This window comes from Lactiplantibacillus sp. B652, from assembly GCF_023806745.1.
GTDB classification, from domain to species: domain Bacteria; phylum Bacillota; class Bacilli; order Lactobacillales; family Lactobacillaceae; genus Lactiplantibacillus; species Lactiplantibacillus pentosus.
Genome location: NZ_JAMSKY010000008.1, coordinates 57,672 through 115,342, shown reverse-complemented (window position 1 = coordinate 115,342; position 57,671 = coordinate 57,672). Strand labels below are relative to the sequence as shown.

The 57,671-nt window shown below is 43.4% G+C and carries 45 protein-coding genes and 1 pseudogene (2 of these 46 cut by a window edge); 29 read left to right on the top strand and 17 right to left on the bottom strand.

Annotated elements, in window-relative coordinates; translation table 11 throughout:
- Positions 1 to 730, top strand: the final stretch of a protein-coding gene (gene tkt / locus MZO40_RS10845) for a transketolase (protein WP_105961029.1). It extends 1,268 nt beyond the left edge of the window; only the last 730 of its 1,998 coding nucleotides appear in the window; its start codon lies off the left edge, out of view; the stop codon is at positions 728 to 730.
- Positions 731 to 800: 70 nt separating this feature from the next.
- A complete protein-coding gene (gene yidA / locus MZO40_RS10840; RefSeq protein WP_252133277.1) occupies positions 801 to 1,622 on the top strand; it encodes a sugar-phosphatase in 822 nt (273 codons plus the stop codon).
- Positions 1,623 to 1,689: 67 nt separating this feature from the next.
- On the opposite strand, the gene MZO40_RS10835 is transcribed toward yidA, so the two are convergent.
- Both MZO40_RS10835 and MZO40_RS10830 read right to left on the bottom strand, forming a co-directional pair.
- Positions 1,690 to 3,993, bottom strand: coding sequence for a glycoside hydrolase family 31 protein (locus MZO40_RS10835; RefSeq protein WP_252133276.1), 2,304 nt, complete (start codon positions 3,991 to 3,993; stop codon positions 1,690 to 1,692).
- Between the two features lie 29 nt (positions 3,994 to 4,022).
- Positions 4,023 to 5,444 carry an SLC45 family MFS transporter gene (locus MZO40_RS10830; RefSeq protein WP_050338174.1) on the bottom strand — a complete coding sequence of 474 codons (1,422 nt, stop codon included), beginning with the start codon at positions 5,442 to 5,444 and terminating at the stop codon, positions 4,023 to 4,025.
- Positions 5,445 to 5,611: 167 nt separating this feature from the next.
- On the opposite strand from MZO40_RS10830, the gene MZO40_RS10825 reads away from it, so the two are divergent.
- A complete protein-coding gene (locus MZO40_RS10825) occupies positions 5,612 to 6,595 on the top strand; it encodes a LacI family DNA-binding transcriptional regulator (protein WP_105961025.1) in 984 nt (327 codons plus the stop codon).
- 242 nt (positions 6,596 to 6,837) lie between these two features.
- Here the strand turns inward: MZO40_RS10825 and MZO40_RS10820 are convergent, their stop codons facing one another.
- From MZO40_RS10820 to MZO40_RS10810, 3 genes are read right to left on the bottom strand one after another with little or no spacing between them, the layout of a single operon-like run.
- On the bottom strand, positions 6,838 to 7,749 hold the full coding sequence (locus tag MZO40_RS10820; protein WP_105961024.1) for an ROK family protein: 912 nt from the start codon (positions 7,747 to 7,749) through the stop codon (positions 6,838 to 6,840).
- A gap of 31 nt (positions 7,750 to 7,780) precedes the next feature.
- Positions 7,781 to 9,352: an alpha-rhamnosidase gene (locus MZO40_RS10815; RefSeq protein ID WP_209042622.1), complete on the bottom strand. Its 1,572-nt coding sequence runs from the start codon at positions 9,350 to 9,352 to the stop codon at positions 7,781 to 7,783.
- Between the two features lie 14 nt (positions 9,353 to 9,366).
- Positions 9,367 to 10,599, bottom strand: coding sequence for an MFS transporter (locus tag MZO40_RS10810; protein ID WP_105961022.1), 1,233 nt, complete (start codon positions 10,597 to 10,599; stop codon positions 9,367 to 9,369).
- Between the two features lie 141 nt (positions 10,600 to 10,740).
- Between MZO40_RS10810 and MZO40_RS10805 the strand changes: the two genes are divergently transcribed.
- The 12 genes and pseudogenes from MZO40_RS10805 (at position 10,741) to MZO40_RS10750 (ending at position 26,296) form a co-directional block, all read left to right on the top strand.
- Entirely contained in the window at positions 10,741 to 11,874 is a 1,134-nt protein-coding gene (locus tag MZO40_RS10805) for a helix-turn-helix transcriptional regulator (protein ID WP_105961021.1), read from the top strand.
- 239 nt (positions 11,875 to 12,113) lie between these two features.
- Positions 12,114 to 14,315 carry a glycoside hydrolase family 65 protein gene (locus tag MZO40_RS10800; protein ID WP_105961020.1) on the top strand — a complete coding sequence of 734 codons (2,202 nt, stop codon included), beginning with the start codon at positions 12,114 to 12,116 and terminating at the stop codon, positions 14,313 to 14,315.
- Positions 14,316 to 14,521: 206 nt separating this feature from the next.
- Positions 14,522 to 15,370: pseudogene (locus MZO40_RS10795) on the top strand (PRD domain-containing protein).
- A gap of 155 nt (positions 15,371 to 15,525) precedes the next feature.
- Positions 15,526 to 17,523: a beta-glucoside-specific PTS transporter subunit IIABC gene (locus tag MZO40_RS10790; RefSeq protein ID WP_252133275.1), complete on the top strand. Its 1,998-nt coding sequence runs from the start codon at positions 15,526 to 15,528 to the stop codon at positions 17,521 to 17,523.
- 25 nt (positions 17,524 to 17,548) lie between these two features.
- Positions 17,549 to 19,012, top strand: coding sequence for a glycoside hydrolase family 1 protein (locus tag MZO40_RS10785; RefSeq protein WP_105960685.1), 1,464 nt, complete (start codon positions 17,549 to 17,551; stop codon positions 19,010 to 19,012).
- Positions 19,013 to 19,099: 87 nt separating this feature from the next.
- Entirely contained in the window at positions 19,100 to 20,548 is a 1,449-nt protein-coding gene (locus MZO40_RS10780) for a glycoside hydrolase family 1 protein (RefSeq protein WP_105960684.1), read from the top strand.
- A gap of 536 nt (positions 20,549 to 21,084) precedes the next feature.
- The gene (locus tag MZO40_RS10775) at positions 21,085 to 21,576 is read left to right on the top strand and encodes a PTS sugar transporter subunit IIB (RefSeq protein ID WP_105960683.1); all 492 of its coding nucleotides are present in this window, start codon (positions 21,085 to 21,087) and stop codon (positions 21,574 to 21,576) included.
- Between the two features lie 2 nt (positions 21,577 to 21,578).
- Positions 21,579 to 22,370, top strand: a complete 792-nt coding sequence (locus MZO40_RS10770; protein WP_088770447.1) for a PTS sugar transporter subunit IIC — start codon at positions 21,579 to 21,581, stop codon at positions 22,368 to 22,370.
- A complete protein-coding gene (locus MZO40_RS10765) occupies positions 22,363 to 23,187 on the top strand; it encodes a PTS system mannose/fructose/sorbose family transporter subunit IID (protein WP_396415499.1) in 825 nt (274 codons plus the stop codon). Before MZO40_RS10770 ends, MZO40_RS10765 begins: the two co-directional genes overlap by 8 nt.
- 20 nt (positions 23,188 to 23,207) lie before the next feature.
- On the top strand, positions 23,208 to 23,627 hold the full coding sequence (locus MZO40_RS10760) for a PTS sugar transporter subunit IIA (RefSeq protein ID WP_105960682.1): 420 nt from the start codon (positions 23,208 to 23,210) through the stop codon (positions 23,625 to 23,627).
- Positions 23,614 to 25,305 carry an alpha-glucosidase gene (locus MZO40_RS10755; protein WP_105960681.1) on the top strand — a complete coding sequence of 564 codons (1,692 nt, stop codon included), beginning with the start codon at positions 23,614 to 23,616 and terminating at the stop codon, positions 25,303 to 25,305. The genes MZO40_RS10760 and MZO40_RS10755 overlap by 14 nt, the downstream gene beginning before the upstream one ends.
- The gene (locus MZO40_RS10750; protein WP_105960680.1) at positions 25,289 to 26,296 is read left to right on the top strand and encodes a LacI family DNA-binding transcriptional regulator; all 1,008 of its coding nucleotides are present in this window, start codon (positions 25,289 to 25,291) and stop codon (positions 26,294 to 26,296) included. Before MZO40_RS10755 ends, MZO40_RS10750 begins: the two co-directional genes overlap by 17 nt.
- 69 nt (positions 26,297 to 26,365) lie before the next feature.
- Here the strand turns inward: MZO40_RS10750 and MZO40_RS10745 are convergent, their stop codons facing one another.
- From MZO40_RS10745 to MZO40_RS10730, 4 genes are all read right to left on the bottom strand, one after another.
- Positions 26,366 to 27,454 carry a DUF871 domain-containing protein gene (locus tag MZO40_RS10745; RefSeq protein ID WP_105960679.1) on the bottom strand — a complete coding sequence of 363 codons (1,089 nt, stop codon included), beginning with the start codon at positions 27,452 to 27,454 and terminating at the stop codon, positions 26,366 to 26,368.
- Positions 27,454 to 28,359, bottom strand: a complete 906-nt coding sequence (locus MZO40_RS10740; protein WP_122217918.1) for an ROK family protein — start codon at positions 28,357 to 28,359, stop codon at positions 27,454 to 27,456. Before MZO40_RS10740 ends, MZO40_RS10745 begins: the two co-directional genes overlap by 1 nt.
- A 14-nt stretch (positions 28,360 to 28,373) precedes the next feature.
- Positions 28,374 to 29,267, bottom strand: a complete 894-nt coding sequence (gene murQ / locus MZO40_RS10735) for an N-acetylmuramic acid 6-phosphate etherase (RefSeq protein ID WP_105960677.1) — start codon at positions 29,265 to 29,267, stop codon at positions 28,374 to 28,376.
- A gap of 200 nt (positions 29,268 to 29,467) precedes the next feature.
- Positions 29,468 to 30,811: a PTS sugar transporter subunit IIC gene (locus MZO40_RS10730; protein WP_105921844.1), complete on the bottom strand. Its 1,344-nt coding sequence runs from the start codon at positions 30,809 to 30,811 to the stop codon at positions 29,468 to 29,470.
- Between the two features lie 223 nt (positions 30,812 to 31,034).
- Here MZO40_RS10730 and MZO40_RS10725 point away from each other — a divergent pair, with 223 nt between their 5' ends.
- From MZO40_RS10725 to MZO40_RS10715, 3 genes are read left to right on the top strand one after another with little or no spacing between them, the layout of a single operon-like run.
- Complete coding sequence (locus MZO40_RS10725) at positions 31,035 to 31,766, top strand: GntR family transcriptional regulator (protein ID WP_088770456.1); 732 nt, start codon at positions 31,035 to 31,037, stop codon at positions 31,764 to 31,766.
- A gap of 24 nt (positions 31,767 to 31,790) precedes the next feature.
- Positions 31,791 to 32,582 carry an alpha/beta hydrolase family protein gene (locus tag MZO40_RS10720; protein WP_088770457.1) on the top strand — a complete coding sequence of 264 codons (792 nt, stop codon included), beginning with the start codon at positions 31,791 to 31,793 and terminating at the stop codon, positions 32,580 to 32,582.
- The gene (locus MZO40_RS10715; protein ID WP_088770458.1) at positions 32,575 to 32,946 is read left to right on the top strand and encodes a hypothetical protein; all 372 of its coding nucleotides are present in this window, start codon (positions 32,575 to 32,577) and stop codon (positions 32,944 to 32,946) included. Before MZO40_RS10720 ends, MZO40_RS10715 begins: the two co-directional genes overlap by 8 nt.
- A gap of 243 nt (positions 32,947 to 33,189) precedes the next feature.
- On the opposite strand, the gene MZO40_RS10710 is transcribed toward MZO40_RS10715, so the two are convergent.
- On the bottom strand, positions 33,190 to 34,392 hold the full coding sequence (locus MZO40_RS10710; protein ID WP_105960687.1) for an MFS transporter: 1,203 nt from the start codon (positions 34,390 to 34,392) through the stop codon (positions 33,190 to 33,192).
- 297 nt (positions 34,393 to 34,689) lie between these two features.
- Entirely contained in the window at positions 34,690 to 35,595 is a 906-nt protein-coding gene (locus MZO40_RS10705) for a LysR family transcriptional regulator (protein ID WP_252133273.1), read from the bottom strand.
- Positions 35,596 to 35,821: 226 nt separating this feature from the next.
- On the opposite strand from MZO40_RS10705, the gene MZO40_RS10700 reads away from it, so the two are divergent.
- The 5 genes from MZO40_RS10700 (at position 35,822) to MZO40_RS10680 (ending at position 40,662) form a co-directional block, all read left to right on the top strand.
- Positions 35,822 to 36,673, top strand: a complete 852-nt coding sequence (locus MZO40_RS10700) for a sugar phosphate isomerase/epimerase (RefSeq protein WP_003640065.1) — start codon at positions 35,822 to 35,824, stop codon at positions 36,671 to 36,673.
- Positions 36,674 to 36,699: 26 nt separating this feature from the next.
- Positions 36,700 to 37,539: an SDR family NAD(P)-dependent oxidoreductase gene (locus MZO40_RS10695; protein ID WP_252133272.1), complete on the top strand. Its 840-nt coding sequence runs from the start codon at positions 36,700 to 36,702 to the stop codon at positions 37,537 to 37,539.
- Positions 37,540 to 37,630: 91 nt separating this feature from the next.
- On the top strand, positions 37,631 to 38,515 hold the full coding sequence (locus MZO40_RS10690; RefSeq protein WP_252133271.1) for a shikimate dehydrogenase: 885 nt from the start codon (positions 37,631 to 37,633) through the stop codon (positions 38,513 to 38,515).
- 13 nt (positions 38,516 to 38,528) lie between these two features.
- Positions 38,529 to 39,413: a shikimate dehydrogenase gene (gene aroE, locus MZO40_RS10685; protein WP_088770461.1), complete on the top strand. Its 885-nt coding sequence runs from the start codon at positions 38,529 to 38,531 to the stop codon at positions 39,411 to 39,413.
- A 1-nt stretch (position 39,414) separates the two neighbouring features.
- Positions 39,415 to 40,662 (top strand): MFS transporter, encoded by a 1,248-nt coding sequence (locus MZO40_RS10680; protein WP_105960674.1) that lies wholly within the window; start codon positions 39,415 to 39,417, stop codon positions 40,660 to 40,662.
- Positions 40,663 to 40,698: 36 nt separating this feature from the next.
- On the opposite strand, the gene MZO40_RS10675 is transcribed toward MZO40_RS10680, so the two are convergent.
- Positions 40,699 to 41,628: a LysR family transcriptional regulator gene (locus MZO40_RS10675; RefSeq protein WP_105921849.1), complete on the bottom strand. Its 930-nt coding sequence runs from the start codon at positions 41,626 to 41,628 to the stop codon at positions 40,699 to 40,701.
- A 136-nt stretch (positions 41,629 to 41,764) separates the two neighbouring features.
- Between MZO40_RS10675 and MZO40_RS10670 the strand changes: the two genes are divergently transcribed.
- The 4 genes from MZO40_RS10670 to MZO40_RS10655 are packed head-to-tail and all read left to right on the top strand — an operon-like array spanning position 41,765 to position 46,719.
- Positions 41,765 to 42,649 carry a shikimate dehydrogenase gene (locus MZO40_RS10670; RefSeq protein ID WP_105960673.1) on the top strand — a complete coding sequence of 295 codons (885 nt, stop codon included), beginning with the start codon at positions 41,765 to 41,767 and terminating at the stop codon, positions 42,647 to 42,649.
- 29 nt (positions 42,650 to 42,678) lie between these two features.
- Positions 42,679 to 43,437, top strand: a complete 759-nt coding sequence (gene aroD / locus MZO40_RS10665; protein ID WP_252133270.1) for a type I 3-dehydroquinate dehydratase — start codon at positions 42,679 to 42,681, stop codon at positions 43,435 to 43,437.
- Between the two features lie 41 nt (positions 43,438 to 43,478).
- On the top strand, positions 43,479 to 44,435 hold the full coding sequence (locus MZO40_RS10660) for an FAD:protein FMN transferase (RefSeq protein ID WP_216681040.1): 957 nt from the start codon (positions 43,479 to 43,481) through the stop codon (positions 44,433 to 44,435).
- Entirely contained in the window at positions 44,428 to 46,719 is a 2,292-nt protein-coding gene (locus MZO40_RS10655; protein WP_101874226.1) for an FAD-dependent oxidoreductase, read from the top strand. The genes MZO40_RS10660 and MZO40_RS10655 overlap by 8 nt, the downstream gene beginning before the upstream one ends.
- Positions 46,720 to 46,807: 88 nt before the next feature.
- Here the strand turns inward: MZO40_RS10655 and MZO40_RS10650 are convergent, their stop codons facing one another.
- The 4 genes from MZO40_RS10650 to MZO40_RS10635 all read right to left on the bottom strand — a co-directional run bounded on the left by MZO40_RS10650 (position 46,808) and on the right by MZO40_RS10635 (position 54,140).
- Positions 46,808 to 47,866: a prolyl oligopeptidase family serine peptidase gene (locus MZO40_RS10650; protein ID WP_105960671.1), complete on the bottom strand. Its 1,059-nt coding sequence runs from the start codon at positions 47,864 to 47,866 to the stop codon at positions 46,808 to 46,810.
- A 168-nt stretch (positions 47,867 to 48,034) separates the two neighbouring features.
- Positions 48,035 to 49,588, bottom strand: coding sequence for a glycoside hydrolase family 43 protein (locus MZO40_RS10645; protein ID WP_105960670.1), 1,554 nt, complete (start codon positions 49,586 to 49,588; stop codon positions 48,035 to 48,037).
- Positions 49,589 to 49,592: 4 nt separating this feature from the next.
- Complete coding sequence (locus tag MZO40_RS10640) at positions 49,593 to 52,415, bottom strand: alpha-L-rhamnosidase (protein ID WP_122217940.1); 2,823 nt, start codon at positions 52,413 to 52,415, stop codon at positions 49,593 to 49,595.
- A gap of 21 nt (positions 52,416 to 52,436) precedes the next feature.
- Positions 52,437 to 54,140 carry a glycoside hydrolase family 3 protein gene (locus tag MZO40_RS10635; protein ID WP_050338223.1) on the bottom strand — a complete coding sequence of 568 codons (1,704 nt, stop codon included), beginning with the start codon at positions 54,138 to 54,140 and terminating at the stop codon, positions 52,437 to 52,439.
- Positions 54,141 to 54,363: 223 nt separating this feature from the next.
- Between MZO40_RS10635 and MZO40_RS10630 the strand changes: the two genes are divergently transcribed.
- Positions 54,364 to 55,365: a helix-turn-helix domain-containing protein gene (locus MZO40_RS10630; RefSeq protein WP_050338224.1), complete on the top strand. Its 1,002-nt coding sequence runs from the start codon at positions 54,364 to 54,366 to the stop codon at positions 55,363 to 55,365.
- A gap of 53 nt (positions 55,366 to 55,418) precedes the next feature.
- On the opposite strand, the gene MZO40_RS10625 is transcribed toward MZO40_RS10630, so the two are convergent.
- Positions 55,419 to 56,375, bottom strand: coding sequence for an AraC family transcriptional regulator (locus MZO40_RS10625; RefSeq protein ID WP_050338225.1), 957 nt, complete (start codon positions 56,373 to 56,375; stop codon positions 55,419 to 55,421).
- Between the two features lie 126 nt (positions 56,376 to 56,501).
- Here MZO40_RS10625 and MZO40_RS10620 point away from each other — a divergent pair, with 126 nt between their 5' ends.
- Positions 56,502 to 57,671, top strand: partial view of a glycoside hydrolase family 2 TIM barrel-domain containing protein gene (locus MZO40_RS10620; protein WP_105961385.1) — the start only. It continues 1,236 nt past the right edge of the window; 1,170 of the gene's 2,406 nt are visible here — the first part of the coding sequence; it begins with the start codon at positions 56,502 to 56,504; the stop codon falls past the right edge of the window.

The window sequence follows — 57,671 nt, the reverse complement described above, 5'->3', positions numbered from 1 at the left end:
TCATGGTGGGACACGAGTCTTTGGTGGCACCTTCTTTGTCTTCACTGATTACCTACGAGCGGCGGTGCGGCTATCAGCGTTACAACATGCACCGGTCATCTACGTCTTAACACATGACTCGATTGCGGTTGGTGAAGATGGGCCAACGCATGAGCCAATTGAACAACTAGCTAGTTTACGTTGCATGCCTAACGTCCAGGTGATCCGACCAGCCGATGGTAATGAGACCTCGGCTGCTTGGGAACAGGCGTTGCGGACAACGGATAAGCCAACTGTCTTGGTATTGAGTCGGCAGGCTCTAAAAACATTGCCAGTATCAGCGGACACTGCTTTTGCAGGTGTTGAAAAGGGTGGCTATGTCGTCAGTGGATCGCAAAAGCCGACACCAGATGGTCTTTTGATTGCGACGGGCTCAGAAGTCAACTTGGCCTTAGATGCACAACAACAGTTAATCAATCAGAATCAGGACGTTGCAGTCGTCTCGATCCCTAGCTTTGATCGGTTCGCACAACAATCACCAGAATACCGTGCTAGCGTACTTCCAAGTTCCGTTACGAGAAGAGTAACAATTGAAGCTGGCTCAACGTTTGGTTGGGATCAATTTGCAGGTGATCGTGGTGTCAAAATCGGTGTCGATCGTTTTGGGGCATCTGCACCAGGTGACTTGGTACTGGACAAGTATGGCTTCAATACTGATAACATTGTAAAAGCTTATTTGAGCTTGAAATAATAGTAACGAAATAGAAACGAGGCACTGTCTGGTTTCTATTTTGCGTTACTTAGAGATAAGGGTGAATGAAATGAAAGCAATAAAAATAATTGCTATTGATATCGACGGGACTTTAGTTAATTCAGACAAGCAGGTGACGTCACGAGTCAAGCAAGCGATTAAAGCTGCTAAAGCACAGCAAATCAAAGTGGTTATTTGCACTGGTCGGCCGTTGACGGGAGTTAAAGCATTACTTCAGGAATTAGAGTTGGATGCGCAGGATGATCAATATGTGATTTGTTTCGGCGGTGCGGCAACTTATTCAACTAGTGGTGAGCTAATTGATGAGCGCCCGATTAGTTACGATGATTATATCGATTTGGAAGCCCTAGCTCGCAAATTGCGGGTGCACTTCCATGCGGTTTCTGAGAACCGACTCTACACGGCAGATCGAGATATTGGCGATTATACGCGCTATGAAGCTGATCTCGTATCGATGGGCATATCTTATCGAACCCCTGAGGAGATGCGCGACATTAAGTTGATTAAATCTATGTATGTTGATGATCCTAAGGCTCTGGATGCTGCCATTGCACGTCAGGACCTATTCGAACCGTTGAAGCAGCGAATGACTTTGACTAAGAGTGCGCCGTTTTATTATGAGGCAAATGCCAAGGGTGTTAGTAAGAGTCATGCGCTACAAGTGCTATGTGAAAAGCTGGGACTGACTGCTGACAATGTGATGGCAATTGGTGACGAAGCGAATGATTTAAGCATGATTGAATTTGCAGGATGTGGCGTTGCGATGGATAACGCAATTCCGGCAATAAAAGCAGCCGCTGACGAGGTGACCACTGATAATGATCACGATGGTGTAGCTGTGACGATTGAAAAGTTATTGGCGCAAAGCTAGTCAGTTGTTTTACAGTATAAAAAGGCAGACACAATTTTGTGTCTGCCTTTCATATTGCCATAGTGAGTTACTTTTCGACATAACTTTCGTGATCAGCGTCGTAGTTAAATGTAACGGCGTGGTCAGCTAATTCAACTGTAACTTGTTGATAGACTGGTTGATAGCCATGATGAGTTAACTTGACGCTAGCTTTCCCATGTTCCACGCTAATCGTGTAATTGTTCCACTCACCGTCTTGATACTTAAAGTCTCGACCATTATCTTGATAGTGTTGGTACGTACCTTGATTGCCGTATACTCTGAACGTCATCGCGTGTAAAGCGGCATCGCTAATGTGGCTAACGGCGGGGCCCCATGGCAAAGTGGTGTTCTGTCTAATGAATAGTGGTAGCTTATCGATTGGAGCATCCACAACAATATCTTGTTTACCAGCATATTCAGCACCATTCCAGAAATCAACCCAATTTCCAGCTGGTAAGTAGACTAGGCGCTTAATCTGTGACTTTTGGACTACGGGTGCGACCAAGATATTGTCACCAACCATATACTCGTCATTTAGATCACGAACACGCGGATCTTGGTCATCGTTTAAGACAACTGGCCGCATGATCGGCAGACCACTTTGGGATTCCTTAGCAAACAAGTCGTACAGATAAGGAATGAAGCGATAACGGAGTTTCAAGTATTTACGATAGATACTCAAAGTTGGTTCGCCGAATGCCCACGGTTCTTGTTGACGCGTACCAAGGGCAGCATGGTTCCGTAATAGTGGACTGAAAATCGCAGCTTCAATCCAACGTGTGAGCAATTCTGGGGTGGTATCTGAAGCAAAGCCGCCAATGTCTGTTCCTGTGAAGCTAAAGCCACTCAGGCCTAAGTTACATAATTGAGGGATCATCATTTGAATGTGTGGCCACATGCTCCGATTATCGCCCGTCCATACAGTTGAGTACTTCTGTGTGCCCGCGTAGGCAGCCCGTGTAATGACAAATGGTCGATTGCCGGTTTGTTCCTTGAGTCCAGTATAAGTGGCTTTTGCCATGTTGTGCCCATAAACGTTATGCATTTTTTTATGAGTTGAAGGCGTATTTTGATCGCTAAAGACAGTGTCATCTGGAATTGGCCCCTCAAAGGTAGCAGGTTCATTCATATCAATCCAAATACCTGCAACTCCCAAGTCTGTCAAGAATTTACCGTTATTAGCCCACCATTTGCGAACTTCTGGACGACCGAAGTCTGGAAATGCTGATTTACCAGGCCAAACCTTATTGATGTAAACATCGCCGTTAGCAGCCTTAACAAAGTAGCCTTTCTTAAGCCCTTCAGCATAAATATGATAATCAGGGTCCTGCTTAACTCCGGGATCAATGATTGGGATCACCTTCAGGCCCCGTTTTTGCAATTTAGTGATGAATTTCTTAGGATTGCCGTTATATTTGTCTTTGTCCCAAGTGAAGACGCGGTACCCATTCATGTAATCAACGTCGAAGTGGATTGCGTCACAGGGTAGGTCATATTTTTCAAGATTGTCGGCGATCGCTTTTACTTCTTCTTCACTAGCACTGTAGCTCCAACGGGATTGCTGATAGCCCAGTGTCCATTTTTGTGGTAATGGTGTGCGGCCTGTAAGATAAGTATAGTTGGTCACAACGTCCTTTAAAGTCGTACCACCAATGATGTAGTAATCAAGATTTCCTTGAACGGCTGAATAAAAGTAGTAATGATCGCTTTCCTTTCCCATATCTAAGTGGCTTTGGTAAGTGTTATCAAAGAAAATACCGTATGGGTGGCCATTCTTTAGCCCGAGCATGACTGGGATAGATTTATAAATATTTGGCAGAATTTCCAACTGAGGTGCAGGATTGTCAACGTTCCAGTTGTCGTAGGCGAAACCACGCTTGTTAAGATAGCCGGTCTTGTCACCTAATCCATAAATATATTCATCAGGGGACAATGATTTAATAATTTCATAGTAACCCTTATCGGACTTGGTAGGTGCTTGGGTCACTGAATGGCCTTCTGCTTCAACTAGACGTTTGTGTACTTTATCCACGCCTTTGAGATGTTCACGGGGCCCACGATAATCAGTGATTAAAGCGTTGCCATTTTTGTCGAAAACGTCAATGTGCTGATCTGCATCTAAGTTGACGCTTAGTGCAGCAGTTTGAATCGTGTAATGATCGCCAGCGTCTTTAACTTGGAAATCAGTTGTGACAGTCTTATCGCCTTCAATTGCGTAGGATTGACCTGATTCGCCACGGTCAATGAAGACCCGAATGATTGCTGGTGAGATTACAGTGAGTTGTATTGGTGTGGGAAAGGCAAATGTAATTGTCTGTTTGTTTTGCTGATAACTTGGTAAAACACTCATAATTTCGAGATACTCCTTTTTAAATTAACTTATTTTGTTGCTTTTTCAGATAAATCTTCTTGTGGTTTGTCCTGTTTAATAATGCTAATCGCTAATACGGCAATAAACATGGCGATTCCGGCAATTAGCATCATGCCAGGCATCGAATTACCAACTAGTTTGAATACGAGGAAACTGGCAACTGAGGCTAAGATTTGTGGTAGACAAATGGTGCCGTTAAAAATACCGATATATGAACCTTCATTAGCACCGTCTAGTGATGAGGTGAAGATATTGAATGGTTCAACGTGTACGGTGAAGAAGCCAATCCCAATCAAGCAAAATGGCACGATTAATAGGTACTGATTGTGAATAAAGGATACCCAGATTAATCCAACGGCAAAGCTGGCTAAACCAAAGCGATACCAGAATTTCCGCTTATAAGGATTAGTACGTGATAGAACTAAGAAGCCATACAGAACAGCAGCCATTGATTGGATGAAAGTCAAAATGCCATACCAGTTACCAGCAGCCTGGTAACCAGCTGAGGCAGCGTTGGTCGTATGCCAAACATTTTCGGCGATGGCACCAGTCGTGTAAGTCCACATGTACTGAATCCCGATCCAAGCAAAGAGTTGAACGAGTGCAACTTCCCAAAAGGCTTTGGGCGCATCTTTAATTAGTTGCCAAATTGGCTTAGCGTGTTTGTGTTGTTCTGGGTCGATATGGTGATAAAGCGCGTATGTGTCGGGATCGTATTCTTTGACTGTATGAATTGTATAGGCTGAAATCCCCAGCAAGATGATAGCGCCAATATAGAATGCTAATCTTACAGAGAGCGGTACGACACCTTTTTGAGCCGTATTAGCGACGCCAAAGTAAGTTAAGACAAATGGCAGAATTGTGGCGAGGACACCGCCCAAGTTGCTAAAGGCTTGTTGCCAAGACCAAGCTTTGTCTTTTTGATTCTCGTTGACCATATCGCCAATGATCATTCTAAATGGTTGCATACAAACGTTACTTGATAGATCCATGAAAAGAATGGCAATTGCCCCAAAGAGTAACGCAGCGGTAGAAGCATAACCAAAGCCGAAGGAGCCGGCGTTGGGCAATAGCACCATGACAAGTGCTGCTAATGGCGCGCTAAATAATAGGTAAGGCATTCGACGACCAAAGCGCGTCCAGGTACGATCCGAGTATTTACCAACTAAGGGCTGTACGAAGAGTCCTGCTAATGGTGGTAGGATAAAATACAATCCTAATTTAGTTGGATCGGCACCAATGGTTTGGAAAATCCGACTCATTTGTGATGATTGCAATGAGAAAGCCATGTTAACGCCACAGAAGCCAAAAGTAATAGCAAAGATTGTCTTTAACGGTAAATTGGGTAGCGAATTAGTAATGCTAGAAGTCCGATGCTTGTGCGTTGCATTAACAACTGGCTTATTCGTATGTACTGCAGGTTGGTTCATAGACGCCATCTCCTAAAATATTAGTATCATTCAACACGGATATACTAGCACTTAACGTAAACGTTTACAATGCCTTTATAAAAGAAAAGTAAACGTTTACGTCTTTAGCAATGATTTTATGGATTGTTAGCGCTATAATTGACTTACATTAGAAGGGGGCTGGAGTGATGAAGCCGACAATTAAAGATATTGCAGCTGAAACCGGCTTTTCGATTGCGACAGTATCGCGCGTATTGGCAGAAAAGCGGGGCTCATATAGCGATAAGACTCGTGATCGTGTGTTAAAGGTAGCCAAGGAGCTTGGTTATCGTAAAAACACTTTGGCCATGGAACTTGTTAAGAAAAAGACGGATGTGATTGCTGTCATTGTTAATGTGACACCCACTAATTTTTCAAATGGTATTATTGATGGGATCCAGGAGCGTGCCACTGCTTTAGGACAGCAGGTCATTATTCTGTATGCTGGTAATCGTAATCATGCGCTTCAACATCAAGCTATTATTACAGCTCTAGAGCGGTCAGTATCAGGAATTTTATTGATGGCCATTGAGCCTGACAAAGACGATTTACGTTTGCTAACTGAAGCCAGGACGCCATTTTGTTTTGTCTCAGTTAACTTAGCGGATGAACGGATTAAGTCTGTCAGTTCTGATAACTATCAAGCTGCTTATCAGGCGACGGAATATTTAATCGCACATGGGCACCGCCGGATTGGATTGGTCGGAATTGATCAATACCATACGGGAAGTCAACGCCGTAGCGGCTATCAGGCCGCTTTGAAGGATAATCATATTCAGGGTAAAGCATCCTGGATTCAGATGGGCGATTACAGCTATCAAGCTGGCCAAGCTGCTTTTAAACCCTATCAACAGATGGCAGTGACCGGTGTGGTTGCAGCAAGTGATATGACGGCTGCAGGATTACAAAAGGCCGCGCAAATTAATGGCTTAGAACTACCAATGGCGCTTTCAGTAGTAAGTATTGACGGAACGTTGATTTGTGATATTGCAACGCCTGCTTTAACCAGTATCACTCAGGACTTTACTCGTATTGGTATTGAAAGCGTTAATTGTTTGGTAGGCGAGAATGCCACGCAATTAGTACCAGTGACTTTGACTGAGCGTGATAGCGTGATGAAATATGTGGAATGAAGGATTAGACAACGGAATCCTTTAACTTGGATGATTCACAGAATTTATTTCAAGCTCCAGAAACGGAAAACGAGATCTGAATGAGTCCTTTTACTCACGCAAATCTCGTTTTTTGAGGCTGAACCAATCAATACTAGAAACAGCGACTTATATTGAACGCTATTTCGTTGATTTGGGTTCTGTGAATGAACCAGATTACAATTGAGCGAGTGCCCATTAAGTTAAATCCGGCTAAATTATTCTCATGCCGCAACATCCAATTCGATCAGTAAATTGTACAAAGCCCCATATAAATTCGCATCGCTTTTGAAATGTGCTGTAAGAATTTCAGGTATTTGTAATTGCTTTCCCGAAAGAGGCAAGTTCGTCAGGATTTTATGAAAAGCATTAGTGATACCGGAAACAACCAGTGGTTGGGCACTGATACCGCCCCCAATAACGAATCGTTGAATATCAATTACAGATTGAATATTCAACATCATTGTTGCGATAGTGGCGCAGTATTTTTCGAAGATTGGCAGTACCCGTGAATCCCCAGCCTCAATTGCTTCAAACACACTGTAACCATCATTGATATCAGCCAATCCTAGTTGGTGTGCGCAAGCTTCTATCATTCTTACTGCGGACCCTGAAAAGCCCAACAGATTCTCAGAAGTACTGGTATGATCCGCTAAATTCATAAAGCTGAGCTCACCTGCCTGGCTATGCGTGCCTCGAAGCAATTGATGGTTAATGATGATGCCGCCACCAACCCCTGTTCCTAAAACGATCATAGCACCATTTTCAACGTTTTTAAGCTGTCCCAGCCATTGTTCTGCGAGTGCAGCTGACTTACCATCATTTTCGACACTTACTGGCAAGTGGTATTGGCTTTCAAAGATCTGTTTGAGTGAAAGATGATCTAAGAATGGGAGTGAACCGCCATAATAGACAGTACCAGATTGACGTGCCACCTTACCTGGGACGCTAAAGGCAATACCTTTAATGTGGTGCCTGATATTCATTTCTATGATTTGTTTAACGGTGGACAGAAATTCATCCAATGTATGCGGTGTTTTAACAGTGTTTCTGCTAATTAAGTTACCAGAATGATCCAACAGCGCATATTTAAGATTTGTACCACCGATATCGATACTAAGGTAAGTCGTTAACATTGTTCTATTCCTCTCTAACCAGATGTTTTAACTAAATTACATATTTACGAAGCAAGTAAGCTGGTGTACAACTCCAAGCATGACAATAACTATTAATGGCCAAACTGCCATATGGAGAGAAGGACGGATCTTCGGGCTTGAATGCTTCCCAAAAAGTATCGGCATCCTCTTGCACCATCTTACCCCAATAGCGTTTGATCAAGTTAATCCCAGCTGTCTTGAAGTTAGTCATAAATAAGGCTTCTACAATATGGTGATAAAAGTAGGGTGTTGCAATTCCAGTAACTGGAAACATTGTATTTTGAACGTTTTTCATTAGTTCAACATTTTCATTTTCATCTAGCACCTGAGCGAGAACCATCCAAATTTGACTAGCTAAATTAACTTCTTTGTTGGGACCGCTCACAAAAAGATTTTTTTGTTTGTCAAATAGATGAGACCGCGTACTCTCAATCAATTTATTTAAAGTATTATTGTATGACGTGGTCTGCTTATTCGCACTAGATGTCAGACTGATGAAATGTCGCAATGTATAAATCAAGATAGCTTGAGCACAGGCACTCCGATCGAAGTCCATTGACCAGTCAACAAAGACTGGCCGACTAGGGTCAAGTGAAACCAGATTGTTGGAATCGACTAATTTTAATGCTTCATCCATCTGCAACTTGGCAATTGGGTATAAGTCAGTAAGCGTTGTGTAATCCTTTGTGTGTTCAACGTAATCAGCCAAAGCATCGATAAAGAATAAGCTGTAATCAAAGAAGAAGGTGTCATCTGGTACGGGCTCATTTTGCGTAAATACATTGGTGGTAATCCATCCATCCTTTGCATTTAGACCGCCAAAAAGGTACAGACAGCGTTTAACCAATTCTGTGTTATCAAACGTTTCGTAATTGGCTAAGGCTTGTAAACGAAGGTCACCAATCCATAGTCGACGATCTCGTTTTGGCCCGTCCTCAAAGACATCCTGCATGCAATCGTGAAGTGTCTTAAGACTCACTTCATCAATTCTATCTAGTAACTGATCACCGGTCTTCAATGGCGTGACCGTATTCAAATCGACTGCACTTTCAGCGATAAATTGAGGATGACTGAATTGGGCCTTCCATTTTGGTGAAGAATCAATCACTTCTATCTTGATGTAGCGGCACGCATAGCGTCTGGGAAGCTCAAGGGTTGTTGGCAGTTTGTCAATATGGATGAACTCCTCGGCCAACCACGATTGGCTTAGAACCCCATTATAAGGTTCGCCGTTAACACCGATCTCTACGGGTAACTCACCAAAAATGAAGTGTAGGTATAACGGCGCATCCATAGGGGAACCACATGCGTTGATATGGATGCTAAAGTGACCGACTTCATGGTTACCCAAGTCGAAAGTAATACTATCACCCTTTCCAAGCTGATAAGTGGGAAGTTTGGCGAGTGATTGCTTAGCTTCTTTAGCAGTATATCCGAGAGCTGAGGAAGAATCAGCAACAATATCCACTAGGCGAGCTGGTTTCACTGTCTGATAGATTAAGTGAGGCCGATTGCTATTCGCCTTTTCTAGCAAGTCGGTGTGTCGGTTAAATTCTACAGTTGTATTAGTTTGAAATTCCATGAATGGAATCCTCCTTATAAGTCTGGTGTTGTAACGTGGCTGGAATGTTTAGCTTTTGTCGCAAAAATAACCAAGACTGAAAGAATAGCTAGTCCTAATAAAAGGCCACCTGCACTTGTAATAGCAGCTTTTCCAGTACTTCCCATAATTTCTCCGGCATATGGAGAAATAAATGATCCGAGGTTGGAACCAACTAGTGCGATTGAAGTAAAGAGTGGTGCCATCTGTGGTGTAGCGACTTCACTGATACGGTTGAAAATGAATGGGATAATCATTGCCCCAACGATGCCCATAAAAATACATAAGCCATAAATGACGGTTACACTAGTAGCGTGACTGAGCGCAATAACACCTAAACCTAATAAGAATAAGCCGAGCGGAAGAATAAATTTATGCGTTAACTTATAGGTAATCCCAAATAGAAATCCGCCAATAACACTAGCAAAATTATAGATACTCCAAGCAGTACTTGCTTGTGTGGCCGTACCAATTTTATTTTCAACAAAGAATGTTGGTAATTTGACTGCTAATATCATGATGGCAATGAGCACTAAGAATGTTAGCGCTGTCAAAATTACGATTAACCAAATAGGATTTTTTTTGATAGTAACGCCATTTGCCGTTGCATCGGCTTCTAAAGCTGCTTGGTGTTCAGCCTGCCGCTTAAGCGCACCACTTTTTTGAGGATCTGGAACAAAAAATACAAATAACAACAGCGTTGGAATGAAGAGTAAGTAAACCCAATAAGCAGCGTGCCAATTAATATTTAACAATTGTCCAGCAACGTAAGTCATAATGGCAGTCCCAACGCCGGCAATAGCTGATCGCCAGCCCATTAATGTTGCACGTTGATCGCCATAGAAGAATACACCGATTAGACTAATTGCTAGCGGATTAGCAAGTCCAATCCCGATCCCAAGTACTGCCCGAGAGACCATGATTAGTGTAAAACTGTTAGAAAATGCTGGGATGATGGAACTGATGGCAGCAATCGCCAGTCCCAATACAGCAGTTTGTTTTTGTCCGATTTTTTTGACAATAACACCACTGATTAAGACGAACACGGTGACGAAGATTGAAACAACAGTGGTGATTAGCTCAATATTCACCAGTGAGACGTTGGTAAAAGTCTTAGCCATGCCAGGAATTGTAGCCGTAATAACGCTGGCTGCTTGTTCAACAATGTTTAATGATAGCAGCGCAATAATAATCAAAATGTTCTTAAATGAATGATTTTCTGCGGACATTTCGTTTACCTCCAAAAATTATTTTGTCATTAAGTAGTCATGCATGATTGCTTTGTTGAAATAATCATAGTGGATTTGTGATCATGGACTTGTGTATTATTACGAAAAAAGGTAAAATATTACGAAAAAGAAAGCGATTACATGAATAATAAACAATTATTTGCACTTTTACGAGAATTTTATACGGCTTCACGAACAACTGTTGCTGTTTATGACGAAATGTTTAACAATGAGTTAGTGCTCAAAAGGCCGTTAGCACCAGACCTATCTGAGAAAGAGCGGAGATTAATCGAACAGATTATTCCTAGTCATCAGATCGAAGTGTTAAGGATCGGATCTGGGCGGTACTTATGTGTTTTCCATCTGTTAGCCACTAAGCAGACCGTTGTTTTGTGGTCGAATGTTGAGACTTTAGAGTCGGCAGGACAGTACTCTTCCTTCACCAATGGTGCTGATCTCGATCAACTGATAGCGCAAGCGAAGATGCTCTATTATAGCTTGTTCCAAACTTTTCCAAGGATTAGCAGTGCATATTCCGACTCGATGCCAGAATGGTCAAATGTTGAAGGACAGATTACTAGAAGCGAAAATCGTGATTTGAATATTGTTCATAATGATTATTATAAAGAAAAGTTCATGTTAAAAGCTGTTTCCGATGGTAATTTGGCGGAGTACAGACATCGCATGAGAGTATTTGTTCAAAGTGGTATTTTCGGTAACATGGCGACGAGTGAGTTGCGTAATGCTAAGAATTTATTAATCGCGGCGGTAACTATTTTTTGCCGAGCTGCAATTGAAGGCGGCTTATACTATGAGACTGCCTTTGAAATTAGTGACCAGTGCTGCCAGAATATTGAGAAAATGCAGAGTGTCGAAAGTTCGACACAAGCGATCCAAGATATCGGAGAATTATTTGTAAAACGGGTTCGTTCTGCGCGACAATACTCGCATAATAGAGCAATCTATGAGATTCAAGATTATGTTTATAAAAATCTCAATTTACATATTGAGTTAAGCGTTTTAGCGAAGAATGTGGGTTATTCGAAAAACTATGTTTGCCAGATTTTCAAGGATGATACAGGTCAGACCATCAATGAGTATATTAATAAAGAGAAAATTAGAGAAGCGCAATATCAATTACTCTTTTCCAATTCGTCGGTTACCGATATTAGTCAGTTATTGGGGTTTAGTGATCCAAGCTACTTTACTAAAGTATTCATCAAATATGCTAGAGTTTCTCCCTTGGCCTATCGCAAAATGAATAACGTCTCATAAGAGATAAAACTTATTGGGGGACTCTTGCATTGTTCAAGAATTCAATGAAATTCATAAAAGCAAATTATCATCTTGATTTATGGATCCAATCCTTTAACTCCCCCAAAAATAACGTTAGTATATTGTCGGTACTAAGCCCAGAATTAGGCTAAAAAAAGGCAAAGCGGTTCTCAAATTAGTGAAACCGTGTTCTGCCGGATGATATACTACAACAAATGAAGCTGAAAGTGGGGGAGATTATGCAAGTTAAAAAATTAACGCTCAAGGACGTGGCAACAACGACGCGTCAGTATTTAGAGACAATTTTTGCTTTAGGTGATGGGCATGTCGGTGTTCGGGATTCACTACCATTTACGGGAAACCAGCAGGGTACTTTGCCGGTCATGTTGGTGAATGGTTTTTATGCCAGCAATCCGATTACCTATGGTGAAAGTGCTTATGGTTATGCGAAGAATCATCAAACAATCGTTTCACTGACCAGTCCACGTTATCTGGATTTTGCAACGGCACAGACAGACTCTGCAGTTCCAGATGACTGGCACGTTACGGTTGATAACACGGTGTTGGATTTTAGCTCGGGTAAGTTGACCGAAAAATTTCAGATTACAACTAGTGATCAACATCATTTCGAATTAGCCGTGGAAACAATGATACTTCTGGACGACTCACACCAACTGATGCTTAATTATCAGTTAACGTCGCTAGATTATGCGGGTGAGTTGCGATTCAAACGGCCGATTGTTCGCGAGGCCAACGCTGCCAGTGAAGCTGACGATGATCCACGGGTTGCCCAGCGTCAAGCTGGTTTGAAGATTGAATTTAAGACGATTGCTGATGAGCATGAGCTGCAGTGGCAAACAACGGTTGCCTCTACACAGCAACAATTGACGCAAAGTGATCGTTTGACCGTGGTGCCTGAAAACTTTAGTGTTCATAAAGATCAGGCTGGTTTTCATGGCGCTGGTGAGATCAAGCCGCACGAAACGCTACAATGGTCATTTGTTCGTCAAGTCAGTGAAATCAACCAGCCCTTAGCGACGTCTTCAGTCGAGGATGCTGAGGCACTTAATCAACGGATTTTAACGGATTTTTGGCAACAATCACAAGTCCAAATCAGTGATCGTAAATTACAGACGGGAATCCAATATAATCTATTCCAGCTCTTCCAGTCAGCCGGACGCGATGGGCTCACCAATATTGCGGCTAAGGGAAACACTGGTCCGGGTTATGAAGGCCATTATTTCTGGGATACTGAAATGTATATGCTGCCATTCTTCATCTACACGCAGCCGCAAATGGCCAAGCAATTATTGCACTATCGCTACAGTATTTTGCCACAAGCGCGCCAACGTGCCCGTGATTTAGGCGTGACCAAAGGCGCCTTATATGCTTGGCGGACAATCAATGGTGAGGAGGCCAGCGCCTACTTTCCAGCTGGAACCGCACAGTATCATATCAATGCGGATATTGCGCATACGATCAAGTTATACTTTGAAGTCACTGATGACCAGGACTTCTTGCGTGAACAAGGTGCGGCGGTCGTGCTTGAAACTGCCCGCTTCTGGCTACAATTTGGCGGTTGGGAGCAACGAGACGGCAAGCAACAATTCTGCTTGTATAAGGTCACTGGGCCGGATGAGTACACGGCGTTAGTCGATAATAATTATTATACGAACCGGATGGCCAAGGAGAATATGGCCTTTGCTGCCTGGCTGATCAAGCAGGGTTATATTGATGGCGATGCAGACGAACAGACGCAACTGGCGCGTGCTAGTGAAGCGATGTATCTGCCATATGATGCGACGAATCAAGTCACGGCACAAGACGATAACTCGCCAAAAATGCCATTGTGGCCATTTGCGACGACCGCAGCGACTCAGTACCCACTGTTGCTGCATTACCATCCACTGATGATTTATCGGCACCGTGTCAACAAGCAAGCGGATACGTTGCTGGCAGAAATGCTGTTTCCGGAAGACCAATCACAAGAACAGTTGGCACGTGATTACGATTATTATGAACCAATCACGACCCATGATTCATCGCTGTCGCGTTCCATTTTCAGTATATTAGCTAGCCGGCTTGATCGCCGTGATAAGGCCTACAGTTACTATATGGATACCTCATTAATGGATTTAGTCGACTTACAAGGTAACGCCAAGGATGGATTGCACGAAGCGAACCTTGGCGGGAGCTGGCTAGGGTTGACGTATGGCTTTGCGGGGATGTATGTCGCTGCGGGCAAGCTCCACATTACGAATCATTTGCCGAAAGAAATCAATCAATTGAGTTATCGGTTGCGGTTCCGTGGACGGGTGCTAGAAGTTCAGCTCACGCAAGACAGCACACAGGTTCAAGTCGTTAGCGGGACGCCATTGATGATGGTGGTGGATGGACGGGAAGTTGAAGCAACGTCCGGCACGATAGCGAACGGTCAGTAGTCATAGCGTTTCCAGGCCAAACAAAATAAATTTCCACATAATCATTGACACCGCTTACAAAAGTTGCTAATATAATCAACATAAATAAAAGCGTGTTACTGATTCGATCAGGCATAAACCTACTCATAACGTACTTGCAGTCTCTTTGGTGAGATGCGATACTTTTTAAGTAGGTTTTTTGTTTGAAATCCAGGAGGCCGTGAGTAGTGAAATTTCTAAAGAACTTCAATAATAACGCTGCTTTAGTGGTGGATGATCAGGGTGTTGAATGGATTGTGGTTGGTAATGGCGTTGGTTTTGGTAAGCATAAGGGTGATCAAATTGATGAGCAGAAGATTCAACGACGCTTTGTTGCGACACTGAAGCAAAATGTCGATATCGACAGCTTTCAAGATTTGAAACCGCAGTCATTTATGATTACGACACAGGTGGTTCATTTGGTGGAGCCGCTGCTCAAAGTTAGTTTTAGTGATTATCAGTATTTCGTCCTTGCAGATCACATCGATTTTGCATTGAAACGGGCGAATGATGGCATCGACGTTGATAACGGAACCGTTCGTTGGGAAGTCAAAAAGTTATTTCCTAAAGAATTTCAGGCGGCGACTAAAGCGGTGGAGTTGATTAATTCGACTGCCGATGTGACGCTACCGAAAAGTGAAGTTGTCTTCATGACGTATCACTTTATTAACGCCGGTTCGGATGGTTCCAAGTTACAGGAAACCATCAAAATCACTAAGCTTATTAGCGGCATTATTGATATTGTGCAATATCAATTTCAAATGCGATTAGATCCGGAATCCTTTAACTATAACCGCTTTGTCGCACACCTGCGCGCCTTGATGGTTTAGCGGGTCAGTCGAACGAGTAGTACGGGTAGCGAACTGGACCAATCGTTGTTACAGTTGATGATCGCCAAATATCCGCAAGCATACGCAACGGTTGAGCGAATCGATACGTTTTTACAGAGTAAAGCCGGTTGGCGGCTCGAGCCAGATGATAAGGTGTATTTGACCTTACACATTTGGCGCGTGACCCATCGGCAAAAAAGTGAATAACTAAGATAATCACGGTGTGTTACTGATCATGCAGGCATTAACCCAAATATCTTTTCTTGAGAGCAATCGTTACTAGGGCCCTAGTGACGTGGTTTGAAGAAAGGACATTTGGGTTTTTGTTTACTCAAATGGAAATTTTGAATGGAGGAACAAACATGGCATATGAAGATTTAAGTAAAAAAATTATCGCCGGTGTTGGCGGTAAAGACAACGTTAAGAGTGTTGTCCATTGTACGACCCGGCTACGTTTTAAGCTCAAAGATGAAAGCGCTGCCCATACTGATGAATTAAAGGATACGGACGGCGTGATCACGGTCGTTCAATCTGGTGGTCAATATCAAGTTGTTATTGGGAATGAAGTTGCGGACGTCTACGATACGCTGATCAAAGTCGGTGGCTTCGCTGACGGTGGTAGTGTTCCTGATGATTATGGCGAAGATGAAAAAATGAGCGTCTTCGATCGCTTCATTGACTTGATCTCGGGTATCTTCACCCCAATGTTAGGTGTCTTGTGTGCCGCTGGTATGATCAAAGGGTTCGTCGCAATGTTCGTTGCGTTCAATTGGTTATCAGAAAATTCAGGGACCTATAAGATTTTATATTCAATTGGTGATGGCTTCTTCTACTTCTTGCCAATCGTTTTAGGACTGACCGCTGCTAAGAAGTTCCATGTGGACCAATTTATTGGCATGGCCATCGGGATGGCACTTTGCTACCCAAGTATCGTTGCTTTGAACAGCAGTAAGACGGTATTGAGCACGCTCTTCAGCGGTAATGTTTTTGAATCACAGATTCATGCCACTTTCTTAGGTATTCCGGTTGTGATGATGAGCTATACCTCTTCAGTTATTCCAATTATCCTGGCCGTTTGGTTCGCTTCTAAAGTCCAAGCCTTCGCTAAGCGTATCGTGCCAACAGTTGTTAAGACGTTCTTGGTGCCATTTATCACATTGTTGATTGCCGTACCAGTAACGTTCTTAATCATTGGACCAGTTGCAAGTTGGCTCAGTGATGGGATTTCAACGGTCTGTGTTGCGATTTACAACTTCAGCCCAATCCTCGCCGGCCTAGTCATGGGTGCTTTCTGGCAAGTCTTCGTTATCTTTGGGGTTCATTGGGGCTTTGTGGCCGTTATGATGGCCAACGTTGCTTCACAAGGTTTCGACCCAATCTTAGGCTTATCCTTAGCCGCATCCTTTGCTCAGACTGGGGTCGTATTAGGCATCTTGTTGCAGACTAAGAATCAAAAGACTCGTGGGATTGCGTTACCTGCATTTATTTCTGGAATTTTCGGTGTCACGGAACCCGCAATTTATGGGTTGACCTTACCACGCAAACGGCCATTCATTTTAAGCTGTATCGCTGCTGCTATCGGTGGTGGAATTATCGGTTTTGCTGGGACCAAGATGTACATGATGGGTGGCATGGGAATCTTCTCAATTCCTGCCGCTATTAATTCTAAGACTGGTATTGACGGTTCTGTTTATGGCCTGATCATCGCCATGGCAATCGCAATGGTACTTGGTTTTGCGCTTCAAATGTTGTTCGGTTATAAGAGTGTTGATGGTAATGATAAGCAAGTTAAAGTCGATGCAACTGCCACGACTGCAGAACCAGTCATGGCTGGTGGCGCAAGCGTTGAAACGACGCCAACTGGTGCTGCAACGAAGGTTGAACCAGATGTCACTTATAACGCTGCTACTAATTTGAGTAGTCCTGAAACGGGCGAAATTGTTCCATTGAGCGAAGTCAAAGATGAAGTGTTCTCGTCTGGTGCAATGGGTAAAGGGGTCGCAATCGAACCAACTGATGGCACGCTTTATGCGCCTGCTGATGGTGAAATTGCCCTAGTCTTCCCAACTGGACATGCCGTTGGGCTCAACACGAGTGATGGTGCTGAAATCCTGATGCACATTGGGATGGATACGGTTGAACTTGAAGGTAAGGGATTTGAGACGTTGGTACAGAAGGGTGAAACAGTCAAAGCTGGTCAACCGCTCGTGAAGTTTGATATTGATGCCATCAAGGCTGCTGGGTATCCAGTAACGACGCCAATCGTTGTGACGAACTCCAAGAATTATCATGAGGTTAAGCTGGCTTTTCCAAATGCCAAAGACGTCAATGCGACTGAACCGCTGTTACAATTAAACTAATTTAAACTAAAAGGAGTTTTCAATTATGTATTCAAAGACAATGCCGACTGGTTTTCCAAAGGACTTTTTATGGGGTGGCGCAACGGCTGCCAACCAAGTTGAAGGGGCTTGGAACGTTGATGGTAAAGGATTAACGACCGCTGAAGTTGTTCAAAAAGCGACTGACCGTAAAGTCATGTCCATGAACGAAGTGACCAAGGAAAGTATCCAAGAAGCCATCGATGATCAATCTGATAAACGGTATCCAAAGCGTCGTGGTGTTGATTTCTATCATCACTATAAGGAAGATATCAAGTTATTTGCTGAAATGGGCTTTAAAGTTTACCGGCTATCAATTGCCTGGGCCCGTATTTTCCCAAAGGGCGATGAAACGACGCCCAATGAAGCTGGATTGAAGTTCTACGACGATGTCTTTGCAGAATGCCATAAGTACGGCATTGAACCCTTGGTAACGATTTCACACTACGAAATGCCACTGAACCTGACCTTAACCAACAATGGTTGGGCTAGTCGGAAGACGATTGCGGACTTCACGCGCTATACTGAAGTGCTATTCAAACGCTACAAGGGTGTTGTGAAGTACTGGTTGACCTTCAATGAAATCAACGCCTCAACTTGGGGTTTCACTGGTACGGGTGCGGTTGACAGTGATTTGAATGTGCATGACCAAATGCAATTACGTTACCAAGCGCTACACCATGAATTTATTGCTAGCGCGATTGCGGTCAAACAGTGTCACGAAATCGACCCTGAAGCTCAGATCGGCTCAATGCTCGCTCGGATGCAGACGTATGCCAACACCCCAAATCCGGTCGATGTGCGTGCGGCACAACTTCAAGATCAATTGAACTTGTTCTTCACCGATGTCCAAGTACGTGGTGAATACCCAGAATACATGAACCGCTACTTTGTCGAAAATGGTATTGAACTAGAGATGGAACCTGGCGATGAACAGTTGTTAGCTGAAGGTAAGGTAGATTACTTGAGCTTTAGCTACTACATGACGACGATCACGTCTGCCACTGACGACGTCGAACAGGCTAGTGGTAACTTATCTATGGGTGGTAAGAACCCATACTTGAAGTCCAGTGCCTGGGGCTGGCAGATTGATCCAGTTGGCCTACGCATCACACTCAATGAATTCTGGGATCGTTACCGGGTACCGCTATTTGTTGTTGAAAACGGCTTAGGTGCCGAAGACAAAATCAGTGACGACGGTAAGATCCATGATGACTATCGCATTGACTACTTACGTCAACACATCGAACAGATGAAGGAAGCAGTCAAAGACGGCGTCGACCTGATGGGTTACACGACTTGGGGCTGTATCGATGTTATCAGTGCCGGGACGTCCGAAATGTCCAAACGGTATGGCTTCATCTATGTTGACCAGGATGATGAAGGTAACGGTAGTCTCAAGCGGATGAAGAAGGATTCGTTTGATTGGTATAAGAAGGTTATTGCTTCGAATGGGGAAGATTTAGATTAATGGGTAACCATTGCCATTAAAGCCAATAAATGTTTATACTGGTTGTAAGGGCTATCATTCTCGTTGGCTAGAAAGGGTGTTAATGACATGTCAGAATTTCCAGAAGGATTCCTGTGGGGCGGTGCGACAGCTGCTAACCAATTAGAAGGTGGCTATCAAGAAGGTGGCCGCGGATTATCGATTGCCGACGCCTTGCCAGGTGGTAAAGAGCGGTTCAAGATCGTTAGTCAGCCGGACTTTGATTGGACCATTGATAAAGATAAATACACCTATCCAAACCATGAAGGTATTGATTTTTATCATCATTATAAAGAAGATATCGCGCTATTCGCCGAAATGGGCTTTAAGTGTTACCGTTTCTCAATTGCGTGGTCACGGATTTTTCCAAATGGTGATGAGACCCAACCAAATGAAGCGGGACTGACGTTTTATGACCACGTGATTGACGAATGCTTGGCTCATAATATTGAACCGGTCATCACGATTTCACATTATGAACTGCCATTGAACTTAGCCAAACGCTATGGTGGATGGAAGAATCGCTATCTGATCGATTTCTATGAAACATTCGCACGGACAATCTTGACGCGGTATGCGGATAAGGTCAAGTACTGGATGACATTCAACGAAATCAACAGTGCCGCGCATTTTCCAGTCATGGGCCAAGGCTTAGTCCCATCAACGGGTGCAAACGATAAGAAGAACGTCTTTCAAGCTTGGCATAATCAATTCGTTGCTAGTGCCAAAGCTGTTAAAATCGCGCACGAATTGCGGGATGACATTCAAGTTGGCTGCATGATTCTGTACGCGACGAGTTATGCGTACGATTCCAATCCTGTCAACCAGTTAGCGAACTTACAGCACAACCAAGATTTCAATTTCTTCTGTGCGGACGTGCAGGTTCGTGGTGCTTATCCAGCCTACACGAAACGGTTGTTAGCTGAATACGACTTAACCTTTGATGACCTGGAAACGACTGATGGTGACTTAGCGCTGTTGCAACAATATCCAGTGGATTACATCGGGTTTAGTTATTACATGTCGAGTGCGGTTGAAACCACGGGTAGTGTGACGGACACGGTCGCTGGTAACTTAATGGGTGGCGTTAAGAACCCATTCTTGAAAGCGAGCGACTGGGGCTGGCAGATTGATCCAACTGGTCTGCGGATTGCCCTCAATGAGTTATATGACCGTTATCAAAAGCCACTGTTCGTTGTTGAAAATGGCCTTGGTGCAATCGATAAGCCAGATAAGAACTTCCACGTAGAAGATGACTATCGAATCGATTACCTGAAGCAACACATCGAAGCGATGGCTGGTGCAATCGACGACGGCGTCAACTTGATGGGCTACACGCCATGGGGCTGCATTGACTTGGTCAGTGCTTCCACTGGTGAGATGAGTAAGCGCTATGGCTTCATCTACGTGGATTTGGATGACCAGGGTAACGGCACATTGGCCCGGTATCCTAAGAAGTCGTTCTACTGGTATCAAGATGTGATTAAGAATAATGGGTTGGTTAAGGAATCTGAATGATTTAGATTGACTGTTTGCATCCTGATGTAGAAAAATAAATATATTAGTAGTTAAGAGGAAGGACACATTGAGTAGTTTTTTAAAACTATCCAATGTGCCCTTTTGTGCCTAGCAACCTGAAATTGAATCGCTAAGGTCGAGAGATTCAAAAATCTGTGAGAATCTAGCAAGATAATCCCTAAAAGTACTATAAAGGAATTGAGAATCCTTTTTAAAGCCGCATTTCAGAGTTGGTGGTTTAGCCTGTGAATACTGTGGAGCTACTGTTTCTAGCTGCATTAATTGGCTATCGAAAGGCGTTGGCGCCACGACCGACATGATTATATGATTTATCTGCTAGTTCACTAGAGTTTAAGGGTGTTGCTAGCGTGATGAGTGAATAGCATCGGATGGAAAACGCTTGCATTTATAAAAGAAGGTGGTATTCTTAAATCATAAAGTTGGAACGTTCAAAGTTTTAACTCTGATAAATCATATTTATTCAATTATGTAACTATTTTTAGTGTTTTTGGAACGTTATATAAGGAGGGCTTTTTATGCCAGTTGTATTAGCACGAATCGATCAACGATTAATTCACGGAGTTACAGTAAATCAATGGAATGGGGAACTCCGTCCTAAACGATACATGGTGGTTGACGATGTTGTTAGTCAAGATGAGATGGTTAAAGCAAGCATGCGGATGAGCAAGCCAGCAGGTACAGGCATGTCAATTATTAACCATGAAAAAGCAATTAATAATTTCAATAACGGAAATTATGATTCACAACGAGTGTTTTTGATTGTCAAAGAACCTAGCATGTTGCTCACGTTGGTAAAGACTGGGGTTGAAATTCCTGAAGTTAATGTAGGTGTTATTTTTGAGGATGCTGGTCGTCGGACCTATACAAAGCGTGTTGCCCTTAATGATGACGAACTGCGAGACTTGAAAGAATTAAGTAGCATGGGGATTCCAGTTAAGTTCCAATATACGCCGGAAGAAGATGCACTTACACTCGAAACCGTGATTAAACGAGTTGGAGGAAACTAAAAATGCCAATATTTGTACAAAATATACTGATTATCCTGTTAGCAGCCTGGATGGCGTGGGATAACGGAACTGGTGGTCAAGTATTAAATAATTGGCCGGTTACCATTGGTTTGGTTATGGGACTCATTATGGGAGATGTCACAACAGCGCTTGTTATTGCCGGGACCTTACAATTAATGTCACTAGGCGTTGCAGGTATTGGTGGCTCATCTGTCCCTGAGTATGGTCTAGCAACTATTGTAAGTGTTTATTTGGCGATAAGTACTCATGCTAATACTGGAACGGCCATTGCGGTAGGGTTACCAGTTGGTATGTTGACGCTTCAGTTAGATGTTATCGCTAAAATCATTAATAACTTTTTTGCGCACTTGTCACAGAAGTATCTGCATGAAAAGAAATTTCGTAAAATGGAAATCTCATTTTATTGTTCAGTCGGTGTTTGGATGTTGAAATACATTATTCCAGTATTATTGGTCGTAGCGTTCGGAACACCGCTTGTTAAAGCTATTTTGAATGTTATTCCAACTTGGTTTACGAATGGTCTAACAATTGCTGGTGGGATGTTGCCAGTGGTCGGGGTTGGAATGTTAATGCATTATATGCCAGTTAAAAAATATTTCACGTATTTGATCGTTGGCTTTGTGTTTTCTGCATACTTAAAGTTACCTGTACTCGGTGTTGCTTTGTTAGGTGCTGCAGCTGCATTAGCAATTTATCGAATCAATTCTCAAAAAGATGCTGATAAAGCCGTTGCTGTTACTAGCGCAGAACAGGGAGATGATTATGATGAATGATAAGTCAAATACTACTGGAAAATTATCAGTTAAAGAACGGAAACATATGTTTCGGAGATGGATTTTTTCTGCAGGACTAGGATATAACTACGAAACACAACAGGCACCCTCAGTTGCATTTTCAATGGCTCGTGCTTTACGGAAAATCTATCCCAATGATGATGACTATATTGAGGCGATGGACAATCACTATAAGTATTTTAATGTAACACCCCAAATGGGGAATATCATTCTTGGCGCCTCGCTCGCAATGGAGGAAAAGGATGGTCTAAAAGCCAAAGATGCCGTTCAATCCTTGAAAACTTCGCTAATGGGGCCGTTCTCTGGTGTCGGTGATTCAGTGTTCTGGATCCTGTTCCCGACTATTATGGGGTCGATTGCTGGATATATGGCATTGCAGGGTAATGCCATTGGCGCTGTTATCTGGATGCTGATGTACATTGCATTATATTGGGTGAAAATGTGGCTTTTCAATCTTGGATATACATCTGGGACTAAATTGGTCACAACTTTAGGTAATAAGATCAATTTATTTACGGACGCCATTTCTGTCATGGGACTGATGGTCATTGGAACGCTGATTGCGACCGTTGTTACAGTTTATACGCCGTTTAAATTTCATACCGGAAAAGTAACTTTGGCGCTACAATCTGGAGTTTTGGATAAAATAATGCCGGGACTACTACCAGTATTACTAACAGCACTGATTTACTGGCTGCTGGGCAAGAAGTCATGGACACCAACTAGAATTATTTTACTAATTATTGTTATCTCGTTGATTGGTGCAGCAACAGGTATTTTAGGTGTTAAGTCATAATATAAAAGGTGGTATTTGGGATGAAGAGAGGATTTATTGTTGCATCACATCGCACATTCTCGGCGGGGCTGGTAGAAACGTTGCGCTTCTTCGCAGGTGACGATTTGAACGTTGAGGTCGTTACGGCCTATATGAGTAATACTCCCGTTGATGAAGATTTGGCGCGGGCAATGGCGAAGTTTGGTGAGGATGATGAGGTTGTCATACTGACTGATTTGATGGCAGGTAGTGTCAATCAAAAAGCGACTCAATATTTGAATCGTCCGCATACTCATATTTTAACCGGAATGAATCTACCACTTGCCATGGCACTTGTCATGGAGCCAGTCAATCAGTATTTAACAGCCGAACGAATTGAAGCAATTGTTACGGATGCTAAAAATCAGATTGTATACATTAATCAGCTTAATTTGGGGGATAAAGATGATGAAGACGAATGAATGGTGGCGTCGAGCAGTAGTTTATCAAATTTACCCTCAAAGTTTTAATGATACTAATAATGATGGTATTGGAGACTTACGGGGAATTATTGAAAAGTTAGATTATATTAAAAGCATTGGCGTGAATACGTTATGGTTAACACCCTTTTTCGAATCACCATTAATTGACAATGGTTATGATGTTTCAGATTATAAAAAAGTTGCTTCAGATTTTGGTACGATGCAAGATATGGAAGCTTTAATTGCTGAGGCGCATCAACGGGGCTTAAAATTAATTTTTGATTTAGTCGTTAACCATTCTTCTGATCAGCATCAATGGTTTCGTGAATCTAAGCTAAGTCGAGATAACAAATATAGTGATTATTATATTTGGCGTGATCCAAAACCGGATGGGGCGGCACCATCCAATCTAGGATCGGTGTTTGGTGGCTCAGCTTGGACGTATGTAAAAGCACGTAACCAGTATTATCTACATCTTTTTGCCAAGGAACAGCCGGATCTAAACTGGGATAGCAAAGCATTACGTTATGCCGTTTATGATGTGATGGACTTTTGGCTTGCAAAGGGTGTTGATGGATTTCGGATGGATTCAATCAGCTTCTTGTCCAAAAACGCTGAATTTGAGGATGTTCCTGTCGAGGACAATAAGAAGTTTGGTGCATACTATTATGGCACAGCAAATGGTCCTCATATTCATGAGTATTTGAAGGAAATGCATCAAGTAATTTACAGTAAGTATCCTGATATTATGTTAGTCGGCGAGACACCCCATACATCAATGAATCAAGCGAAATTATATGTGGAGCCTAATCGTCAGGAATTAAATATGGTTTTCCAGTTTGAACATATGCATGTTGACTATGGTGCCTATGGCCGTTATTCTGATGTCACTTTCAAAATGAGTGATCTACGACAATCGATGGCTCGTTGGCAGAAGACGCTAAGTTGGAATGCACTATATTTAGGTAATCATGATCAGCCAAGATTAGTATCTAGATTTGGTGATGAGGGCCGTTATCGTGTGAAATCGGCTAAAATGTTAGCGATGATTCAGATTTTGCAAAAAGGAACGCCATTTATCTATCAAGGTGATGAGATTGGAATGACCAATGCGCACTTCACAGCGTTATCCCAGTACAAAGACCTTGAAGCACATAATACTGCTGCGTTTCTACAGTCAGAACATGTTTCTCACAAGCAGATAATGACCTTTTTAGCACGGAAATCACGAGATAATGCACGTACGCCAATGCAGTGGGAAGATACGGTCAATGGTGGCTTTTCATCTCATAAACCGTGGATCGAAGTCAATACGAATTATGCTAAAATAAATGTAATTGAAGCTACGAGTGATGAAAATTCAATTCTAGCTTTCTATCGGCAACTAATTGCGCTAAAATTACAGTCACAGCTGACAATTGATGGTGACTTTACATTAATTAGTGCTAATGATTCTAGTGTTTTTGCCTATCAAAGACAGTTAGACGGACAGAAATTAATTGTGTTAGGATCGTTTTCTGACAAGAAGGTTAGATATAGTTTGCCAAAAGAAATTGCAAATGCAAACGGTAAGCTAGTTTTGTCAAATTATCAGGACACGCCTAACGATTTAAACCCAACATTGTTTTTAAAGCCATATGAAGGAGTAGTGTATCTAATCAATGAGCAACATGAATGATGTCGCAAAGGAAGCAGGCGTATCGCGGGGAACAGTGTCTAATTATTTAAATAATCGACCGGTCCGTTCGGATTCAAAAGCAAGTATCGAGCGAGCAATTGCCAAGTTAAACTATGTACGCAACACTGCGGCACGCGATTTGAGGGCTAGTAAATCAACATTTGTTGTTTTAATTATTCCAACAGTATGGACGCCTTTTTTTGCGGAATTGACGTATTGGATTCAAAAGAATCTTGAGGGACAAGGCTATAAAATGATTCTTTGTATCTCCAATAGTGAGTTCGATCATGAACGAGAGTACGTCACAATGGCTGAGGAACAACGTGTCGCTGGAATTATCACAATCTCATATTCTGATTTAACGCAACATGTTGATGCCGAAATGCCATTGGTTGCGATTGAAAAAGAGAAAACTGGTCTGTTCCCACTAGTGACTTCTGATAACTATGCGGGCGGACAGCTTGCAGCTGAAGCCTTTCGTGAACGTGATGTGACTCAATATATTTGCTTGGGATTTGATTTGGATTCGATGGGTGCCATGTTATCACGACAAACGGGATTTACTGATTTTTGTAATGAGCAACACTTGTCTAATAAGGTGTACGAGTTGCCTTCAAGTAAACAGGGTCGTGATGTACTCAAAAGGGCAATGATGGCGACACTTCAAGAAATCATAACTGATTTCTCGGATCAAAAAATAGGTATTTTTGCGATTTCAGATGCCTATGCCAAAATGGCTTTAACCTTACTTCAAGAGATGAAAATCGACGTGCCAAATAAGGTGCAAATTATTGGCTTTGACGGTGGAAAGAGTTCTCAAAATGCCCTTCCTGAGTTGTCATCTATTCGACAACCGGTTGAGCTAATTGCCCAGACTGCTACAGATAATCTCAATCAGCAAATTCGTGGTGAAGGTAAGCGCCATCCTGTATCGCGGGATATTCTACCAGTCTCATTTACTGAAGGAATGACCACTGTTAAGACAAAGTAGTGAACTAAAATTATAAAAGCTAAACAAACCCCAGCGAATTTTTCGCTGGGGTTTGTTTAGTCGTTAAGTCTAATCCACAAATCGAAACTTACTCCAAGGCTTAATAAAATCAAGCAGCAGTAATTCTTCAGGCGTAATCCGACCAATCCGATTCTTACGGGGTTCACGGTGCGGATTTAAGACAATCTGCAACTCGTTTTTATAAATACCAAAATCATCATTTCCAACTAAGACGTCCCCACGTTGGAACTCAATATCATTATCGTGCGGAGCGTTGGGTGTCTCCTTATAGGTCACTCGCGGCATTGTGGAGCGGATGACGTTCGGATTAATGTCACCTCGGCGGAAGTGCTGAGGTGTCAGTGCAATTGTTCTTTCAATCTCATTGACGTGAGATTCAAATTCAATGTGGAATTGCACCTGGTAGCGATTGATGGCGGCTAATGCGGCTAGTTCTGCTTCACTGGCGTAGGCGTTGCCGATAATTACGTCATCGATGAGCCCTGAAGCAAAGAGATGCTTGGCTTGAACGGCGATCGGTAAGCGGCGATCAGCTTCCAGCGTGGGAAGGCCGTCGTTAACGTTCCAAGGCCCCATCGTGCCGACCTGACTTGCCACAAATGCGGCGGAGTGAATGCCGAATTTTCGGAATCGTTCACTACATTTGACGAAAAAGTCGTAAGGCAGAGCCGTGCCAACTTGCGGGTAGAAGTTATGGCATCCATAAATAAATGGCACATTAGCTTGATAACTAAGAATATTATTGAGGTAGTCGACGTCGTTACTCATGTTGAGCTCAATAATTAAGCCGTATGGATTATATGACAGCATGGCTTCAGTGGCACCGTCAAAGCCTTCATCCAGCCGAATACCAGCAACGTGCAAATCAGCAAAGAACTTGAGATCCTTATATGAAATACCTAATTGCTTGAAGATACGGGGTGAGACGTCCAGGATTGTTTGGTATCCGAGTTGATTACCAACGTCAATGATTTTTTGATACTTAGCTTTGGTTTCAGCAACCGTTCCTGAAACTTCTAGCATACTCATGAAGATTCTCGTAAAACCATATTGATGGCCTAATTTTAGATAAGCCGCATTTGCTTCGAAATCACTATGGTCGGGATAGATTGATAATCCTAATTGACGCATTGTCATTAATTATTTTCCTCCTGAGCCCAACAATGCCAATAAAGGGCAGCGTGGGCATTATTAGTTGTTATATCGTTGAATTTAACTGTTGGTACGACCTGATGAATGGCGGTAGTTAACGCGGCTCGTACCAATTGGTTATGCTGCAAAACAGACCCTGAGAGGACGATGTTTTGTGGCCGTGGCGTTTCAAAACGCTGATATAAGGTAATCACTTGTTGCGCTAGTGCTTGCGCCGATGCCACCAATACTGCGATTGCTTCCGAATTTCCCTGATCAGCTAAGCTAGCGATTAGTTGTGCTAATTGAGCATTTGTCTGCCGGTTTTGAGCGTAGAACCGTTGCACTGCGGCTGGCACACTGGAAGCGTCCAGTTGAGCTAGCAGCGGCTTAGTCAATTGACTGGTTTGTCCGGCATCCGTCCGAGTGAGAATTTGTTTAAACGCCCGCTTAGTAATGTCATAGGCGCTTCCTTCATCACCCAGAACGTAGCCCCAGCCACCAACGCGGAGAAAATGGCCCGTTTGACGGCCATAAACGACCGAGCCAGTCCCAGCAATCACTAATAGGCCATCAGCACCGGCGAGCCCATTCAGCAACGCGAGTTTGGCATCACTAATAACACGAGTCTTAATCTGATAGCGCTGATTGACGAGTTGCTGAATTTCATCCGCATGGCCGGCAGTTTCAATACCCGCGATTCCAATTAGAATTAGGCCGACTTGGTCAGCGGGGATGGGCGCAACCAGTTGATCTAAGACGCCGGTTAAGTTGGCGATTGCGCCAGTATAGTCTAAGACGACGTTCCCGGGACCACCTGTCACACTTTGGACTAGGTGCTCGGGAGAAGTGGTCCAAGTTTGACCAACGATGTGGGTACCGCCGCAGTCAACGCCGATTAAGTAGGTCATAATTGCGCCACCTCCTATAGGGCATCTCGAACAACACCATGCGCGCGTTGCAAACGTTGTTCGGCTTCAGTAACGGAAACATTAGCTAAATTCATGACGATGGCAGTCTTGACGTTCTGATTAGCAGCAGTGAACAGTTCGCTAGCTTCATCTGCAGAAACGCCGGTTGCCAGTTCAATCATATGCTTAGCGCGGATGACGAGCTTTTCGTTGGTTGGTTTGACGTCGACCATTAAGTTATGGTAGACCTTGCCAATCTTGACCATCGAGATCGTAGACAGCATGTTCAGCACCATTTTCTCAGCTGTCCCGGCTTTCAAACGGGTTGACCCGGAGAGTACTTCGGGACCCGGAGTGACTTCAATTGCCACCTGGGCATGTTGACTGATTAGGGCTGACGCGTTGCAAGCTAAGCTAATCGTGGCCGCACCAATTTCGTGCGCATAGTCGAGTGCACCGATGACATATGGCGTACGGCCGCTAGCTGCAAGACCCACGACCGCGTCATTAGCCGTTAATTTTAACGCTTTAAGATCCTGCCCGCCGAGGTTGAAATCGTCCTCGGCGCCTTCGACAGCGACGGTCATGGCTTGAGCGCCTCCAGCAATCAGGCCTTGAACCATTGATGGATCGGTACCGAATGTTGGAACGCATTCTGCGGCATCGAGGACGCCTAAACGACCGCTAGTACCTGCACCCATGTAGATCAGGCGACCGCCAGCTTTAAAACCTTTAACGATCAAGTCAATGGCAGCGGCGATTTGGGGTAATTGTGGCGCGATGCTTTGGCTAACTTTGGCGTCTTCTTGATTCATTAATTGTGCAATAGCAAGTACGGACATTTCGTCTAAGTGATTACTGGCCGGATTACGACTTTCGGTAGTCAGTTGGTTAATATCTGCTTTCATATAGTAGTTTCCTCGTTTCTTAGAATATGTACCAAAAGGACTGCGGCACAAGCAGCAGTCCTCATGGAGTGATTAATGATAACGGTCTAATTCATGGCCATCATCCAGCCAGACTGATGGCCATGAATTAGACAAAAATCGATCAGTTTCATTATGACTCATACTTAGGTTTGAAGTTATCAGTGTTCGTAAACCTTGCGCTATTCGGCAGTAGCTGCTTGTGCTTGAGCCGCTTTTTCAGCGTCGGCTTTAGCAGCATCCTGTTCAGCCTTTAATTGTTTACGATCCCAAATCTTGAAGAATGGGTAGTAGATGAAAGTGGCGACAATAATGTTAATAATACATAGGACGGCAGCGCGCCAGTCCCAAGCAGTTGTCATCAATGCCCCAATTGGTCCAGGAAGTGTCCAAGGGACTAATGCGACCGTCCGACTGACTAAGTGGAGAACGGTGGCTGCCCAAGTAATAATCCCCATGCTCAATGGTGCCAGTACGAATGGAATAGCGAAGTATGGGTTCATCACAATTGGCACACCGAAGATAACGGGTTCGTTAATGTTGAAGATCCCAGGAATAATGGTAACCCTTCCAATTGTCTTGCCATAAGTCGACTTAGAGAAGAAGGTTAATAGGATACACAGAGACAGTGTTGCACCGGCACCACCAACGTAGACGAACCATTGGAAGAATTGTTCAGTCATGAAGTGTGGAACCGTTGCTGCAGTAGCGCCTTTAGAAATAGCAGCTAAGTTTTCGTTCAGGTTTGGATACCATAATGGCCAGAAGATTGGGGTGGCCAAAGCGGCACCGTGAATCCCGAATAACCAGACAATATCGGTTAAGAGGATTGGAACGATAACTGAGATCAAATTGTCACGCCCAAAGTAGGCTAATGGACTGAAGACCCATTGTAAGAACGCGTTAACGTCAAAATTCAACCCAACGTGAATGACCCAAGCGCCAACGATTAAGAAGGTCGCTGGAATCAAAGCTGAGAATGAAGCGGCAACAGCCGGTGGGACCCCATCTGGTAACGTGATGACCAGATGATGATCACGACAGAGCCGAGTGACTTCGGCTGTTAGAATCCCGGCAAGCATCGCTGTAAATAAACCGGCAGCCCCGAAGTGTGTTAATGGCACCACGGTCGCAGCGGCCTTTAAGCCCAGTGCTTTGAAAGCAGCGGGCGTGGTCGTAATTGGTTTGACCGCTAACAATAGGAAGACCATTACTGAGACGACCCCGGTTGAAATATGGTCGAAGTGGTAATCTTCAGCTAACCGACCTGCAATGGCAAATGCCGCATAAATCGCCATAAAGCCCATTGAAAAATTAATTGGAATTGCTAAACCAGCGGCGTAGGGCTTAATAAAGTTTGTCCAAGCAGTAATGGGTAGTTGCGTGACGATCGTAAAGAACGAGCCGACGATGGTAACTGGAATAATAACCGCCATCCCGTCCCGAATAGCACGTAAATAACGGTTGGCTGCAATTTTACTCATGACGTCAACCGTTTTATCTTTCCACGTACGTGAATTATCCATGATTCATTCATCTCCTTAAAAAGTTTGGTTGGTTCAAGTAGTTGTAAATTATCCCCCCTAATTTCAAAAAAGTTAATGCATTAACTTGATTTCAACAGTGAGTATAGCATAATATAGCAGTATAGTTAACGCTTTCATAACGTTATTTGTAACGAATAGGCCTAAATTTTGATTAAGTATAGACATTTAATGCATTAACTTTAATGCGGGATGGTGAAGGGTAATGAGTCGGAAGGAACCAATTTATCAAACAATTTTAAATGCATTGATCTTGGAGCTGAATTCAAATCATTTTCGTAAGAACGCGCCATTTTATAGCGAGAGCGAGTTACGAAAAAAGTATCAAGTTAGTTCAACGACGGTCGTGCGCGTCTTAAATACGTTGGCTGACCAAGGGTATATTTACCGAATTCAAGGAAAGGGAAGCTTCGTGTCCAAGTTTAATCGGGGCACTGCAGTACGAATCACGGACACGCATCCTTATGATGTTGATGAGGAACAGGTCGCCGTACTCGTCGCCAATCAAGAGACTGTGCCACCCGCCCGTGCAAGATTCGCTGAGCCGGTGGCAACTTGGTACTTAGAACGATTGCGCGAAATGAAGCGGGCCCCATTTGAGTTCTCCCAATCATGGTACTTATCCTCACTGATTCCGGCAGGTGCACTTAAAAAGTTAAGAGCAGTCCATTCAATCTATGCTTTGATTCGCAAGCATTCGCAACTTGACCTCTCAAGACAGCCGTTTGAACAAGAGTATGCGGCTACCTGTGTTCCTGATCAGCGCGTGGCGGATTACCTGCACGTTGGCCTAGATACGATGATTATCAAAATTGAACGGTGGGTCTTTCAAGGTGATCAGACGCTTGAATATACCATCAGTTATATGCTACCGAATTACTTTGGACTTAGATTGAGCAGTGATTCAAAGTCAGTGGCAATGAATCAAATTCGTTGATTGGGCATTTGATAGGAGGAGCACATGTCAATTCACAGTAATAATTTTTATTCAAATATCTTACGGCAACCTGCACAGGTCCAAGTGATTTTACCGGAACCTTTAAATGCCGCTGGACAAGTCCAATCGGCTTATATGAGTGGAGACCAGCGCTTACCAACCATTTGGCTGTTGCATGGATTGGGTGGCGATGCCACGTCCTGGATACGGCGGACGGCCATTGAATTGTTAGCGACGCAGTATCGGGTTGCAGTGGTGATGCCGGAGACCGGTCGGGGCTTTTACACAAATATGGCGCATGGGCCACGGTATTGGGACTACTTAACACGTGAGCTACCCACTCGAATGCGTTACATTTTCCCATTATCTGCACGGCCAGCTGACAACTATTTGTTAGGCAATTCGATGGGCGGATACGGAGCGCTACGCTATGCGTTGACCTATCCGCAACAGTTTGCAGCGGTGGCGGCATTGTCGCCGGTAACAGATTTAAAAAAGTTTCACGTGGAACAAGCCGACATTATGCCTGATTTTGATTTGGCGTTTTCACCAGAACAATTACAGAATACGGCTGTTGACTTACAATACTTACTGCAGCATTCAACCGACTGGGGAACGTTGCGAGTCTTAATGACGACGGGTGATCGAGATATTTTAAACGCCATGGATGAAGCATTTAGACCACAATTAGCTGCTGTTTTCAAAGAGCGGTTTGAATGGCACTCACAAGCAGGACATCATGATTGGCAACTGTGGAACCAGCAATTGCCGTATGCAATACACTGGTTAATCAAGGGAGGTTGGGCACGTGTTTAATATTAAGGATGAGCATGGTCATTATAATTTATGGGGACAGACGATTTTAGCACTAGTACCGCTGCTGTTAGCGGTAATTGCCTATCCATTGTTACCTGGTAAAGTCTATGTGCCAACTGCGGTCACGAGTTTGGAACCGTGGGGAATCAAGAGCAATATTTTTATCTATCCGGTCTTTTGCTTGATTTTATGGTTCTTTATTTGGCTATTTGTATTTTTTAATCGACTCTATGAAAAGAACCTCAAAGTCACGCGTCAAAAATACCGTCCGATGGAGAACTATTATATCTGGAGTGGCTGGGTATTGGATATCTTGGCGGCATTAATGGTACTACTACAGATTATCGTGAGCGTGCGGGCGTAATATCAAACAGCAGGTGCGCGTGGGATAAATCGTCACGGCACACTGAAATAGGGCGAGGAACCGATTTGGGTTACTCGTCCTATTCATTTAAAGCTATTCTACTAAGTTGTCTTCTAGCATGATCAGGTTCAAAGCGTATGCTCTGATTTCGAACGCCATTCGGCATCATTTCAGAACCAGTGCCACGGTGACGAATTCTATTAGACATCTGTTCAGAGTCACACCTGCTTTATCAACCATGATTTAGTCTGCAAATTTTCGATTACGAATCATCAGAATGATAACGATTACGAGGCTGAGTAAGGTAACGCCCGTGTCAATTTCAAAGACATGTAATACGCTAGCGGCCGTGTCATCAATAATGAAGCTTGAGACCAATGGCCCGACAAAGAATGTTAGGGCAGTCGCGAAGCTATAATACCCGGTCACTTTGCCTTTTTCGGCCGGGAAGTATTGGCTGAGTAAGGTTAGTCCCAGTTGCCAGATTCCACCAGCAGCGAAGAAGCCGATTGCAATAGCGGTCAAACGAGCACCGTCAGCGCTAGGAATCACGACCATTTGTAACAATGCTAAGAATGAGATTAACGTGTAAACGAAAATCAATTTGATAGGTTTGATGCGTGTGACTAAGGATGACGTAATAAAGACAGAGATCAATGAGGCCATCGCGTACCAGGAAATCAATGACTTGGAACTATTGAGTCCGAGTTTTAGAACGCTACTTCCGAAGTTAGGTGCATACTGCGAGAAAATATAAAATGTAAATGACAACGTGAATCCCACGATGATCAAGAGACTACCATCGATCAACATAGACGGCTGTGCCGCATTAGAATTAGTTGGCGTGTTCAGCGCTTGGCTCTGAGGCTCGTTTTTAGCGTGTACTTGGGTCAATGTTTGCGGTGCAAAGCTTGCCAGGGCAATCAAGACAATGTCTAAGACCATCACCACGACCATGATGACCAGTGTGATTTGCGCATTTGGCTGTGCTGCGACGATAAATGGTAACACGAATTGCGCCAGTGACATCGCCGCTTTGACGAGTGAATTCATGCTAGCGGCTTGCTCCTGAAAGGCATCAGTTAGTGCCGGGTAACTTGCAGTATCACCAAAGGAATTAGTGGCACCCATAAATAGTGCGGCAATGCAGGCGCTAATGAGATTGGTGCTGAAGAATAAGCCAGCTAAGAATAGGATTTGCGCAACCATGCCAATCAGCATCGTGCCTTTGCGTCCGAGCCGATCAGAGAGGTAGCCGGCAATCAGGATCGTTAAGAGGCGACCAATTCCAATCATGGCGATTACAGTGGAAATTCCCTTAACATCGGTGTGCCATAGGGCTTGGAATTGACTGCCATATTGCGAGACGATAATGGTCGCCATCCCTAAAATGGCGTAATTTAAGTAAATTCCAGCAGCTAGCGGTAAGTATGTTTTATGCTTCATGGTTATATCCTGCTTTTCTTTCAATTCCATGGTTGTCACCCACCAATTCTATTTTTCACAAACTTGGCTAAATTAACGGTTTTAAACGGTTATCTTAAGGCTGGATAACCAGATTATAAACAACGTTAAAACAGACAAGTAAACGGTTTACATATTATAAAATTTATGATTGATACTAAATTCACAATCGTTGATTCACTTCAAATTTTAACACGGCCACGGCAAGTGTCTAATAACAAAATCGCATTCAATCAATAGCCTGAAGCTATCGGTTGAATGCGATTTTTTGGTTGTTGTTTAGATGTTATTAACGGATAAGGTTTTACTCTGATCTCGGACAAATTTAATGAATTCTTCCATTGCGGGCTGTGGCGTGCGATGCTTTAAAACTGCCATGTATAAGATTCGTTGCCAAGTTGGAAATGACAAGGGGATGATTTTGACAGGCATATTTTGAAGAATCGACATGTTCGGAACGATTGCGATGCCAAAACCACTAGCGACCAACCCGGCGATGGCTTGATCTTCTTCGACTGTGTATGCGCTAATTGGTTGTCCGCCGCAGTTATTGAAGAGCTTCTTCATGATAGGATGTAAGCCGCTACGCTCTGAAAACGTAATTTGCGGATAAGCCAGTGTCTCCGCGAGATTAATACTGGAACGATTGGCCAACGGGTGATTGGTGGGTGTGATACAGACCATCGTTTGCTCAGCGACTGGGAAGAAGTCGATGTCGCTGAAGTGATCGAGCTTGGAACAAAACGCCACGTCATACTTCTTATCACGGAGTCCCCGCAAAATATCAGGGGAGAGACCGGTATCTGTATTGAACTGAAACTGCACGGCTGAGTGGGGGCTTAATTGAAGAAATCGTTGCGCCATATCTGGTAGCCACTTGATACTGAGCGTTCTGAGTGCGGCAATCCGGATGGGAGATTTTTGTTGATTGAACCGTTTGACGTTAGTGACGCTCTTGTCTAAAAGTAATAGCGCGGATTCGACATCGTTAGCGAAGACCTTGCCGGCAGGTGTCAATGTGACGCTACGCCCGGATTTTTGAAAGAGTGCGACATTGAGCTCGGCTTCCAATGAATGGATAGCCTTGGTGAGACTGGGTTGTGTAATATGTAACAGCTTGGCAGTTTGTGTATAGTTTTCTGTGCGGGAAAGCGCGACGAAATAACGTAGATGATCCAGATTCATGACTCTTCTGACCCCCTGAAATTTCAACTTGTTAGTGACTGACGGGTATTAGAAACTTTGTTCTAAGGCTAATATACCAGAATTAATAACTTTTAGCTATGATTTATGGTGGATAAAAGCAATTGGACGTTTTTGCTGATAGCGATTACATTTAACTTGTAAAATAAATTATGTGAATCACAGAACATGCATGTTACGAATCCACTATCCTTGGAGGAAAAATATTATGACAAAAGCACATCCAATTACAATTAGTTCCTGGACGCTGGGTGATCAATGTACATTTGAAGATCGTTGTAAGGCTGCAAGTGCTGCTGGTTATGATGGCATCGGCTTACGCGCTGAAACTTATGTTGATGCTTTGAATGAAGGCTTAACGGATCAGGATATTTTGAACATTTTAAATAAATACCAGATTCGTTGTACGGAAGTTGAATACATTGTTCAGTGGTGTGAACCCCAACGGTCATATGAACAAAAGTATAAGGAACAAGCTTGCTTCCATATGTGCGAACTGTTCGGTGTTAAGCACATCAATACTGGTTTGATGGAAGATTATGATATTGATTATACCGCTAAGAAGTTACAAGAATTGGCTGCGCGTGCGGGCGATTTGATTATTGCGCTAGAACCAATGCCATACAGTGGCCTGCCGAATTTGGATAAGACTTGGAAAATCATGCAGAAAGCTAACTGTGACAATGTTTACATGTTATTAGACATGTGGCACTGGGTTCGCGCTAACCAACCATATGATTTATTAACTAAGGAACAGGCTAAGCGCGTTATTTCAATTCAAATTGACGATGCTTACACCCGGCCATACGCAACTTCCATCTTACGTGATGAATCAATGCATGATCGGTTAGCCCCTGGTGCAGGTGACTTAGACACAGCCGGTTTCGTTAAAATGATTAAGGATGCTGGCGTCGATCCTAAGGTGATTGGTGTCGAAGTGATTTCTGATCAGTACATGGCTAAGGGAATTGACTACGTTGCGGATTATACGTATAAGCAAACTGTGTCAGTTTTGAAGCAAGCTTGGCCTGAAATTTTAAAAGATCCAGTTCAGGCTTAATAATTGAGTAGAAGGAGCGAGTACTAATGACTAATAATTGGCTAGGATTAATAGATAAAGTGGTTGCGATTACAGGTGCTGTTGGTGGAATGGGAACTAAGTTTTGTGAGGAATTTGCAAAGCAAGGTGCCAAGATCGTCTTGATCGATATGCTTGAGGATAAGACTCAAGAACATGCTAAAGCACTTGCCGACAAGTATGGTGTCGAAACATTGGCAGTTAAGTGCAATACCACCAATGAAGCAGAAGTCGATGCTGCGGTTAAAGCAGTCACAGACAAATTCGGGAAGATTGACGTTTTAGTTAACACGGCTGCAATCTTACGTTTCTCACCACTTGAAGATCTACGATTAGATGAATGGCAAGCAGCTTTAAATGTTAACTTAACGGGTTATTTCTTGATGTCACAACGTTTCGGTCGTGTCATGATTCAACAAAAGCACGGTACAATGGTTCACATCTCAACGGTCGCTTCACGTTATCCAGAAACTTATAGTGGTGCTTATAGTACGACTAAAGCAGCGGTTAACATGATGTCGAAGCAGATGGCCGCTGAATGGGGACAATACGGTGTTCGGAGTAACTGTGTCCTACCATGCTTAGTTAAGACGCCGTTATCAGAAAACTTCTATAGTGATCCTAAAGTTGAAGAAGGTCGGGAACGCTTAGTTGCTAGTCGTCGTATCGGGACTTTGGATGACATCGCCAATACAGTGTTATTCATGGCTAGTGATCGTTCTGATTACACTAATGGCGGTGAAGTCACTGTCGATGGTGGCTTGAACATCATGATTTCCGACATGATTCCAAAGCCAGGTGGCCGTCGTCAATACGCGATCGATCATCATCAACCAGCGAAAAAATAATGATTTGATTCAGTTACATGAACTTGTGGATGAGACTGGGACAACTGTCTCAGTCTCTTTCCTTATTCAATAGACGAGGAGATTATAAATTATGGAAAAGCGTATTTCAGGAACAACCGGTTTATTTACCTTGCTTGGGTCACCCGTTGGTCATTCAGGCTCGCCAGCAATGTATAATTTCAGTTTTCAACAACAGGGGCTAGATTATGCTTATCTCGCGTTTGATGTTAAAAAAGAGCAGATGCCTGAAGCAATCGATGCGTTACGGCTATTTAAAGTTCGCGGTAGTAATGTGACGATGCCATGTAAAAGCGTTGCCGCGACGCTGGTCGATGATTTATCCCTAGCAGCCAAAATTGTAGGCGCTATCAACGTTATTGTGAATGATAATGGCAAATTAACGGGGCATATTACTGATGGTATCGGGTTTGTCCGTAATTTGAAAGAGAATGGCGTGGATGTTGCCGGTAAGAAGTTAGTTGTGATTGGCGCTGGAGGTGCGGCGACTGCATTACAAGTTCAATGTGCCTTAGATGGTGCGAAGTCATTGGCAATCTTTAACCGTGACGATGGTTTTTATGCCAATGCTGAAAAGACACAACAGAAGATTAAGGAAGCTAAGCCGGAAGTTGACGTTAACGTCTACCATCTTGAGGATCAGGATAAATTAAAAGCCGAAATTGAAGATGCTGATATCTTAGTCAATGCCACGATTGTTGGCATGAAACCACTAGACGGTCAATCATTGGTTGATCCGAGCTATTTGCGTTCAGACTTAGTCGTTGCAGATACTGTTTATAACCCACTGAAGACGAAGCTGATTGAAGACGCTGAAGCGTTAGGCTGCACGGTGGCACCAGGTAAAGGAATGTTGTTATGGCAAGGCGACGCAGCCTACAAGCTCTTTACGGGTAAGGATATGCCAACGGCCGAATACCAAGCATACGAAGCGAAGCAAGTTGCCAAGCAACACTGAGGAGGATCAACTAATGGAAGCACGGATTGACGGTCATACAACGATGTTAGGACTGTTTGGCTCACCTGTAGGCCATTCTGGTTCTCCAGCAATGTATAATTATAGTTTTGAACAAGCAGGAATTAACGACGCTTATTTAGCATTTGATATTCAAGCTGATGAGATGGCGAGTGCGTTGACTAAGATGCGCGTGTTGAATATGCGTGGTGCCAATGTGACGATGCCGTGTAAGAAAGTCGCAGCAGAATTAGTTGACGAACTTTCACCAGCCGCTGAGTTGATTGGTGCTGTGAACACGATTGTTAACAATGATGGTGTCTTAGTCGGCCACAACACGGATGGTGCTGGTTACGTTGAAAATCTGCGGCATCACGGCGTTGGTCCTAAGGGAAAACGACTTACTGTTTTAGGTGCTGGCGGTGCGGCTACTGCGATCGCGGTTCAAATGGCGCTGGATGGTGCTCAAGCAATTCACATTTTTAACCCCAAGGATGACTTTTATCAAAATGCGGAATTGACCGCACAAAAGATTATGAAGAAAGTTCCAGCTTGTCAGGTGACGGTCGGTGATATTAATGATCAGGCGGCATTGGCTCAAGCGATTAGTCAGAGTGATATTTTAGCTAATGCGACTAAAGCCGGAATGGCCCCGAATATCGATCAAACCAATATTAAAGACATGAGTGTTTATCGCTCAGATTTAGTCGTGACCGATACCGTCTATAATCCAGCAACTACCAAAATGTTGGCGGATGCCGCAGCACATGGTAGTCAAACGATTGGCGGAAAAGGCATGTTGGTCTGGCAAGGTGCAGCTGCCTTCAAACTATACACTGGTCAAGAAATGCCAGTCGAAGAAGTGACGAAGCGGTTCTTCTCAGATGATGGGGGTCGTTAAAATGGCAACTAATACAAATTCGAACCGCAAATACTATGTCACGGCCCTAGCACTTTATTTTGCCTACTTCATTTTGGGGATTGCTTCCTCAATTATGGGCCAGTACAAGACGGATTTTGCGAAGGCTTGGGGTGCGACAACGCTGGCAAATGGCACGATCGATGTTAGTATGGTTGTTTCAGTAATTGCAGCATATGGTCTTGGACGTCTCATTGCTTATCCATTTGCGGGCCCCGTCTCAGACAAGATTGGTCGCCGAATCAGTGGCTTTATCGGTATCGCGTTGTATGCCGTTTTCTTCTTCGGCATGATTAGTGTCCATAGTATGTGGTGGGCTTACGCGATTGGTATCGTTAATGGGATTGCCAATTCATTCTTGGACACCTGTGTCTCACCCAGTGTGATGGAAATCTTCCCTAAGTCCGCTTCAATTGCGAACCTGTTTACAAAGTTTGCGATTACGGTGGCCCAATTCATTCTGCCATTTGTCATCGGACTGGTTGCAAGCGCGCAGTTATCATATAAAGTCATCTTCATTGGTTGTGGGATTCTAATGATTGCCGATGCGATCTTAGTGCTGATTTTACCATTTCCACAACAAGATAAGACGGCTGTTAAAACGCAGTCAACGACCAGTAAGAGTGGGTCAAAGCATCGTTTTACACCGGCTTCAATTGCTTCGATATTAATCGGCTTTACGAGTTCCGCCACCTTCATGATCTGGCTCAACTGTAATCAAGAATTAGGCGCGAGCTACGGCATCAAAGACCCAAGTACCTTACAGTCATTCTATGCTGTCGGGGCGACGGTCGCCGTACTTTTGACAGCCCAATTCATCCATATGGGCTTGAAAGAAACGACAGTGCTGGTCCTATATCCAAGTATTTCAATCGTCATGTTACTACTGTGCTACTTCATCAGTAATCCCGTCATTTTGTACATTGGGAGCTTTGTAATCGGTTATGCCGCCGCTGGGGGTGTGCTCCAGTTAGCCACTTCAACGACCATTGGTTTCTTCCCGGACAGCAAAGGCTTGGCCACATCATTGGTCATGATTGCTTCCAGTGTTGCTAATTACGTCGTGTTATCTGCTGCCGCATATTTGACAAAGGTCACGGGAGCCAGTGCGCCAAGAATGATCATTCTAATGAACGTTGTGATTACACTAATCGGCGTCGGATTAGCCTTGATTGTTAAATATCGTGGACAATCATCGTCTGTCTCGACGGCCTCCAGTGTTGAAAACTAAGATTAAAATTGCGTCTTTGTCATGAGGACGCAATTTTTAGATTAATCGGTCCTCATCAGTGTAATGTTGCCAACAATAGCTACGTGCAAATTCCTGAAAACGGTGAACGGCTGGCGTGACGAATCCGCTACGGCGAACGATCAGATAAATCTGGTGATTAAGTGGCTGATCAACCAAGTGCTTGATGCAAACCTGACTAGGATTTAATAGCGGTAAATAAGGCATTAACGCGACGCCCAATTTGTACCGCACGAAACCCGCCATGGTGTGATCTTCTTCAACTTCGTATGCCACTTTAGGTTGAACGTGGGCGGCTGCCAGAATTTGATCAATTAATGGGCGTAACCCACTATTTTTTGAAAATTGAATCATCGGGTAAGCTGCTAAATCAGCGACGTGGAGTGAGTCGCTTTTGGCTAGTGGATGATCATTTGGCATCACGGCAACGATTTCTTGTTGGACTAGTGGAATAAAGTCAAAGAGGTGGGCCGTGAACTGGTCACCAAGCTTTCGGACGTTGGAGGCAAGCACGATATCATATTGTTCATCTGCTAATCCTTGTAGCAATCTCTGCGAGTTCCCTTGACCCAGTTCGAAGGTGATGGCTTGATTTCTGGGCTGGCTTTTAAAGTTAGACATTAATTCTGGCACTAATTGCTGGCCAAGCGTGTACGTAAACCCCAATTTGACGTGCCCAGTATCAGGATCCATCAGTTGCTTAACGAGTTCATTGCCTTGTGATAAATCATTTAAAGTAGCGGTAACGTACTTCAAATAGACGCCACCAATGGACGTTAACTTGATATTACGACCGTCAGCTTCGAACAGGGGGACGCCTAATTCATGTTCGAGCTTTTTGATCGCATAACTGAGTGAGGGCTGTGAAATACCAAGATTTTCCGCCGCTTTTGCCATATGTTGAGTTCGAGCCAACTCTTTGAAGAAAATTAAATGCCTTAAATTCATGGTTAGGACGCTCCTTTATTCATAGAAAAATTTGATGATTTAAACGAATCATCCATATTTATTATATTAAACTATTTTGCTAACATAACAAGTGAATTGAGTAACAAACCCGAAAATAAATTGAGGAGTGTTTTTTATGACAGAACGAATTGATGGACATACAATACTGATTGGCTTAATGGCATATCCGATTAGACATTCAATGTCACCAACCATGCACAACAATGCTTTTGCTAAATTAGGCTTAAACTATGCCTACTTAGCATTTGAAGTCACGAATGAGACGTTACCAAGTGCCATTGAATCAATCCGGACTCTAGACATGCGCGGCTCCAATATTTCAATGCCCAACAAGCAAAAAGTCATTCCACTGCTTGATAAGTTAGACCCAGCTGCCAAGATGGTAGGCGCGGTTAATACGATCGTTAATGATGATGGTGTGTTGACTGGATATACCACTGATGGCATTGGATTTATGAAAGCGCTAACTGATGAAGGGCTGGATATTCGTGGTCACAAGATGACATTGTCAGGTGCCGGTGGTGCTGGGACTGCCATCGCGGTTCAAGCGGCCTTAGACGGGGTCAAGGAAATGTCGATCTTTAATATGCACGATGCAACGTGGGCAAATGCGGAACGAAACGTTAAACTAATTAATGAACAGACGGATTGTCATGCAACCTTGCACTCACTCGAAGATCGTGATGATTTTAAGCAAGAAATTCAGAGTTCATATATTTACACCGATTCAACTGGGGTGGGTATGAAGCCACTTGAAGACAAGACGTTGGTTGATGATCCAAGTTGGTTCCGTCCAGACCAAATCGTGTTTGATACTGTCTACGCCCCACGAACAACGAAGCTGATGAAGGTTGCGCGTCAAGCTGGATTAAAGCACGTTTATAACGGGTTAGGCATGATGCTCGAACAAGGTGCCGCTGCGTTTAAACTGTGGACAGGCGAGGATATGCCAGTTGATTATATCCACCAAATTCTATTTAGTGATGATGACGCTAAATAATAAGTTATTGATAACAGGAGGTGCGCGAGATGCAACCAGTCATTAAATTACGAAACATCGAATTAGGCACTGGCCGTCCCAAAATCGCGGTGCCCATCACGGGTAAGACGGTCGCGGATATTCTGAGTGCAGTTGATCCGATTAAGGCCGCTAAGCCGGACTTAGTTGAATGGCGCATTGATTTCTTTGACGGCGTCACGGATGCCGCTAAGTTACAGGATGCCGGCCAACAACTGCGAAACGCATTAGGCGATATTGCCTTGCTGACGACGTTTCGGACGAAGGGTGAAGGCGGTGAATTGGCCTTAGCCGACGCTGACTACTTCAAGGTGTGCCAAGCGGTGATCGCTGGGAAGTTCACCGATGCGTTGGATGTTGAACGTTATCATGAAGAAAAGGACGTTAAGCAGTTGGTCGCGCAAGCTCAGGCTGCTAACGTCGTTGTCATCATGAGTAATCATGATTTCGACAAGACACCAAGTGCTGCGGAGATCGTCAAACGGTTGACCAGCATGGTGGACTATGGTGCGGATGTCGCTAAGATGGCTGTCATGCCACAATCCGCTGAAGATGTGTTGACACTACTGAGCGCCACCAATATCGCCCATCAATCGTTGTCACGACCTGTGATTACGATGTCGATGGGTGACTTAGGCAAAGTTTCACGGATCGCGGGCGAAGCCTTTGGATCGTGTCTCTCATTTGCCACGGTCGGTGCCGCTTCAGCGCCGGGTCAGATTGCCTTAGCGCACCTACGACCAGAACTAGAAGACTTGAAATTGAATTAAGCGATTAAATAAACTAACGATGAACAAGTGGGGTCAGCAGGATGATGGAAACGCATAAGAAATATGTCTCGCAATTTACGATGATGGGTACCGTTATCTCGCTGACCCTCTTTGAACCGAATCAAACGGCGGTTGAGGCCGTCTATGATTACTTGCAACGGATGGATGAGGCCTTTTCGGTCAACCGTCCTGACTCGGAAGTGGCCGCGATCAATCGCTATGCCGGGATTCATCCGGTACTGGTCAGTACGGCGTGCTTTCGGTTAGTAGCGGATGCGATTCGCTATACGCAACAGTATCCGACTAGTTTTAACGTTCTGATTGGACCGCTAGTCAAACTATGGAAGATTGGCTTTGGTGGCCATCAGGTACCGTCCGCTGAAGAAATCCAGCAACGGTTAGCCCTAATGGACTTGCACGAGGTGATTTTAGATGAAGCGCAATCTAGCGTGTATTTACGCCAACCTGGCATGCAGCTGGACTTAGGCGCGATCGCCAAGGGGTATTTTGCTGATCAAATCGTGACGCAATTGCAACAGGCGGGTATCGAACACGCCATCGTTAACTTAGGTGGCAACGTGAAGCTCCTCGGGGACAATCCACTGACCGCTGATCAACGGTGGCAGGTCGGAATTCAAGCCCCAGAAGCGCCACGTGGCTATCCAGCGTTACAAGTTGAGATGCCAGCACGGACGGTCGTTACCTCGGGAATTTTTGAGCGCTATTTTAAGATTGGCAATCGCCAATATCACCACATTCTTGATCCGAAAACGGGTTATCCGGTGGAAAACCAAGTTGATCAAGTGACGATTATTACCGAACAGTCAGAATTAGCAGAAGTGTTGTCGACCGTGGCCTATTTTGAAGGGCCGAAGCGGGGTGCTCAGCTGATTGAGCCACTTCCTAAGACGGAGGCCATCTTCATTGACCACGACCAACACGTCACAGTTACCAGTGGCTTAACGCCGCGACGCAAAGGAGTGTTTACTATTGAGTAAAAAACAAATTACCGGACAGGCAATGGGCCACAACGGTATCATCAATTATGAAGTGGACGTACAAGACAATAAGATTGAGGACTTGAAGATATTAAAACATTCCGAAACGTCGGGGATTTTTAACCAAGTCATCGATAAGTTGAAGCAAAATATTATTACTGAACAGTCATTCGACGTGGATACGATCAGTGGTGCGACGGTCATGACCCAAGCGCTATTGAAGTCGGCTGATCAGGCTGTCGCCGATGCTGGCGTGACCGTTCATCCAGTCCCTAAGAAGGCTAAGCCGCAGACGAAAAACTATCGGACTGACGTCTTGATCATCGGTGGTGGTGAAGCGGGATTGGTTGCCGGTTGCCGCGCACTATCGATGGGACAAAAAGTCATCTTAGTTGAGAAAAACGGCTATTTAGGTGGCGCGACGATTTTGAATGGTTCCAATGTTGTCGGGACAGGTTCGGATGTCTCCGCACAAATCTTTGATAACAATCACGATACACCAGAGATGTTAGCGCAAGATGTCGCTCGTGAAAGCTTGGAAACCAATTACCCGGCCTTAACTGATTTGATGGTGCATAACATTGGCCCAGCCATTGATTTCATCAGCAAGTTCGCCGATTTGCATTACCAAAAGGCCCAGACCCAAACGCCGGAACATTCGATCAATCGACAAATCGAATTGCCGTCCGCAAGCAGTTACGAATTCATTCAAAAGGTCTCAAAAGCCTTTGCTGCCGCGGGTGGTCAAATCTTACTAGACACGCGGGTCGAAAAGTTGATGCTGGATAATGATAAGCAATTACGTGGTGTCGTTGCCGCCCAAAAGGACCAAATGGTCAACATCAAAGCGCGTTCAGTCGTCCTAGCTGCCGGTGGACATGGTGCCAACCAGAAGATGCGCGGCGAAGAGAGTGAAGGTATCGATTACTATGGTCCAATGACGTCGACTGGTGATGCTTACCAGTTCAACGCAGATTTGGACCTACAAACACACGATTTAGGCTGGTATAAGCTCTATCCACATGGTGTGGAAGTTGAACCAGGCGTGGCCAAGTTGACGACCTACGCTTCAAAGCAAGCGACGGACATGGGTGCCATTTATGTCAATTCCAAAGGAAAGCGGATCGTTAATGAATCCAACGTTTACACGGCTTTCCGGAATGCCATTCTCAAGCAGGATGACAAGGTCGCTTACTTAGTTATGGATGAACGGACTTGGAAGAAAGTCTATGATCTATTGATTTTACACGACTTTACGCCGGAAGAAATTCAAAGCTTCTTCGATAACAAGGATAAGCGCCCAATCTTCGTCAAGGGTAACCTAGCTGATGCAGCTAAACAAGCTGGTATTGATGTGGATGAATTGGCCCAAACGGTCAAAAATTATCAGGGCTACGTCAAAGATGGTCATGATCATGAATTTGGACGCGATCCGAAGTTCTTGCACCAATTTGAAGGTCAGACTTTCTACATCATTGAACAACGCGACCGGTTTGCCACAACTTTAGGTGGTTACAGTGTCAACGCAGACAACTTACAACTAGTCACGACCAAGGATGCGCCGGTTGCCAATTACTTTGGTGCTGGTGAGATCATCGGTGGGGCCAATGGTCACGATTCGATGCCAAGTATGATGAATACCTGGGGTATCTCATCTGGTTACGTTGCTGGTGCTGCCGCTAGTGACAACGCCCAACGGCAAGCCGCTGCTGGCGACGATGAAGCCAATATCGTGGCAATCGTGGGGACCAACGCCTCCAAGTCTTATAATCGCAAGTTATTATACGTGATGAAGGATTTGTTTGAGACCCAGGTTAACTTTGATATCTGTGAAATCAAAGACTTACCACTATTCAACGAAGACGATATCGACCAAGAGCCTGCAAGTGTCAAAGCACTAGCGGCTAAAATCGAAGCAGCCGATGGTGTCGTGTTCGGCGTGCCTGAATACGATCACAGTATTCCAGCAGCGTTGAAGAGTGCCATCGAATGGCTCTCATGTGCAGAACACCCATTCAAGGATAAGCCAGTCATGATTGTTGGTACGTCACTAGGTGTTCAAGGCACCGTCCGCGCCCAAATGAACTTACGTCAAATCCTGGACTCACCAGGTGTTGACGCCAAGGTCCTCCCTGGCAACGAATTCATGTTGCCACAAGCTGGCACCAAGTTTGATGAGAATGACCATTTGACTGATGACGCTAGCGAACACTTCTTGAAGCAGTGCTTTAGCCATTTTTTGACCGCGTTACCAGCTAAGACGAAAACGTCGGTTACGAATTAAATAGAGCGAGTTGAATAAAGCTAGCACCTGAACCCGGTTGGGGTTGGGGGGCTAGCTTTTTGGGGTTAATTAACTCGTGTAAACTTATCTACGATTTTCTTTGTGAGAACAGCCATGGTAACAATGTCGGTGTATCAAATGCTGGTTCCCAGCACCCGTGTGGATTTGGTGTAACTTTACCATCATCATAAATCGTCACATTGACATTTTGATTACCACATTTTTTGACCATCTCAGTTGCTTCAAGTGTTCCTTGCACATTTACGGTATGATCGTCATGTGAATGGAATGCCCAAATTGGTGTTTCTTTGAGTGCCTTCGCTTCTGCCATGCGTGGATGCATATATCGGCCCTCACCAGCCGCCCCCACAAAGGATTTATCTTCGTTATAAATATACCCGCAACAGGGGACGATTGCACTAAATAAATCTGAGTGATGTTCTGCAAAATGCCATGTTGCTGCACCGCCGTTAGATAGGCCCACCAAATAAATACGTTTTGAGTCAATATTATCTGACTGAATTTTTGATTTAATCAGACTCAATAATGTTTTACGGATTTCAGGTCGGAACCAACCGTTTAACTCAGGTGCCCAAGTCGCTTGTGGGACCAGCAAGACAGCATTTTCATGCTTAGAGATATAATCATGAATTGTTTTGGGCACATCATTACCTAACAATGGCATCTGGTTCTTGAATCCTCTTTCACCAGAGCCATGTAAAAAGACAACTAATGGTCTTGCTTCATCTTTGGAACCCGTCTGATATTGATAATAAGAGATTCGGCCAGTATCCCTTTGAAAAATATTTGTATCGAAATCTGCCAAATAGTCATCATCTTTAAAGATAACTTCATACTGTACAGTATTTTGGTTGCAAACCTTCAAACTAACTTGGGGGTAGTAAAATTCGTTGACAAATTTTTTTACATCAAAATTCAACAGCGATAATGCCCGTGTCTCTTCAAATTCGATATGAATTTTGCGACCAACTTTTAATAGTGACTTGATTCCAATCTTATGACCATTAACTTCAAAACGGAGGTGTGACTCGGTGAGCTGTTCACCAGTTTCTCCTAACAAATCAGCGCTTGTAACATAATAGCCCGCATTAATAACTTCACAATTATAAATAATCTTACTTGGCATAAAGGACACCTTCCATGTATCTAACGATTCGCTTTAAGAATAGAATATTAGCTTCGCAATTCCTGTCGAAATATCATTTAATGATAGCGGTACTGAGCCTATATCAGAAAATGATTTCATCAATATTCACAATACTGCGCTTGAGAATGCTCAAGATGTACTAAGAGGTCACTCATGCTTCGGTAAAGCCTCACGTACAGCTTGAGAAATGACGAACTGTGCGTTCTTATAAGCGAATATACCTTGAATATCACCGGTATTCAGTGCTGCGATTGCTTGATTTGATAGCAAGAGACTATCTGTTGAGAAGGAGACTTGCTTCTCGTCACTCATCGTTGCGACAAATGTTTTCTTATCTGAACGATTTAAGATGCTGAGTGCTGCCGGGTATTCTGGTAAAGTACCTAATTCCCGGTTGACTTTTAGATCACCTACTTGCTGACAGCGGTAAACGATGTAGCTACCTTCTGAGCTTTGTCTGATCAAAAGTGCAGCAAAATGATCTGCATCTATGATAGTTGCGATTCCAAAACTTCCTTGATTGACATGACTGTCAGGTGAAAGTGTGACAGTGAATCGTTCATCATGTTCCGTTTGTCGAACACCAATAAATGCTGGCGTGCTGAGGTCTGATAATTGATGTTCGTTACCAGGTAAGTGAAGTTGGCCGTCGTAAATGCTAAGCCCTGGCACTTGATCTCGTAAGCTCAGCCACTCGGGATTTAAATCAGACGTGGTGAACTGATCTACGAAGCGATTCTGTTGCTGAGCGTGTGGCAATGATGCCGCATGCTTTGGAAATTGGGATAAGTCAACATTTACTGTAGGAATCCTATTATTCACAGTTGGCCAGTCCTTTTCCCAAGTAACAGGGTAGAGTAAAGTTTCTCGCCCGATGTTTGTAATCGCTGTGAACCCAACCTGTGCGGGACGGGTCCCCAAGCAAACAAGCCACCAATTATGATTGACATCTTGGAATAAGTCGCCATGACCGATATTTTGAAGGGGTTCACTCGCTCGATCACGATTGGTAAACAGCGGATTGATCGCGCTGTCATCAGCGTATGGCCCCCAAATGGATTTACTCCTGAAAATGGTAATCATGTGACCTTCACCGGTACCGCCTTCTGCTGCCAATAAGTAATACCAACCTGACTTTTTGAGAATATGAGGGCCTTCAACATCTCGACCACCAGTACCATAGGTTAGAATCACAGGCTCATGAATAATCTTGCCTGTCGTTAAATCTATCTCGACTTGACGGATTGCCTTTGTCCCTTGTTTATCAACATATCCGGTGAACTGGACATAAGCGTGTTGATCTTCAAAGTAGATATCCGGATCAATCCCAGGGACATCGATTTCTGTCCGCTGTGTTTCCCATTCGACGTTTTCGCCGTCATCACTTAAACGACCACGAATCAGGAAAGTCTTAAATTCGGCAAAATTAGTGGTAATCACATAAAAATGGTGTTCGTAATATCGCAAACATACTGCAAATATACCCTCATTAGACTTCGACTGTCGTAGATCCGCTTGATTAGGAGAAGATACGATTCCGGGGAGTTTCGTCCAATTCAGCAAATCGTTACTTTTGGATAGTGCAATTCCCGGATAGTATTCAAAAGTACTGTTAACCATATAGTAAGTAGAACCAACTCGCGTGATACTAGGGTCAGGATACATTCCCCGTAAGATTGGGTTTTGATATTTTAAGACCATTAGATTATCGCTCCTTCATAAACTGACGCTCACTTGATAATGGTGTCGATGTCAGCAAATCATTGATTTTGACGAGATGATCTGTATCAATGTTGATAAAAGGTAATAATGTGTTTAGCTTAGTTAACGACATCTTACCAAGACCACCTTGAACGGCATCAGGATCATTCTTAAAGAAATCTAATACCGAATCAATACGATCAATTTGTTGTACCAATTGCTGATCAGCCATAATCGTCGCAGCGGCTGTATCCTCAGAGTAGTGCTCGATGTAGTTATTAGTTGGTTGATAGTAGATTTCATACTGACCGCCGATGAGTTTGAAACTGTTGCCGGTCAATATCTGATCATTCACGTGGATTTGACGACCTTCAGCTCTTGGTAGCTTAACAGTAACGGTAGTACCAAAAGGAACGGTCAGGCTAACTTTAATCGTATGATTAGTGTCCGTTTCGATACGTGAACTCATCTTGAATGGACCATAGGGCGTATCGTAGTGTCCACTGATTTGTTTCAGTCGATAGTCGAAATGAGGCACAAAGGTGATTGATTGATAGCCAGCGTCATGTTCACTAATACCAACTAAGTATTTGTAAGCCCATTCCATAATGGCACCAATGCTGTAATGGTTCAGAGAGTTCATGCCATCTTTGTTCATACTACCGTCGGGTTCTACGGAATTCCAACGCTCCCAAACAGTGGTTGCATCCATTTTGACAGCATATAGCCAGCTTGGAAAATCGGTTTGCAAGAAAATCTTGGTTGCGACTTTGTGCTGTCCATATTTGGATAATACTTGGCAAATGAATGGCGTCCCGACAAAACCAGTTTTTAAGTGATCGTTATCCTTTCCAAGTCGATTGGTAAGATCATTAAGGACACGTTTTACTTGTGATTTAGGAACCAATTCAAATTGAAGCGCAAGTGCATAGGCAGTTTGAGTATCGATTGCCAAACGCCCAGTCGGTGTAATATATTCTCGTTGAATAGCTGACTTAATATTCGTCGCTAGACTGGAGAATTCATCAGCATCTTGGGAATGATTAAGCATAGCTGCAGTTTTTGCGACAATTAAACTGGAGTAATAGTAATAAACGGATGCGATGAAATCTTCGTCGGTTTTACCCGTTGGAAGCGCAGGGTTTTCACCATCCAAGGCAATCCAATCACCAAATTGAAACATGCCAGTCCATAAATTAGGGGTTTTTGTATTTGCAGTTATCCAATTGACCCAGGATTTCATAGCGGTATAGTTTTGCTTTAATACCGCGGTATCACCGTAATCTTGATACATGTTCCATGGGATAATGGTGGCTGCATCGCCCCAGACAGCTGCACCGCCATCATCAACACCCATAGCAGGCGCATACATTGTCAGCATGCCATCATGCTGACTTTGTTCTACTGCCATGTCACGTGCATACTTTTTGAAGAACTGAAAGACGTTCATGTTGTATGCTGCAGTATTGGAGAAGATATTAGCATCACCTGTCCAACCTAGACGTTCGTCACGCTGAGGACAGTCGGTTGGAACGTCCAGGAAGTTGCTTTTCTGTCCCCAAACAATGTTCTTAAAGAGACGGTTGACATCTTTGTTATCAGTGTGAATTGAGCCCGTAGTCGCCATGTCGGAATACAGAACTGGTGATTTGTAGTCCTGTGAATCAAGTGGCTTCGTATTACCTGTAACTTTAACGTAACGGAAACCAAAATAGGTGAAATGAGGCCGAACCCAACCTTCTTTTCCATCTGATACATATGTGAAGCTGGCCCGGGCAGCTCTAAGGTTCTCACGGTAAAAGTTTTCTTGTTGCAAGATTTCACCAAATTGAAAAGTTAATACAGTCCCCTTGGGCTCTCGATTATAAAAAGTTAGCCAACCTGCATGGTTTTGACCAAAATCGAGTACGGTCTCTTTTGCAGGTGTTGTCAGTATTTGTTGAACTGCCAGATTCTCGTGAATCTTGATTGGCAGACTTAAACGATCTTGAAGCGTCGTTTTAGACTCTGAGAGGATGACCACTGGCTGCCAATCAGTAATAGTGAGTGTGTCGTCAATATCTTCGCCATAATAGATCGCTGATTTGGTGATTTTCCCAGTTGTGGTTTCCCAGCTCGAATCGGTATTCAAAACAGTTGTACTGCCGTCTGCATAGGTCAGATGAAGTTCGGCGAGGATGCGCTGCTGGTCACCGTAAATACAATCCTTACCACCATCAAAGCCATAGGTTCCTTTATACCAGCCATCACCGGTACTAAAGCATAGTTCATGCGTTGCTGGTGACTGTAAAGCTTTTGTGACATCATAGGTTTGGACTTGAACCCATTTGTTATAGGCAGTCACGCCTGGTGCTAAATACTCATCACCAATCTTTTGATGATCTAAATACGCTTCATACAATCCCAATCCAGTAGCATATAATCTCGCTTTTACGATTGGTTGTGTCGTCTTAAACGATTTTTTGAATAGTGTGTTTTGAACCGATTTATTGGAATTTCCAATCCAATCTGCTGTGTATTTTTCAGCCATTTTACCAGTCTCAAAGTGGCTATCTGCGGAAATTTGTTGCTCGCTATTTTGAAGGATGATGCGGACAGAATATTCTGTTCGAGATTCTAAATCCATTGCAACGTCGAAAAAGTTATTATCGTAATCGGTTAATTCAGTTTGATAACAAGGTTGCTCTGAATTCGATTTCCAAATAATAAGTTGTTTCTTCACTTTAGTGTAATGTGGCGCATCAACCTTGAATTCAATTCGCAAATTAGTTAGATCAAATCCCAGTGGTTCATGCATATGATTAATTAAAATCTGTGAAATATTCATGATGAAAATTCTCCTACTATATTATAGTTTAGCCGTTAAATCTCCGCAGAATGGGTCAACAGGGCTTTTGCCGACGAATGGTTCTTGACCACTGATTTTGCGTAATACCGCATCAATATTTGATTGATTTCCCGTATAAGCATTGATAAATGTCGAGACTCGTGGCAAATCAAACAAGTGGTATGGATTGGCCGTAGAGATGAAGACTGTTGGAATACTTTGCAAATACCAAGGAGCATCGGCAGCCATTAAATGGACCCAATTCAACCGGGTCGTCGTTTGGTTGCTGGCAGTTTCGACGTTTGCAATATAGAGTGCCAAATCAAACTTTTTCTGTAGGTCGCTGACGCCTTCTTCAAATACTTCGTGAAAATCTAATTTGTTTTGATCAAATAACGAGACTTCAAACCCTTGGTCTTCCAAGCCCTTCTGAAATGCGTTCGCAACATGCCCGCCTTCTTTAAAGCCACCGTCGTCAGAATCACCTAATACAACGAGACGAATCCGTGGGTATTTTGCAGGAGTTACGGGTAATAAACGGTCGCGGTCTTTGACTAGCGTGACTGACTTTTTGGCAACTTCATCTGCCCAGCGTAAGTGTTCCGCTTTATTAAGATTCAATTGGCTGGCCGGTGTTTTCAAAGAAGTTTCTTCAATGTCCATAACGCCCTGTGATAGTTTTGTGCCGAGAATGCGCGTCACGGCTGTATCCACACGTGACATTGGTAAGGTGTGATTCTGAATAGCTTCCTTGATATAAGCATAATCCTCATCGATATTCTTATTAAAGAGAATCATATCAATGCCAGCATTAATGGTTGCAGGTAGGACCTCAGACCGGGGCAGTGTTGTATTATAGCCTAACATTGGTGTGGCATCCGTAATGGTAAGCCCGTTAAAGTTTAATTGATCGCGTAGTAAACCATCGATTAATAGCTTGGAACTAGATGCAGGCCGTAAGTCTTTATCTTCAATTCCTGGTTGTAAACGGCGTTCCCAAGCAGGTTGCATAATATGTGCAATCATAATACTTGGAATACCAGCTTCGATAAAATGGTGATAGATCTGCCCATAGGAAGTCATCCAGTCGTCGGCGGATAGTGAATTAATGGAACTTAAAAGGTGTTGATCACGTTCATCGACCCCGTCTCCTGGAAAATGTTTGATAACAGGGATAATGTCACTTTTCTGTAATCCCTTCGTCTGAGCTGAGGACATTTGAATGACTTTTGATTGATTGCTCCCAAATGTACGGGTATTCATAATTGGGTTGCGAAAGTTGTTATCGATGTCTACAATTGGTGCAAAAGACATGTTGACACCAACTTGACGTGCTTCATTACCGGCGACTTCGCCTAGTTTAAACGCACTAGTGGTATCGTCTGTGGCTGCCATCTGGAGGGGCATCCCAAACCAAGTTCCTTCTGTAACAATGCCATTACCGCCAGATTCCAAATTTGCTGCAAAGAACAATGGAATTTTGGTAGCTGACTGAATGTGTTTAACTTCATCCTTAATTTTCTCTGCAGAATCGGGTCGATACATCATCCCGCCTGGCTGGTATTTCCGGATGAATGCGGGCAAATCAACGGTATCTTTATCTTGTCCGATAACGAAGAATAGTTGGCCAATCTTTTCATCCAGAGTCATTTGTGAAACTTTGTTTTGAACATAGTCAATTTGATCTTGGTTTAAATAATATGGTTTTTGCGTTAAATCTAGCATAAGATATAAGCCTCCAATTTGTGTTTGCGCTTACATTCTAGCTTAAGTGTAAAAGTGAAACTATTGCTAAAAGTCAGATTAAGTGTGTTCATTTCATAGATGTGTGTCTGCAGGCCTTATCAACAAATATACATTAGAGTATTATGAAATCGATTACAATAACGTGAATCAACTTATTGGTGAATAACGTGTGAAATAGCAACTTTTGAAGGGAAATGATCGAATGAATACCGAAGTTTTAGAATTATTACGACGGAATAATCGACCACGTGATTGGAAGAAAATTGCAGCTGGAATGCATGTTCATCCAGTCGATAATGTTGGTGATAAGCCAGTGTATGAATTTTTTAGTACTTTGGATGATTCCTTGGAAATTAATTTGCAATCTATTGCGATTTCAGTACAGCCTGTAAATTCATACATTCCGTTTCACATTCACAATTATGTTGAATTGATGGTTCCACTGTTAGGAGACTGTGTTGTTGCAACCAAGCATGGCAACTTTCGGGTTGCTCAAGACGATGTGATTGTTATGGGGGCAAGAACGGTACACCAGGTACAACCAATTGATGATGGCTCAATTGTCGTCAATATCGCTTTGAAGCGATCGGCTTTCTCGTTAAACGATTTTGAATTTTTACGTCCAGTCAATAACACGACGAACATATCAACATTACTCTTATCGATACTTTCCAATGAAGATCGTAGTGAAGGCAATTATAGTATATTTGGAACAAAGCATAATGCCAAAATCGTAGGGGTGCTATATGATATCATCCAGGAATTTTATGCTGCGGATGGTCAGAGTAATCAGATTATTCGGCTAGAAATTTTAACTTTGTTTTTGCGGCTCATTCGTGTGGCTTCAGAGACTGATTTCAGGGTTAAAAAGCAGGTGAATATGGGGACCAACTTATTGTCTTTATTGCTATATATTGAAAAGCACTATTCAACGATTACGTTAGCAGCCATGGCAGACTATTTTGGATTCAATCCTAATTATTTGTCAGCTTTTTTAAAGGGTAAGACTGGATTAACGTTTATCAAACTGGTCCATTTGCAACGAATTAATGTTGCTGCAGAATATTTGACGTATACTTCGGCACCCGTTGATCAAATCGCGATTAAAGTTGGCTATGAAAATCCGTCATATTTTTATAAAGTCTTTCGGAAGCACCTAGGTGTGTCTCCTTCTGAGTACCGAGCCCAGCATCAACTAAAATAAAAAGAAAAGCAGTTCAATTTTTTGAACTGCTTTTCTTTTGTCCAATGATAATTTTATTTGAAACGGTGACGATATTGATTGGGGGATAGGTTCGTGCTTTTTTTAAAATAATGATAAAAATAAGTCTCACTGTTAAAGCCAAGTTGTTCGGCTATCGCATTTATTTTTAAGTTGGTGGCAACTAAGAGTTGTTTTGCTTTTTGGAGACGGACTAATTGGGCGTATTCGGTGAGGGTCTGACCAGTCTGTTTCTTGAGCAATCGGTTTAGATATTCTGCGTTGTAATGCAGGTGTTCTTGAATATCGGCTCTAGAGGCTTGACCTAAACGTTCGTCAATAAAGTGGATGACGCGGTGGACGAGATAGTCCTCCTTTGAAGCATCTAAGTCCACGTTTTTGATATTAAATCGGGCCGTATCTTCAAGAGCGCTTAACAACCGTAAGACCAACCCATGCTGAAAGTAAGTCGCGCCAATTTTCTTAGTTGCGACTTCCTGTTGTAATGAATCCATGATAATTTGAAAAGTTTCATAGGGCACTGGTATGGTTCGAGTGATTTCTAGATAGTTACGCTTCCACTGGTTATTTGATTTTAGATTTTGATTTAAAAAACTGAAGATGGTGCCAGTACTGGTGATTGCGTCCAGCAGGGTCCTCAATAGCGGTTGTGATAGGTTAATAAAAATAACGGTACATCCGATATCTAATGACTCCGCATGCGTAATCTGAGGAGGAAGAAGACAACCATCGCCTGCTTTGAAATAGAATTCTTGGCCTTCAATGAAGTTGGTTAATTGTCCTTTAAGTACATACATTAACTCAAAGTCTTCGTCCTGATGAGGTTGCGAATAATCAGCTGCTTCAAAAGATTTGACCTGTCCAGATTGGACCATTGTGTAGAGAACCTTATTGTTTAATCGCTGTTTATAAAAGAGTGCTAACGGCATCTGGGTTGCAATGATTGCCCGCTTATTACTAGATGTGATCTGTTCAAAATAATTATGTGGCATTGTTGTGATACACCTCTTGACTAAGTTGGTAAATTGCAGGAAATGATTTTTTTGGTCGATTATCGTCATTATAGCATAGGAAAAATGCGTCTAAACTAGAACCATATTCAGAGGAGTTGAAAAAATATGCGTGTGAAAAAATATTTAAATGATGATTGGCAATTTCATGCAGGGGAGCTGAAGGTCCCTTTTAAGACTGCTAAGAAGGCCCATGCACTTGGTGGACTAACTGCAGCGTTACCTGCAGAAAGTGAGCATCGCATCCTGCCAAGTGCTGGTGGCGTCCATTTCCTAAAGTTAATTGCTCAAGGAAATGTGGAGATGGGGCTAAGAAATCTAGCTGGAACGGATTTAACTAGTCATCTGGATAGCTCTTGGCAGACTGTTACATTGCCTCATGATTGGAAAGTTGCGCAACCCTTTGTTAATAATCCAGCCAATTTAATGAGTGGTTCTAAGGCGGATGGTGTCGGATATTATCGTCGCGTCTTTGAGTTACCTACAGAATTATTTAAAAGTCACCGATTAATTTTACATTTTGACGGTGTAATGCGTATGGCAGACATTTGGTTAAATGGTGCTTATCTCGCACATAATAATAGCGGGTACACAGCCATTGATCTGGATATCACTGAAATGGCCAATTATGGTGACGAAGGGCCGAATGTATTGCTAGTGCGGGCGGACACAACGACTGGTCCTGAAGGTTGGTGGTATGAAGGTGCAGGTATATACAGGTCAGTTTGGCTAGAGCAGGTCCCTTATGTGTCCTTAAATGAGAAGAGCCTCTATGTCTATACTAAGTCTCTAGCTGAAAGCAGCGCTGATCTAGGTATTGAGTGTTCTGTTGAAAATCACACCGATAACCCACAAGTCGTTCAGCCTACTGTCGAAATCAATGAAGAAAAGATCAGTCTTGAAAAAGTGACTATTCCGGCTCACGAACAACATTTATATCGTGCAAACTACTCATTGAAAAATCCGATGCTGTGGACGCCTGAGACACCTAATTTATACACAGCTCGTTTTAAGATTACTGATGATTTGGTGCAGAAGGAGTTTGGCGTCCATACCTTCAAGTATAACGAGAATGGTTTTTATTTGAATGGCAATCGATATGAACTGCATGGCATTTGTGAACATCAAGATTTTGGTGGTGTGGGTGTTGCACTAGATCAAGATATTGTCAGCTATAAGGTGTCACAAATGAAACGGATGGGTGTCAATGCATGGCGGAGTGCACATCACTTTGCCTCCGAAGAGCTATTGACAGCATGTGACCGTTTAGGAATGCTG

Bases quoted from the DNA above. Each gene is read 5' to 3' on its own strand.
- MZO40_RS10830 (WP_050338174.1), bottom strand. From the start codon at position 5,444: ATGAACCAACCTGCAGTACATACGAATAAGCCAGTTGTTAATGCAACG.
- murQ (WP_105960677.1), bottom strand. From the start codon at position 29,267: ATGAAAGCAGATATTAACCAACTGACTACCGAAAGTCGTAATCCGGCC.
- MZO40_RS10810 (WP_105961022.1), bottom strand. From the start codon at position 10,599: ATGTCCGCAGAAAATCATTCATTTAAGAACATTTTGATTATTATTGCG.
- MZO40_RS10670 (WP_105960673.1), top strand. From the start codon at position 41,765: ATGACAGAACGAATTGATGGACATACAATACTGATTGGCTTAATGGCA.
- MZO40_RS10780 (WP_105960684.1), top strand. From the start codon at position 19,100: ATGTCAGAATTTCCAGAAGGATTCCTGTGGGGCGGTGCGACAGCTGCT.
- MZO40_RS10745 (WP_105960679.1), bottom strand. From the start codon at position 27,454: ATGACAATGCGTCAATTAGGATTATCAATCTATCCCGACCATAGTGAT.
- MZO40_RS10640 (WP_122217940.1), bottom strand. From the start codon at position 52,415: ATGAATATTTCACAGATTTTAATTAATCATATGCATGAACCACTGGGA.
- MZO40_RS10690 (WP_252133271.1), top strand. From the start codon at position 37,631: ATGGAAAAGCGTATTTCAGGAACAACCGGTTTATTTACCTTGCTTGGG.
- MZO40_RS10815 (WP_209042622.1), bottom strand. From the start codon at position 9,352: ATGGAATTTCAAACTAATACAACTGTAGAATTTAACCGACACACCGAC.
- aroD (WP_252133270.1), top strand. From the start codon at position 42,679: ATGCAACCAGTCATTAAATTACGAAACATCGAATTAGGCACTGGCCGT.
- MZO40_RS10775 (WP_105960683.1), top strand. From the start codon at position 21,085: ATGCCAGTTGTATTAGCACGAATCGATCAACGATTAATTCACGGAGTT.
- MZO40_RS10680 (WP_105960674.1), top strand. From the start codon at position 39,415: ATGGCAACTAATACAAATTCGAACCGCAAATACTATGTCACGGCCCTA.
- MZO40_RS10790 (WP_252133275.1), top strand. From the start codon at position 15,526: ATGGCATATGAAGATTTAAGTAAAAAAATTATCGCCGGTGTTGGCGGT.
- MZO40_RS10835 (WP_252133276.1), bottom strand. From the start codon at position 3,993: ATGAGTGTTTTACCAAGTTATCAGCAAAACAAACAGACAATTACATTT.
- MZO40_RS10760 (WP_105960682.1), top strand. From the start codon at position 23,208: ATGAAGAGAGGATTTATTGTTGCATCACATCGCACATTCTCGGCGGGG.
- MZO40_RS10820 (WP_105961024.1), bottom strand. From the start codon at position 7,749: ATGTTAACGACTTACCTTAGTATCGATATCGGTGGTACAAATCTTAAA.
- MZO40_RS10800 (WP_105961020.1), top strand. From the start codon at position 12,114: ATGCAAGTTAAAAAATTAACGCTCAAGGACGTGGCAACAACGACGCGT.
- MZO40_RS10630 (WP_050338224.1), top strand. From the start codon at position 54,364: ATGAATACCGAAGTTTTAGAATTATTACGACGGAATAATCGACCACGT.
- MZO40_RS10720 (WP_088770457.1), top strand. From the start codon at position 31,791: ATGTCAATTCACAGTAATAATTTTTATTCAAATATCTTACGGCAACCT.
- aroE (WP_088770461.1), top strand. From the start codon at position 38,529: ATGGAAGCACGGATTGACGGTCATACAACGATGTTAGGACTGTTTGGC.
- MZO40_RS10695 (WP_252133272.1), top strand. From the start codon at position 36,700: ATGACTAATAATTGGCTAGGATTAATAGATAAAGTGGTTGCGATTACA.
- MZO40_RS10650 (WP_105960671.1), bottom strand. From the start codon at position 47,866: ATGCCAAGTAAGATTATTTATAATTGTGAAGTTATTAATGCGGGCTAT.
- yidA (WP_252133277.1), top strand. From the start codon at position 801: ATGAAAGCAATAAAAATAATTGCTATTGATATCGACGGGACTTTAGTT.
- MZO40_RS10765 (WP_396415499.1), top strand. From the start codon at position 22,363: ATGAATGATAAGTCAAATACTACTGGAAAATTATCAGTTAAAGAACGG.
- MZO40_RS10700 (WP_003640065.1), top strand. From the start codon at position 35,822: ATGACAAAAGCACATCCAATTACAATTAGTTCCTGGACGCTGGGTGAT.
- MZO40_RS10705 (WP_252133273.1), bottom strand. From the start codon at position 35,595: ATGAATCTGGATCATCTACGTTATTTCGTCGCGCTTTCCCGCACAGAA.
- MZO40_RS10645 (WP_105960670.1), bottom strand. From the start codon at position 49,588: ATGGTCTTAAAATATCAAAACCCAATCTTACGGGGAATGTATCCTGAC.
- MZO40_RS10785 (WP_105960685.1), top strand. From the start codon at position 17,549: ATGTATTCAAAGACAATGCCGACTGGTTTTCCAAAGGACTTTTTATGG.
- MZO40_RS10725 (WP_088770456.1), top strand. From the start codon at position 31,035: ATGAGTCGGAAGGAACCAATTTATCAAACAATTTTAAATGCATTGATC.
- MZO40_RS10730 (WP_105921844.1), bottom strand. From the start codon at position 30,811: ATGGATAATTCACGTACGTGGAAAGATAAAACGGTTGACGTCATGAGT.
- MZO40_RS10625 (WP_050338225.1), bottom strand. From the start codon at position 56,375: ATGCCACATAATTATTTTGAACAGATCACATCTAGTAATAAGCGGGCA.
- MZO40_RS10635 (WP_050338223.1), bottom strand. From the start codon at position 54,140: ATGCTAGATTTAACGCAAAAACCATATTATTTAAACCAAGATCAAATT.
- MZO40_RS10755 (WP_105960681.1), top strand. From the start codon at position 23,614: ATGAAGACGAATGAATGGTGGCGTCGAGCAGTAGTTTATCAAATTTAC.
- MZO40_RS10710 (WP_105960687.1), bottom strand. From the start codon at position 34,392: ATGAAGCATAAAACATACTTACCGCTAGCTGCTGGAATTTACTTAAAT.
- MZO40_RS10660 (WP_216681040.1), top strand. From the start codon at position 43,479: ATGATGGAAACGCATAAGAAATATGTCTCGCAATTTACGATGATGGGT.
- MZO40_RS10770 (WP_088770447.1), top strand. From the start codon at position 21,579: ATGCCAATATTTGTACAAAATATACTGATTATCCTGTTAGCAGCCTGG.
- MZO40_RS10675 (WP_105921849.1), bottom strand. From the start codon at position 41,628: ATGAATTTAAGGCATTTAATTTTCTTCAAAGAGTTGGCTCGAACTCAA.
- MZO40_RS10740 (WP_122217918.1), bottom strand. From the start codon at position 28,359: ATGACCTACTTAATCGGCGTTGACTGCGGCGGTACCCACATCGTTGGT.
- MZO40_RS10805 (WP_105961021.1), top strand. From the start codon at position 10,741: ATGAATAATAAACAATTATTTGCACTTTTACGAGAATTTTATACGGCT.
- MZO40_RS10750 (WP_105960680.1), top strand. From the start codon at position 25,289: ATGAGCAACATGAATGATGTCGCAAAGGAAGCAGGCGTATCGCGGGGA.
- MZO40_RS10825 (WP_105961025.1), top strand. From the start codon at position 5,612: ATGAAGCCGACAATTAAAGATATTGCAGCTGAAACCGGCTTTTCGATT.